This is a genomic window from Hydrogenophaga sp. (assembly GCF_030158645.1).
Taxonomy (GTDB): Bacteria; Pseudomonadota; Gammaproteobacteria; order Burkholderiales; family Burkholderiaceae_C; genus Hydrogenophaga.
The window spans coordinates 56407-97694 of sequence record NZ_JAOASO010000168.1 but is presented as its reverse complement, the minus strand read 5'-3'; the positions used below and the strand labels follow the sequence as shown (position 1 = coordinate 97694).

The window sequence follows — 41288 nt, the reverse complement described above, 5'->3', positions numbered from 1 at the left end:
AGGGCACCGAAGGCATCTACCAGCAGATCGCGGCCGACGCGGTGGGCGTGGACATCACCAAGGTGCGCGTGGTCACCGGCGACACCGACGCCACGCCGTACGGCGGCGGCACCTGGGCGTCGCGCGGTGCGGGCATTGGCGGCGAAGCCGTGTTGCTGGCCGGCCAGGCGCTGCGCGAGAACATCGTGAAGGTGGCCGCCATCATCCTCAAGCGCGAAGGCCACACCCTGGCGGTTCGGCGCGACCGCATCGTGGACGCCACCACCGGCGAAGAGCTGTTGCCGCTGGCCGAACTGGGCCGCATCGCCTATTTCCGCTCCGACACGCTCCCCGCCGATTTCACGCCCGAGCTCATGGTCACGCGCCACTACGCGCAGCGCGACTTCCCGTTCATCTTCACCAACGGCGTGCAGGCCTCGTATGTGGAGTTGGACACCGACACCGGTTTCGTGAAGCTGCTCAAGCATTGGGCGGTGGAAGACTGCGGCCGTGTGCTCAACCCCATGCTGGTGGACGAGCAGATGCGCGGCGCCATCGTTCAGGGCATCGGCGGCGCGCTGCTCGAAGAGTGCCTCTTCGATGACAGCGGCCTGATGGTCAACGCCAGCATGGCCGACTATCTGGTGCCCATGTCGGCCGAGATGCCCGACATCGAGGTGGCGCACATCCAGACACCCACCGCCACCTCCAAGCTGGGCGCCAAGGGCGCGGGCGAGGCCGGCACGGCGGGCGCACCGGCGGCGGTGATGAACGCGATCAACGACGCCATGGCGCCGTTCGATGCGCACGTCTTCTCGCAGCCGATCACGCCGCAGAAGGTGCTGCGCGCGCTGGGCAAGGTGCGCTGAAGCGAGACGCTCAGCCCGGCGGTGGCGGCGCCACCGTCTTCTGCCGCTGGATTTCCTTGAGCTTCATGGCGATGTAGTCTGGACCGTCCATTTCGTGCAGTTGTTCGGCGTAACGCTCGGTGGCGTCGAACCAGGTCTGCAGGGCCAGCTGCGTGGCGTTGCCGCCCGGCGCACCGTGTGACCGCAGGTGCGACTGCAGGGCGAGGTAGTAACGCAAGGTGTTGCGCTCCACCACGCCGCGCACGCCGCCCACCGTGATGGGTTGGCCATTGGCGGTCTTGCCCACCACGCTGAACCCGCGCTTGTCGCGCCCCAGCGTGGCGAGATACGTCTTCATGGCCCAGCGCGCGGCGGTGCCGTAGCCGTAGGAGTAGGTCATGCGCAAGAGCGACTGACCGTTGGTGTGCGGCACCGCTTCCACGCTCATGCGGTAGTCGTGTGTGCCCAGCGGGCCGGTGGGCGAGCGCAGCTCCGTCAGCAGGTGGTCGCTGCGGTCGGTGACCACGCGAAAACCGAAGCGCACCCAGTGCACCTCGGCCAGTGGCTGGTCGAACTTGCGGCCCACGCCCGACACGAGCTCATCACCCGCGGAAGTGCGCTGGGCACGGCAGTACTTGACGTTGATGTGCAGGATCAGCACGTCGCACCACTGCGCGGCCTGGGACAACTGCTGGCGCACCTGCTCGAAAGGCTGTTCGATCAGTGCATGCACCTCTCCCTGCATGCGGTCGGGCGACTCGGTGGAGCGCAAATAAATGGACTGGTCCAGCAATTGGCCGGTGCCTGCATCGCGCAGGCTGGCGAACCGGGCACGCAAGGCGTCGGGCGCTGCTGCCCAGGCCGGCGCGGTCAGGCTGGCGACCAGCAGCAGCGCAGCCAGCCCTGGGCCGGGATTCAGGAAAGGGCGAGCGTTGAAACGCCATGTCGGGTGGGTTTGGGGCATCTGCCATTGTGGGGCCACCGACTGAGCACAACGGAAGGCGTGCACGCCGCGCCGCAATCTCGGCGTTGCGGAGGGCTCAATGCGCAGGGTTCTGCCGTTCCGGTTCATCCGGGTAGAGGGCAGGCCAGTGCGCCCAGGCCAGGTACCAGCCGTTTTCGACCACCGCGCCCAGGTAACGGCCCTCCAAGGCGGCGTCGATGTCCGGTAGACCAAAGGCGGCGGCCACAAAGTCAGCACAGTTCGACAGCCCCAGGCCATTGCCGCCGCGGGTCAGCCCACCGCGAAACAGGCGGGAGGGGTCTCCGTTCGTCTCGTCCCGGAGCCAGCGGGCGTGTTCGTGGGTGATGGGGTTGCCAACGATCCACCGCACCGTGTGGCTGCCGATGGGCAGGATCTCCATGCGGATGCGCGGACCCGCGCTGAAACGTGTGGCGTTGTTGATGTAGTTGTAGACCACCCGGTCGACCGCAGAGGCCTCCAGGCAGCAAGAGGCCAGCAGCCCATCGTATTCGCAGGACACGTCGACCTGACCCGGCTGCCGGTCCACGCCTTCAAACCGGAATCCGTCCCACTTCTCCACCACGGTCTGCATGAAATGCGGCTTCTCGGACTCGTCGGCGCTGCGCACTTGCGGGTCCAGGTCGGGCAGTCCGTTGCGCATCATCTTCGCCTGGTCCCGAGCCAGGTAGGCCGCGGCCCTGAGGTGTGCGGGGTCGGTGTCCCACTCGGCCATGTGTGCGTAGAGCTGAAGCGACATGAGAGCGCCACCGCGCAGATCGTGCAAGACCTTGCCCAGCGCGAGGGCAGCAGCGCCGTCGCCAACGCGGGCCATGGTGTCGCGGCCCAGGTCTTGTGCGGCCGCGCGCAGCGGTGGCAACAGGATGGCCAGCACCTGCGTTCGCAGAACATCCCAGTCGGGCGCATCCCGCATCGACAACCAGCAGAGGTGCACACCCTTGGCGTACGCGTACAACAAGCGCGTTCTTTCCCGGTCGGCAGGGCTCAGCACCGACAGCAACGCATCCCGGTCTTCCCCTTGGTAACGGTGCGCGCGCAAATTCTGGAAACGGGATGGGAGATGGCCGGACAGCCCCGGGTATTGAACCTGGGGTGCGCCGGCGGGAGATCGAGCGAAGGGGGTGTGCGCAGCCATTGGGACGGAGTCGTTGCTTTTCATTCTTCAACCAGATGGGACGGTGTGAGCAGGCCAGTGTGGATCAACCACCGAAACGCAGAGGCCCGAAGTTGGCCCTCAAGTTGGGCCAGTTGTGGGCTTGACGCAGATGCCATGGCAGGGCAGATCGCCTGCCGATCCGCGGGGAAAAGTAAGGGAGCTGCCTATTGGTGGAATATTTGTTTGCCGCAAAGAGGTATGAGACATATGGACATTCAGGAGAACACATCGGTTCGATAGCCATTAACTTTCAAGTTTGTATGCATGCTACCGAAGAAATCATGCGCGGGGTGCATCGCGGTCAGCCGGCAGGCCTGTCGGCAGCCACCCACCCCCGTTGGTCTCAATCAACAGGAAACACAGATGAATTTCAATCGGATGACAGTGGGCAAGCGTCTGTACCTCGGGTTTGGCGCTTTGCTTGCGGTTCTGGTGGTGGTGACATTGGTCGCCATCACCAAGGTGCAGGCCATCAACTCGGCACTCCAGGTGAACAGCGAGGAACACGCGGCGATTCAACGCTACGCCATCAACTTTCGTGGTTCGGCGCACGACCGGGCCATTGCCGCGCGCGATGTCGTGCTCAGCGGCTCGGCCCCCGAGCGTCAGCGCGAGATCGCTGCGATCGAACAGTTGGCCCGGTTCTATGCAGAGTCGGCGGTTCCGCTCGAAACCCTGCTGCAGTCCTCGGCCGATGCCGGGGAACTGCGGGTGCTCTACGGTGCGATCCAGGACATCGAAAAACGGGCGGTGAACTCCACACGGTCTATCGTGGAGAAGGTGGAGGCGGGTGACACGCAAGGCGCCCAGGCACAGCTGTGGAACGAAGCCAAGCCGCAATATGTGATGTGGCTCGCGGCGATCAACAAGCTCATCGACTTCGAGGAATCCCGCATCCAGGCACAGAGCGGGATCGCCATGGTCGAGGCAGGGAGTTTTCAGGCCGTGATGTTGGGCGCGCTGCTGGTGGCCTTGCTGTGCGGTCTCGTCCTGGCCTGGGGCATTCCGCGCAGCATCGTGCGCCAGTTGGGCGCCGAGCCTGTCGAGCTGGGCCGGGTGGCCCAGCGCGTCGCAGCGGGTGACCTCAGCCCCGTGTTGGGCGCCGAGCGGGCGCCGCAGGACAGCGTGTTGGCATCGTTGGGGGCCATGCAGGCCAGTCTGGCCAATGTGGTCGGGCAGGTGCGTCAAGCGTCCGATTCGATTGCCTCCGGTTCTGCCGAGATCGCCGTGGGCAACGCCGACCTGTCGCATCGCACCGAGCAGCAGGCCTCGAATTTGCAGCAGACCGCGGCGTCCATGGCCCAGATGAACACGGTGGTTCAAGGCAATGCGGACACGGCGCGTCAGGCCACCCAGCTCGCGACGTCGGCCAGTTCGGCGGCCCAGAAAGGCGGTGAGGTGGTCAGCCAGGTGGTGACAACCATGGACGACATTGCCCAGAGTTCACGCAAGATCAGCGACATCATTGGCGTGATCGACGGCATTGCATTCCAGACGAACATCCTGGCGCTCAACGCCGCTGTCGAAGCGGCTCGCGCTGGCGAACAAGGACGGGGCTTTGCCGTGGTGGCTGGCGAGGTGCGCAACCTGGCCAAACGCAGCGCCGAAGCGGCCAAGGAGATCAAAGGCCTGATTGGCACCAGTGTGGAGAAAGTGACCGCGGGCACGCGACTCGTGAGCGATGCCGGGACCACGATGGAGGACATCGTCAGCCAGGTGCGCCGTGTCTCGGACCTGATCAGCGAGATCAGCGCGTCCACGATCGAACAGACCACCGGCATCGGCCAGGTCAGCTCAGCGGTGACGCAACTGGATCAGTCCACCCAGCAAAACGCAGCGCTGGTCGAACAAAGCGCAGCAGCTTCCGCCAGTCTTCAGCAGCAAGCTGCCCGTTTGACGGGTGTCGTCCGCACATTCAGGCTGGCCTGAGCCGGGTGGTGGGGCACCGGCGTTCGCCAACGCACAGACCCCGGATGCCACGGTTGAGTAAGGTCGCCCCAGCGGAAGTCACGTCGCGCAAAAGCGTGGGCCTTCCGTCGGCTCGCTGCACAGGCAGGCCACGGCTTTTCAACCCAATGTGCCTGACCGCATGGAGGCTGCAACAGGATGCAACACAAGTTTCGCTGGTGGTGGATCGCCGGCGCTGTGGCCGTTGTCTGCGCGGTGATCGGCTTGCTGGTTTCCAACTTCGTCGGCGGCGAAACGAAGGTCGAGCGGCGCATTGAGCGCCTGTACTCGATGGACGACCCCCGCTTCACGCACGAACTGGGTGTGTTGCTGGGCCCGCCTTTCCTGGCGGGCACCCAGGCACAGGCCCTGCTGAACGGTGACGAGATCTTTCCACCCATGCTGGCGGCGATCCGCAGCGCGCAGGTGTCGATCACGTTCGAGACTTACATCTACTGGTCGGGGGACATTGGCCGCGCGTTCGCCGATGCCCTGGCCGAGCGCGCGCGACAGGGCGTCAAAGTCCATGTGCTGCTCGACTGGGTGGGCAGCGCCAAAATGGACGACAGCCTGGTGGACCTCATGACGCAGGCCGGGGTCCAGGTGGAGCGATTTCATCCTCCGCATTGGTCGCACCTGGGACGCCTGAACAACCGCACCCACCGCAAGCTGTTGATCACCGATGGCCGCCTGGGATTCACCGGCGGTGTGGGCGTGGCCCCGCAATGGACCGGCCGCGGGCACGATCCTGAGCATTGGCGGGACACGCACTTTCAGGTGGAAGGTCCTGTGGTCGCCCAGATGCAGTCGGTTTTCATCGACAACTGGATCAAGGTGACGGGCGATGTGCTCCACGGCCCGGACTATTTCCCTGCGCTGGTCCCGGTCGGCCCGGCGTTGGCTCAAATGTTCAGCAGTTCCCCCAGTGGCGGCAGTGAGAGCATGCAGTTGATGTACTTGCTCGCTGTCACGGCGGCTTCGCGTTCGATCGACATCTCTGCCGCGTACTTCGTGCCCGACGAACTCACCCTGCAGGCGCTCACCGAAGCATTGAAGCGCGGCGTGAAACTGCGCATCGTGGTGCCTGGAAAGCACATCGACAGCGATACCGTGCGCAGCGCCTCCCGGGCCACCTGGGGGCCGTTGCTCAAGTCGGGAGCCACCATCGCCGAGTACGAGCCCACGATGTACCACTGCAAGCTCATGATCGTCGATGGTTTGCTGACCTCGGTGGGATCGACCAACTTCGACAACCGGTCGTTTCGCCTCAACGACGAGGCCACGCTGAACGTCTTCGACAAGGCGTTCGCAGCGGCACAGACAGCCACTTTTGAGGCCGACCTCGCCCGGGCCCACCGGGTGAGCCACGCGCAGTGGCAGGCCAGACCGGCGCACGAGAAGTTTCGGGAATGGGTGGCCTCGCTCATCGGCAGCCAGCTGTGAAGCTGCCCAGCCCTCAGGAGGGCTTCAAGATCGCCGTTCGCGCACCGATAAAGAGGGCATCTTCAACCAGCTGCGCCCACCGCGGACAACTCTCCTGTTGCCATGAACGCCGAGCCACACGACCGCCACCACAAACCCCAGGGCACCGACCCTGCGGTGCAGATCGATCTGGACGCGGCCTGCCAGCCGGTGCCGCGCCTGCTCTTCGTGGAGGCATCGCGCCGTGCGCTCAAGCTCATGGGCAACAAGCTGCAGACCGACCGGACGGCGCTGGTGCCGTATCCGGTGATCCCCGGGCTGGACGACCTGCCTTCGCTGGAGTTGGGCATGCAGTACATCCAGCACCAGTTTGTTTCTGCGGGGCAGCCGCAGGCGGTGGCCATGGCGGCGGCGTTGCGGTTTGTGGCGGTCATGTTCACGCGTCGCTACCAGCACAACTTTCAGGACTTGCGTGTCGGCCACGACAGCGGCACCCTGTTCTGGGCGCCCAGCGGTCCCATGCTGGCGGCCGCTGCCAACATCCCGCTGCAGCTCTGGGCCATCGGCTGCCCGCGCTTTGTGGAGGACGAGCTCATTTGCGCCTCGCACACCATCCACCGCAACTTCGATCATTTCGACGAGGGAGCCGTGATCTACATCGAGCGTTTCATCTGAGCGCCGGCGGCGGCTGGAGGCCAACGTCGAGCCCGCAGGGGCGTTTGACCAGGACCATCGGCGCATCTCGCCGCTGAACACCGCTGCCTTGGCCCGTCACCGCCGGGCCCCTCAACCGCCACTTGCTGCTGAAAAAGGTGGCTCAACCCCTGCCACCTGGCGTGCTCAACGTGATCCATGGCACGTTGGGTTGAACCATTGCGGCTGTGGTCATGTCATAAGACATCGCCAGCGCACTTCCCGCTGCCTACATTGATTCGATGAATACCCGTCCTTCGATGTTGCCCGATCCCGGCGAAGCCCCACCAGGGCCCGCCGTTCCACCGGCCAAAAGCCTCACCATGAAACACGACATCCCCACCCAACGCGTCATCCTCGTGGACGACAGCGAGCACGACAACTTCTTTCACGACCTTGCTCTGCGCAAGAGTGGCTTCGCCGGCGAGATCAAGATCTACGACAAGGGTGAGGATGCGCTCGAGTTCCTGCTGCAGGACCGTGTCAGCGTGCCCACCCTGGTCCTCATGGACATCAACATGGCCGGGATGGGCGGCTTCGAGCTGGCCCGTGCGCTGGACCAACAGCTGGATCCCGGTGTGCCGTTGCAGCTGCACATGCTGACCTCCTCGTCGTGGTCCGTGGACCGGGCCACCGCCGACTCCATCGGCCGCATTCAGGGCTACCTGGCCAAGCCGCTGACGCGCGAGACCGCTGCCGCCCTGATGGCCGGGCCCTGAACGCTTTGCACCCCCTCGAAAGCATGCCCCATCCGACCCCGGACAATGAAATCCATCGGCTGGCGACGTTGCGCCGCCTGCAGGTGCTGGACACCTTGCCGCAAAAGGCGTTCGACCGCATCACCGCGCTGGCCGCGGGGATCTGCGGCACCCCCATCGCACTGATCTCGCTGGTCGACTCCGACCGGCAGTGGTTCAAAGCCCGCCAAGGCCTGGAGGTGACGCAGACCTCGCGCGACGAGTCGTTCTGTGCCCATGCCATCCTGTCGCCGAACGAGGTGATGGTGGTCAACAACGCCCATGGTGATGCGCGCTTTCAGGCCTTCGCCATGGTGCGCAACGGCGAACTGGTGTTTTATGCCGGTGCGCCCATCGTGACTTCCAGTGGGGCGGCGTTGGGCACCGTGTGCGTGCTGGACAGCGTGCCGCGCGAGCTCGATGACCGGCAGCTGGGCATGCTCAAGCACCTGGCCGATCTCGCCATGCAGCTCATCGAGCACGAGCGCCATCGCCGCGACCAGTCCGAGGTCATGGTGCAGCAGATCGTCAAGGGACAGCAGATCGTGCGCGACGTGCTCAACGAGGGCCGCGACATGGCTGCCTTCATCGACCGCGAGCATTGCTACCTCTTTGTCAACCCGGCGTTTCAGCGCTACTGGTTGCGCGCGCCGCAGGCCATCGTGGGCACGCGTGTGCAGGACCTGATCGACCGCACCAGCTACCGGGCCCTGTTCAAACCCAGCATCAACCAGGCCTTGGCCGGGCACGAGTCGCAGTTCGAGCTGGAGGCCGAGTTTCCCGGCATGGGCACGCGTTTCCTGGAGGTCACGCACATCCCCGCGCGCGACGGTGGCGTGGTGCACGGGGTGGTCGAGCGTGCGCGCGACATCACCCTGCGCAAGCAGAGCGAACGGCAACTGGACGAGGCGGTCAGGGAACTGCAGGCCAAGCGCCTGGCCAACCGCAAGTACGTCTACAGCGTTTCGCACGATCTCAAGGAACCGGTCAACGCCATCACCAACGCCACGCGTTTGCTGGAAGAGGCCGCCGCGATGCGCGGCGATCCGCTGGAGCTTCGATGCCTGCGCATTGCGCAGGAGGCCAGTGCCAAGTTGGCCCGGGTGCTCGAAGACCTGCGCCTCTACAGCGAGGTTGACACCAGCGACATGCGGATGCAGGCGCACCTGGCCCAGGGCATCTACGCCAAAGCCGTTGCAGAAATCCAGGCCGAACGGGGCGCCCGGGGCGTGGAGGTGGACCTGCTTGTCTCGGGCACGCTCCGCGCCGACGCACCGCTCCTGAGCCTGGCCATCCGGAGCATTCTGGAAAGCCTGCTCGGCTCGGCGAAGCGCGAGGATGCGGCGGGTGATCTTCGGGTGACCATCCGTTCCACGGAGGAGCTGTTCACCCACCGGGTGGACATCACCTCACAGCGCGTGGACCGGGCAGTGGCTCCGGCCGACGCGCCTGCCGGCGCCCGCACGCCCGCATCTGCCCGCCGGGCGCGCCAGCGCGCCATGAACGATGTGCGCGAGCTGGGGCTGGGTCTGTCGATTGCCTCCCACATCATCGATCTGCATCAGGGGGAACTGCAGATCGAGCTCAAGTCCGACGGCAGCAATGCTTACGCCGTGATCCTGCCTGGACAGGCACGGGCCCCCGGACCGACCATCGCCGGACCTTCCGCATGAACACACAGGGCAACGTGCAGCGTGTCGTCCTGGTCGACGACAGCGAAAACGACAACTTCTTCCACGAGATCGCGCTGCGCAAGTCCGGCTTTGCTGGCGAGATCCTGATCTTCGAGAGCGGCGAGCGGGCGCTTCAGTTTCTCCTGCAAGACCAGATCGCTGTGCCGACCATGGTCTTCCTCGACATCAACATGCCGGGCATGAACGGCTTTGCCGTGGCACGCGCACTCAGCGCCGGGCTGCGGCCGCGCGCGGAGCTGCAACTCCACATCCTGACCTCGTCGGCCTGGTCGGTGGACAAGGCCACGGCCGGTTCGATCGATCTCATCCGTCATTACCTCGTCAAGCCATTGACCCCGGCGATGGTGACCGGCCTGTTGGCTCGGGATGAGGGCATCTCCGAGCCTCACGTGCAGCCCAACCCGTGCTTCTGAGGCGCGTGACCGCGTGATCCTCCAGTGGGCAGCAGGCGGCAAGGGCGGCAATTTCTTGATGGCAATGCCATCGGGTTTGCCCTTTGATGGGAATCTGCCCCCGCATGGCGCATAATGGGCGTGCGCGATTGGTGAACAGTCGCGCAAGCTGGGTGATCGGTCAGTTTCGCGCGCTACGGCGGTACTTCTTGGATTTGTTGTGCTTTCGGGACCCCATCGCTTTTGTTTTATGTGTTTTTTGAGGAGTCCCCATGGGCAATAAACTCTACGTCGGCAACCTGCCGTACACCGTCCGCGACGAAGACCTGCAACAGTCTTTCAGCGAATTCGGCTCTGTCAACAGCGCCAAGGTCATGATGGAACGCGACACCGGTCGCTCCAAAGGCTTCGGTTTTGTCGAGATGGGCAATGACGCAGAAGCGCAAGCCGCTATCTCCGGCATGAACGGCCAGTCGCTCGGCGGCCGCAGCATCACCGTGAACGAAGCCCGTCCGATGGAGGCACGTCCTCCCCGCACCGGCGGCTACGGCGGCGGTGGTGGTGGCTACGGTGGTGGCGATCGCTCCGGCGGTGGCGGCTACGGTGGCGGCGGCGGCGGACGCGGCGGCTACTAAGCCCTCGAACGTTGCTGTCTCAGCCCCGCGCTGAGCCAAGCCAAAAGGCCTCGAAACTCCGGTTTCGAGGCCTTTTTTGTTGGGCGTTGTTGTGTCGCCGGTTGATTCAGGGCCGGGACTGCCGAAACGCCATCACCGCCTGGTTGCGCAGTGTCTTGAGCAGAGCGAGCTCCTTTTCGTCGAGCGCGATGTCGGAAGCCTTGGCCTTGTCGGCGTAAATGAGTCCGAAGGTGCTGCCCTTGAGCTGCAGGGGCAGCAGCAGAAAAGCCGGTGCGTTGATGTGGCTGCGGAACCAGAGGGGCAGCTTCTGCGCCACATTGGGCACGCTGGCATCGCGGATCAACGTGTCCAGGCCTTTGTTGCAGACCATGCCGAAAAGGTCTTGCGCGTCTTTGAGCGGCACGCGGAACAGTTGGGCCACCGCGGCGGCGTCGTCACCCAGGCCAAACCGGCCCGTGAGGCTGTGCGAGGCTGGATCGCGCAGGCAGAGCAGCACCCGGCGAAAGCCCAGCGCACGGTACATGGTCTCCAGCACCATGCGCAGCACGTCGTTGAGTTCGAAGTCTTCGACCATGGCGTTGGTGATGTCCTGGATGCCGGTGGCCAGCAAGTCGGCCGACACCACGCGCGGCAATGCGACGGTCGGCAGGTCGTGTGGAGAGTCGGGTGCGGCCTGCGCCGTCAGTTCCAGCGGCTGCAAGGAGTCGGCGGGCAGCACCTTGATGGCTGCGGGTCTGAGCAGCCGGGCCGCGGGCGAGTCACCAGCCACCTGCACACCCAGCGCTTCTGCCGTCTGCGCGAGTTTTTCGCGTGCGGCCAGCGCCACCGTCTGGATGTGTTTCCCCTCCAGCCCCAGGCCGTTGGCATAGCGCGCCGACAGCCGAGCGAGTTCGCGCGCGAGCGCATCGCCTTCCTTGTGCAGGAAGGCATCCGCCATGTCGTTGGACGCCAGGCACAGCCAGCGCAGGCGCTCTTCGGCGTCGGCGGGCGGGCGCGATGGTGGGTTGCCTGCGGGCCTTCGCATCAGCCGCTGAATGCTGGCGGGGAGGTCCCACACGCGGGCCACACCCAGGCCCAGGTCTTCGCAGGTCATGCCCAGCACGCCCAGGGCCGCCACGTCTTCGCTCTTGCCGGCCGCCACGCCTTTGCGCATCTCCTGCGCCTCTTCGGGAAAGTAAAACTCGGTGAGCAGGCGGCCCAGGTTTTGAAACAGCGAGCCGATGAACACCTCCTCGCCTTCGCGCGAGAGGGCGCACAGATCGCTGGCCAGCGAGCCGGCCAGCAGCGCGCGAAGGAACTCGACCTGGAGCAGGTGGGCGTGCGCTTTGTTCTGCATGTGCTCGAGCAGGACCAGGCTCATGGCGATGTTGCGGATGCCCACGAAGCCGATGAGACTCACCGCGCGCGACACCGTGCTGATGCCGCCGCCGCCGGCGTGCGCGAACTGTGGCGTGTTCACCAGGCGCAGCAGTTTGTTGGTCAGCGCCACGTCCTTGAGGATTTCGCTGGTCAGCGCGTTCAGGCTCTCGTTTTCCGAGGAGGCCATGCTCTGCACGCGCCCGATGGATTCGGACATGGCGGGGAAATCGCTCTTGTGGCGCATGCGCCGCAGCAGAAAGCCCAGCGTGGCGTGGCTGCCTTGGGGCTCTGAGTTGTGGCTGCTCTCCTGCTGTAGCCCTTGCCAGTCGCGCAGCGCTTGCGCGAAGGCTTCTGCGCTGGCGATGCGGCGCCGTGCATCACGTGCGAGGGCGCGCATCAGCAGCGTGCGCAACGCATCGTCAACGTCGTGAACGCTGCCGGGCGGGAGTGCGAGGTCTTCGTGGGTGACCCGGTAGATGGCGCGGTAGGTGTCGCGCCCATCGACCAGCGGTTGGCCGAACAGCATCTCGGCGAGCACGAGCGCGGCGCTGAACACGTCGCTGGTGGCCGTGGCGGCTTGTCCGGTGGCGGCCTCGGGGGACAGGTAGCCCGGCGTGCCTTGCACCGTGCTGGTGTCGGATGTGCCCATGGGCGCGGCGATGCCGAAGTCGGTCACCTTGGGGCCCAGTTGGCGATCGAGCAGGATGTTCGAGGGCTTGAGGTCGCGGTGCACCAGCCCGGCGGCGTGCGCCACCTGGAGCGCATCCAGCACTTTCAGCATCAGGGCCACGGCATCCGCGGCGGGCATCGCGCCGTTCTGAAGCAGGTGCCCCGCCAGCGTCTGGCCCGCCACGTACTCGAACACCAGCGAGGGTTGGCCGTCGATCACATCGGCTTCAAACAGGGTGGCAATGTGGGGGTGCGAGAGCCGGGCCACATGGCGCGCTTCGCGCAACCAGGGCTCCATGGCGGCACTGGCGCCCGGACGCACCGCCTGCATCACCTTGATGGCAACCAGCCGGTCCAGCCGCGGGTCGTGCGCCAGCCAGACCGTGGCATGCAAGCCCTTGCCCAGCACCTGGCGCAGCTCGTACCGGCCCAGGTACTTGGGGTGGGCGGGTCGGCCGGTGGGCGGGTTTGCGTTCACATGGCTCCGGTGGGGTTCAATTGACCATCACGAGCTTACCCTTGACCGAGCGCGATCCCATGATGGCGTAAGCCTTGTGCAACTCGCTCATGGGCAGGGTCTGATCGATCACCGGTTTCACCTGGCCCTGGGCGTACATCACGGCCAGGGCCTGCATCATCTCCGCGTTGGCCTTGGGCTCGCGGCGCGCGAAGTCGCCCCAGAACACGCCCACGATGCTCGCGCCCTTGAGCAGGGTGAGGTTCAGCGGCAGCGCCGGAATGGGGCCGCTGGCAAAACCCACCACGAGGTAACGCCCGCGCCAGGCGATGGAGCGGAACGCGGGCTCGGCGAAGTCACCGCCCACCGGGTCGTAGATCACGTCCGGGCCCTTGCCGTCGGTGAGTTGTTTGATCGCGTCGCGCAAGCCCTCCTTGGGTGTGTGCACGCTGTAGTTGATGGTGGCGTCGGCGCCGAGCTGTTTGCAGAGTTCGCATTTCTCGTCGCTGGAGGCGGCGGCGATCACGCGCGCACCGGCCGCCTTGGCGATCTGGATCGCCGCCGTGCCCACGCCGCCGGCCGCGCCGAGGATCAGAACGGTCTCGCCCGGCTTGAGCGCCGCACGGTCCATGAGCGCGTGCCAGGAGGTGGCGTAGATCATGATGAAGGCTGCCGCATCCACCGCCGGGAACCCGGCCGGCAGCGGCATGCACAGCGCGGCGGGAGCGATCGTGTGCGTGCCGAAGCCGCCGGTGCCGCTGAGGCACGCCACGCTCTGGCCCACCTGCAGGTGCTTCACGCCGTCGCCCACCGCGCGCACCACGCCCGCGTATTCGGAACCCGGCACAAAGGGCAGGGGTGGCTTCATCTGGTACTTGTTCTGCACGATCAGCAGGTCGGGAAAGTTCAGGCTCGCGGCCTGAATCTCGATCAGCACCTCGCCGGCCTTGGGCTCGGGCGTGGGCAGTTCTTTCCAGGTCAGGGCGTCAACGCCCACGGGGTTTTCACAAAGCCAGGCGTGCATGCCGTCTCCTCGGTTGTTGGGATGAATCGGGTCATGATAGGCAGGGCGGCGCCCCCCGTTGCAGCGGGTAAGCCCGTTGTCTGTCTCAAGCGTGACCAAAGAGAAGCCACCTAAAATCGGGCGATGAAAATTCTCATCTCCAACGACGATGGTTACCAGGCGCCCGGTCTCGTGGCGCTGTACGAAGCCCTCAAGGGGCTGGCTGAGGTGGAGGTGGTGGCGCCCGAGCACAACAACAGCGCCAAATCCAATGCGCTGACCTTGCACTCCCCGCTGTACGTGCACACCGCGCACAACGGCTTTCGCTACGTCAACGGCACACCGGCCGACTGTGTGCACATCGCCCTCACCGGACTGCTGGGCTACCGGCCCGACCTGGTGGTCTCGGGCATCAACAACGGCGCCAACATGGGCGACGACACCATTTACTCCGGCACCGTGGGTGCGGCCATGGAGGGCTACCTCTTCGGCATCCCGGCCATTGCGTTCTCGCAGACCGAAAAGGGCTGGGGGCACCTCGAAGATGCGGGCCAGGTGGCCGCGCGCCTGGTGTCGCAGTTGTTGCCGTCCTTGAAAAGCGGATCGCCCGCCGACCCCTGGCTGCTCAACGTGAACATCCCGAACCGGCCCATCGCCGACATCAAGGGCTTCAAGGTCGCGCGCCTGGGTCGTCGCCACGCCGCCGAGCAGGTGATCTCGCAGACCAACCCCCGCGGCGACACCATGTACTGGATCGGCAGCGCCGGCAAGGCCAAGGACGACGCCGATGGCACCGATTTCCATGCCGCCGTGCAGGGCTACGCCACCATCACGCCGCTGAAGGTGGACCTCACCGACCACGAGCGCCTGGCCTATTGGGCACCGACCGCCGCCAGCCTGTCGGCGCCGCCCGAGGCCCTTGTCGCCGGGGGAGCAGGCTCTTGAAAGACGGCGGCAAGGCCCGCCCCACGTTCCCGGCGCGGCTGCCGGTTTCGAGCCCGCCGCCCGCGTTGCGCCAGACGGTGGCGCGTGTGTCCCAACCCGCGCTGTCTGCGGTCCAACCGGTACCGCGACCGGCGATCAAAACCGCGGCGCCCGTGCGGACCGTGGCGGCCAGCGGCGTGGGCATGGACTCGTCGGCCGTGCGCGCGGCCATGGTGCGCAAGATCCAGGCGCAGGGCGTGAGCCACACCGGCGTGCTTGCGGCCTTGCAGGCGGTGGAGCGGCACCGGTTCGTGGACTCCGCGCTGGTGAACCAGGCGTACGAAGACACCAGCCTGCCGATCGGCCTGGGCCAGACCATCTCCAAGCCCGGCGTGGTGGCCCGCATGATCGAACTGCTGTGCGCCAGCCAGGCGGGCAAGCTCGGCCGCGTGCTCGAAATCGGCACCGGCTGCGGCTACCAGGCGGCGGTGCTGGCCCATGTGGCGCGCGAGGTCTACAGCATCGAACGCCTGCGCGGACTGCACGAAAAGGCGCGCGAGAACCTTCGAGCCTTTCGCATCTCCAATCTCCACTTGCTGTTCGGCGACGGCATGGTGGGGTACGCCAAAGGTGCTCCTTATGCCGCCATCATTGCCGCCGCCGGTGGCAACGACATTCCCCAGGCCTGGATCGACCAGCTCGCCGTGGGCGGCCGGTTGGTGGCGCCCGCGGTCACCGCAGCGGGCCAGCAAAACCTGGTGGTGGTGGACAAAACCGCCACCGGCATCGTCCGCACCGAGCTGGAGGCCGTGTTTTTTGTGCCTCTAAAATCGGGTATCGCATGAGTTTTCCCCTCTGCCGTGGGCAGCGGGGCGTTTTATCCATCGGGGCCGCCGCAAGGCTTGCCCCGTCCACAGGTTGGGAGTTTTCATGTACATGCGTCATCCCCTGGCACCGACCGTGCCCCGTGAACAGCGCCGTTCCCCTTGGCAGGTGGCTGCTGTTGCTGCGGTGGCGGCGGTCGTGCTGATCACGGCCGGTTGTTCGACCCGCCGCGTGTCCGGCCCCGCCCCGGTGGAAGACCGCGGCATGGCCCGGCCAGATGCCGCCGTGGCGCTGCCCGGCGCCGAGAACGCCGGCAAGCCCGGCTACTACACGGTGAAGGCCGGCGACACCCTCTACCGCATTGCCTTGGACAGCGGCCAGAACTGGCGCGATCTGCAGGCCTGGAACAATTTGTCGAACGCCAATGCCATCGAAATCGGCCAGGTGCTGCGCGTTCAGCCGCCCGCTCCTGTGGTGGCCCAGGCGGCACCGGCCACCGGCGTGTCCAGCAACCCGGTGAACCCGACTGGCGTGGTGTCGCGCCCCCTCACCGACACCGCGCCCGTGGCACCCGCCGCTGCGCCCATTCCTGCACCGGCGCCCGCGCAGGCGCCTGCGTCGGCTGGCGCTGACGAGCTCAATTTCGTGTGGCCGGCTCAGGGCACAGTGGTGTCCAGCTTCGACGAAACCACCAACAAAGGCGTGTCCATCGCCGGCAAGATCGGCGACCCGGTGGTGGCCGCCGCCGATGGCCGCGTGGTCTACGCTGGCGCCGGCCTGCGCGGTTACGGCAACCTCATCATCCTCAAGCACAACAACACCTACCTCACCGCCTACGCCCACAACCAGGCCTTGCTGGTGCGCGAAGACCAGGCCGTGCGCCAGGGCCAGAAGATCGCCGAGATGGGCAGCAGCGACACCGACCGGGTGAAGCTGCACTTCGAGGTGCGCCGCATGGGCAAACCGGTCGACCCGATCGGCTATCTGCCCAAGCGCTGAGCCGGGGCCGCCATGGCCTGGCCGGTGCTCGTCTTCGACATCGAGACCATCCCCGATGTTGAAGGCCTCAGGGCCCTGCGAGCTGCACCGGTTGACCACACCGACGAGCAGGTCCATGCTGCGTGGTTGGCCGAGCGCCAGGAAAAAGGCCAGAGCGATTTCATGCCGCTGCACCTGCAGCGTGTGCTGGCCATCAGCTGTGTGTTTCGCAATGCCGAAGGCCTGCGCATCCACTCGTTTGTGGACCGGGACGGCCAGAGCGAAGGCAAGGTGGTGCAGGCCTTCTTCCACGCGGTGGAAAAGCACACGCCGCAGCTCGTGAGCTGGAATGGTGGCGGGTTCGATTTGCCGGTGCTGCACTACCGGGGTCTGCGCCACGGCGTGGAGGCCAGCAAGTACTGGGACCTCGGCGAGGACGACCGCGAGTTCAAGTGGAACAACTACATCAGCCGGTACCACATGCGCCACCTGGACCTGATGGACCTGCTGGCCATGTACTCGCCCAAGAACAACGCACCACTCGACGCCATGGCCAAGCTCTGTGGCTTCCCGGGCAAGCTGGGCATGGACGGCTCGCAGGTGTATGCGCAGTACCTCGCCGGGCAGACCGAGGACATCCGGCGCTACTGTGAGACCGATGTGATGAACACCTACCTCGTGTACTGCCGCTTCCAGAAGATGCGCGGTGGCCTGACCGAGGCCGAGTACGAACAGGAGATCGCCTTGGTCAAGGAGACGCTGGGCCATCTCGCGCCGAACGAATCGCACTGGAACGAATATCTGGCTGCCTGGGCCTGAGACAATCGGGGCATGACGACAGCCGCCACCCTTCACGTAAACAGCCTCCTCACCACCGCCAACGCCGCGGCCCACGACGCACCCGAGAGCCCCTTGCCCGACGGCTGGCTCGCGGTCGAATCGCTGGACATCGATGCCCAGGGCATCGCCCGCAAGCCCGACGGCAAGGTGGTCTTCATCGAAGGCGCCCTGCCGTTCGAACAGGTCAGCGTCAACGTGCACCGCAAAAAGAACAACTGGGAAGCGGGTGTGGTGACGGCGGTGCACCACGAGTCCTCGCAGCGCGTGCGCCCGGGCTGTCCGCATTTCGGCCTGCACGCCGGTGCCTGTGGCGGCTGCAAGATGCAACACCTGCACGAATCGGCCCAGGTGGCTGTGAAGCAGCGCGTGCTGGAAGACAACCTCTGGCACCTGGGCAAGGTGCGGGCCGAGATGATGCTGCGCCCGATCGAGGGGCCGGCCTGGGGCTACCGCTTCCGTGCGCGCCTGTCGGTGCGCCATGTGCACAAAAAGGGCGAGGTGCTCATCGGCTTTCACGAGCGCAAGAGCCGCTATGTGGCCGACATGCGGGTCTGCCCGGTGCTGCCGCCGCACGTGAGCGAGATGCTCATGCCGCTGCGCGAACTGATCTTCAGCATGGACGCGCGCGAAACTTGCCCGCAGATCGAGCTGGCTTGCGGCGACGAGGTGACGGCGATGGTGCTGCGCCACCTGGAGCCGCTGAGCGAGGACGACATCAGCCGCCTGCGTGCGTTTGCGCAGCAACACGGTGTGCAGTGGTGGTTGCAGGCCAAGGGGCCCGACACGGTCAAACTGCTGGATACCGATGGCCCGCAGTTGGCCTACGCCTTGCCTGAGTTCGGCATCACCATGCCCTTCAAGCCGACCGACTTCACCCAGGTCAATCCGGCCATCAACCGCGTGCTGGTCACGCGGGCGCTGCGCCTGCTGGATGCGCAGAACAACGAACGTGTGATCGACTGGTTCTGTGGCCTGGGCAACTTCACCCTGCCGATTGCCACCACCGCCGGCGAGGTGCTGGGCATTGAAGGCAGCGAAACCCTGGTGGCCCGCTCGCGCGACAACCTTGCGCACAACCAGGCCGGGCGCAGCAGCGCGCTCGCCCCCACCAGCTTTGCCGCGCGCAACCTGTTCGAGATGACACCAGAGATGCTGGTGGCCGACGGTGTGGCGCACAAGTGGCTGGTGGACCCGCCGCGCGAGGGCGCCTTCGCGCTGGCCAAGGCCCTGGCCGATCTGCACCAGAACCCCGCCCAGCGGGGTGGCTGGACGCCGCCGCAACGCATCGTGTACGTGAGCTGCAACCCGGCCACGTTGGCGCGCGACGCCGGGCTGCTGGTGCACCAGGCGGGTTACCGCTGCGTGGCAGCAGGCGTGGTCAACATGTTTGCGCACACGGCGCACGTGGAAAGCATGGCGGTGTTCGAGCTCGATCCCGACCGGGTGCCGGGCCAAGACGCCGCGAGCGAGTAAACCGCGCGAAGCGAAGCGTTCAGGAACTGCGCGAAGCGCTCGCCGGCTTGCCGCCGTCGGGTGCGGCGGGGCTGTTGGCGGGCGACGCCTCGGCCGGTGCAGGCTCGGCCGGCATGCCGACGATGGCGTTCTCGCGCATGTACTCGTCCATCTCTTTCCAGCCGGCGAAAACAGCGGCCTTGCCCGCACGAGGGTAGCCGCCGAAACAGTCTTCGATGCTGCGCACCGCGTGGCGGCAGGCGCTCCCGATGGCCTTGCCTTCGGCTTCCTTTTTTGCGGCCACATCGGCGGCGCTTTCGATGCCGAGCGCGTCACAACCCGCCAGCAGGCTGGCGGCACCAAGAAGGCAGGCGGAGAGGGCAGTGTGGCGCATGGTCGTCGGTGTGGGTTCCCTGATGTTTCGGCTTTTGAATCTGGAACTTGACACCTGATTGGCCAGGGAAAAACGCCGGCATGAAAAAAGGACCCGAAGGTCCTTTTTTCTGGGGTCACGAGGCGCTTATTCGCGGTCGCCGCCAAAAATGCCCAGCAGGGCCAGCAGGCTTTGAAAAACGTTGAAAAGGCTCAGGTACACGCCCAGGGTGGCGGTGATGTAGTTGGTTTCTTCACCGTCCTGCACGCGCTTGAGGTCGTACAGGATGAAGGCCGAGAAGATACCGATGGCGACCACGGACAGCGTGATCATCAGCGCGCTCGACTGGATGAACACGTTGGCGATGCCGGCCACCAGCAGCATGATCACGCCGATGAACAGAAATTTGCCCATGTTGCCCAAGTCGCGCTTGATCACCGACGAGAGTGTCGCCATGCCGAAGAAGATGGCTGCGGTACCGCCGAACGCGGTCATGATCAGGCTTGCACCGTTGGAGAAACCCAGCACGTTGGCGACCAAACGCGACAGCATCAGTCCCATGAAGAAGGTAAATGCCAACAGCACCGGTACGCCGGCGGCCGAGTTCTTGGTCTTTTCGATGGCGTACATGAAGCCGAAGGCGCCGCCCAGGAACACGATGAGACCCACGAATCCGGTGAGACCAGCCGTGATGCCCGTTGCCACGCCCACCCAGGCGCCCAGCACGGTCGGCAGCATGGACAAGGCCAGCAGCCAGTAGGTGTTGCGCAGGACTTTGTTGCGCTGCGCGTCGCTCGATACCGCGGTGCCGAAGCGGCCGCTGGTGTGGACTTGGTTGGTCATGGTGGTGATCTCCTTCATCATCTGACACGGGGGCCGGTGTCTGAGCCTCGGAATGAGACCCAACCGGTGGAGTTGCATTCTAGGGCGGTGAATTTCCAGCGGGACAGGGGGGCGGAAACCGCATTTTTGGTAAGGTCACTTGTGACCCCATGACCCTCAATGGTCGCGGTATCGTCCTTCCTGCACACGCGGGCACTCACAATCCGAGCCTGCGACATTTCTCAGACACCCCAACAGGACTTAAGTTCATGAAAAACAAACCCATGCTGGACAGCGCCGACGTCAAGTTGATCGCCGCCGCCGCTGAAGCCGAAGCGCTGAAAAACAACTGGGCCGTCACGATCGCCATCGTGGACGACGGTGGCCACCTGCTGGGCCTGCAGCGCCTGGACGGCGCGGCCGCCATCTCGGCGCACATTGCCCCGGCCAAGGCCCACACGGCGGCCATGGGCCGGCGCGAGAGCAAGGTCTATGAGGACGTGATCAACCAGGGTCGCACGTCTTTCCTGAGCGCGCCGTTCCTCTCCGGCATGCTGGAGGGCGGCGTGCCGATCATGAAAGACGGCCAGTGCCTGGGCGCGGTGGGTGTGAGCGGCGTGAAATCGACCGAAGATGCGCAGATCGCGCGCGCCGGCATCGCCGCCATCGGACTCTGAGCAGGGCGGGAAAAAAGACCTGGCTAACCGGGCGCAATGCCCCTTGGCTGGTCAAAAACGACGCTCGGGAATGATGAATTCCCCGAAGTCGCCCCACGATTCAAGAAACTATTTGGTCAGGATCAGCTTGCCCTGGCGCGTGGTTTGCAGGCGGTAGAGCGAGCCGTTGTGGCTGATCGTCACCGCCTTCTGGCCTTGCAGGAGCGAGTCGCTGGTGAGGGCTGGAGCCGCGCCTTCCCTGGGCGCGTGTTCAGGCGCTCCGTTGGCCGATTCGTGGCTCGGATTCGGCAGGGGCTGGGTGTTCATGGTGCGGGTTCGGTGATGAACCCGATCTTGCGCACGCCGCTGCGCTGCGCTGTGGCCATGGCCTGCGCCACGCGCTCGTAGCGCACGGCCTTGTCGCCGCGAATGTGCAGCTCGGGTTGCGGCTCCTGTGCGGCGGCTGCCGTGAGGCGGGTTGCAAAGTCGGCGTCGTCCACGCGCTGGTCGTTCCAGAAATAGGCGCCATCGGCGTCCACCGACAGGCGGATGTTCTCCGGTTTGTCCAGCACCTTCTCCATGCTGGCCTGCGGCAACTCGATGTTGACCGCGTGCTTGATCACCGGCACCGTGATGATGAAGATGATCAGCAGCACCAGCATCACGTCGATGAACGGGATCATGTTGATCTCGCTCATCATGTCGTCGCTGTCGGTGGTTCCAATGGCCATGGCGGGGCTCCTTACAGGACTTTCTTCATGGGCAGCACCTTGCCGTCACCCCCCGCCGTGACGCGGGCGCCGGTGACGAAGTAGGCGTGCAGGTCGTGCGCGAAGCGGTTGAGCTGGTGGTTGATGCCCTTGTTGCCCCGCACCAGGGCGTTGAAACCCAGCACCGCCGGAATGGCCACCAGCAGGCCCAGCGCCGTCATGATCAGCGCCTCGCCAATCGGCCCGGCCACCTGGTCGATGCTGACCTGGCCGGCCGCGCCGATGCTGAGGAGTGCGTGGTAGATGCCCCAGACCGTGCCGAACAGACCCACGAAGGGCGCGGTGGACGCCACCGAGGCCAGCACCGACAGGCCGCTCTGCGCGCGCGCTGTGTAGTCGTCCACGCTCTTGCGCAGCGAGCGCTCGACCCAGTCGCTCACGTCCAGGCTGTCGTGCAGCTGGCGCTGCGGCGGGGAACCGTTGTGGCCGTCCTTGTGCAGGATGTGGCGGGTCGATTCGCGGCCTTCGAGCGCCACCGCGCGAAACGGATTGCCCTCGGGTGTGCCCAGTTTGTCGAGGCCTTCGGCGAAGTCGGCGCTGTGCCAGAAGCCTTCCACACCCTTGGCCTGTGCGCGCTGGGCGCGTTGGTCCAGGGCTTTCCACAAGATGATGATCCAGGTGGCCAGCGACATGAGCAGCAGCACGATGGCCACCGAGCGGGTGACCCAGTCGCCCTGGGTCCAGACGTGGGCGATGCCCGAGCTTGCGAATTGCGGTTCCATGATGCTTCTGACTCCTGCTGACGGGGTTTATTCCAAAACGAAATTGATCGGTACGTTGAACCACATGGCTTCGGGCACACCGGCGCGTTTGCCGGGCACATAGCGCCAGCGCAGCACGGTTTGCAAGGCCGTCTGGTCCAGACGCTCGAAGCCACTGGATTGACGCACCTCGGCGCGAGAGGCGGTGCCGTCCACGTCGATGTAGACGCGAACCACGACCTTGCCTTGCTCGCCCAGGCGCTTGGACAGCGGCGGGTAGGGCGGACGCGGGTTGTTGAGGTAGTCGGCGCTGCTCGAAGGCAGTTCGATGCGGGGTGGCGACGGGGGTGCGGGTGGTGACGGTGGTGCTGCAGCCACCACCGGCTCGGCGGGGGCCGGTGGCGCGGGAGGGCTCGGTGCCACCACCGGGGCCAGCGGGGACGGCTCGGGCGTGGGCGTGGCCACCGGCTGCGGCAGGGGTTGGGGCACCGGCCGCGGCCTTGGCTTGGGCGGTGTGGGCGTGGCCACCGGCGGGGCCAGTGGTGGCGGCTCGATCTGTGGCTGCGGCGGTTCGACGAATTCGGCCAGCACCTGGACCGGAATCACCAGCTCCACGGCGCGTTTGAGCAGGCCGCTTTGCAGGGCCCAGAGAGCGCCAACGTGGAAAACCACCACCGCCAGCACGATGGCCAGACGGCGTTGCAGCTGGGGGGACACGGCGTCGGGCATGGAAGAGGGGGGCGGCGCCAGGGTGGCGCTGAAGGAGCTCATCAGTTTAGCGGCGTGGTCGTAGCGTGCATCAGGCGCGAAAGATCCACCACACCGCGCACAACATCAGGAACAGGCCAGTGCCCAGGGCAACGAGTCCGGTGGTCATGGTGGGTCCTTTCAAGGCTGTGAGCGGGTGCGTCATTTCGAGTTGCTATTCTAAACGAGAATGCTTCGTATTTGCATAAATGTACAAAAAAAGGAGCGGTCAGCTGCCGTTGGCGTTGGGCCACAGCGTGCCGGGCGCATCGGCCAGGGTGCGGCAGCCGGTGAGCGCCATGGCGATTTCGAGTTCGTCGCGCAGCAGGCGCAGCACGTGCGCCACGCCGGCGGCTCCGGCGTTGGCCAGGCTGTGCAACACCGGGCGACCGACCAGCACGGCCGAGGCGCCCAGCGCCATGGCCTTGAGCACGTCGGTGCCGCGGCGGATGCCGCCGTCAACCAGCACCGGCGCATCACCCGCCACCGCCTGCACCACACGCGGCAGCAGGACGGCGGTGGCGGGCACGGTGTCGAGCGTGCGCCCGCCGTGGTTGGAGACGATCAGGCCGGCCGCGCCACAGGTCAGCGCCTGCCTGGCGTCGAGTGGGTGTGTCACGCCTTTGAGGAGCACGGGCAGATGCGTGATGGAGCGCAGCCAGGCGATGTCGTCCCACGTGGGGGCGTGGGCCATGAGGTGATCGAACACCGCGCTGTGGCCTGCGGTTGGGGTGGCCCGGCCGGGCTCGCGCAGGCCCGCGAGGTTGACCGCAGACACGCCGGCGGGCAGGCGAAAGTCCGCGCGGCGCTCGCGGTCGCGCACGCCGTTGACGGGCGCGTCCACGGTGAGCACCAGCGCCTCGAAACCGGCAGCTTCGGCGCGTTGCACGAGCTCGCGGGTGAAGCCGCGGTCGTGTTGCAGGTAGAGCTGGAACCACAGCGGCCCGCGGCCCGCGTCTGGCAGGAAGCAGCGGGCCACGTCTTCAAGCAGGGCGCTGGCCTGCGTGCTGAGCACCAGACCGGCGCCCAGCGCTGCTGCAGCCAGTGCGGTGGCTCGTTCGCCATGGGGGTGGGCGAGTTGCTGGTACGCCATGGGCGCCACCAGCAGAGGGTGGGCGAGCTCGCGGCCCAGCAGGTTCACACGGGTGTGCCCGCCGGCCAGTGGGCGCAGCACGCGGGGCAGCAGTTCGATGCCTTGCCAGGCCTGTGTGTTGGCGCGCAGCGTGATCTCGTCGGCCGCGCCGCCGTTGACGTACGCCCACACGGCGTCGCCGAGCACCAGGCGCGCGCGATGCTCGTGGTCGGCCAGGCTGACCACGCCATCGGGCAGTGCGTTGGGCGCCTCCGGACGGTCGCTGCGCTTCATGTGTCGGCCCACAGGCGCAACAGGTTGTGGTAGGTCCCTGTCAGCGCGGTGGTCTCGGGGGTTTCACCGTGTTGCTTGCGCAGCGCGAGCAGGTTCATGTCGAGGTCGAACAGCAGGCGGCGCTGTTCGTCGCTGCGCACCATGCTCTCGACCCAGAAAAAGCTGGCCATGCGTGCGCCGCGGGTGACCGGATCGACGCGGTGCACGCTGGTGCCCGGGTAGATCACCATGTCGCCCGCAGGCAGCTTGATGCGCTGGTCGCCAAAGGTGTCCTTGACGACGAGTTCACCGCCGTCGTAGCTGTCCGGGTCGCTCAGGAAGAGCGTGCAAGAGAGGTCGGTGCGCACCCATTGCTGGGTGGTTCTGGAGTGCAGCACGGCGCCATCAACATGGGCGCCATAGGTGTTGGTTGCGCCGCTGTAGCGGTTGAACAGCGGGTTGAAAACCTTGCGCGGCAGTGCCGCAGAAAAGAACAGCGGGTCGCGCTGGACGGCGCCCAGCACCAGCGGCTGCAACGCTCGCGCGGCCTCGCTGTCTTGGGCGAGCTGTTCGTTGTTCTTCTGGGTCTGGGCCTGGGCGCCCGCACTGAGACGACCGTCGACCCATGCCGCCTGATCGGCCAGCAGCGAGCGGGCTGTCGCGAGTTCTTCGTCGGTGAGGACGTTTTTCAGGTGCAGGATCATGGTGTGTCGGTGCGGGCAGCCCTGGCTCAGAACAGTTTCTTCAGCGTCAGCTGCACCGTGCGCGCGGCACCAGGCACGTAGAAGCCGCGGTACAGCGAGTCGGCGTAGAGCTCGTCGGTCAGGTTGGTGACGTTGAGCTTGAGCGTGGTGGTCTCGGTGATCGTGTACTCGGCCATGGCGTCGAACGTGACGAAGCTGTCGGCCACGATATGGCGCGAACCTTCCGGGTTTTGCTGGCCCCGGTAGTTCAGGCCACCGCCGATGCGTAGCTTGGGCATCACCAGGTAGGTGGTCCACAGGCTCGCGCTGTGCTTGGGCGTGAGGCCCGGGCGGTCGCCCTGCACTTGCGCGCCGGTGCCGGCGGGGTTGAGCACCACATTGCTCTTGTCGATCTTCGCGCTCGGGATCCAGGTGTGGTTGTAGAAGACGTCCCATTTCGGCGTGATGCGACCGGCCAGGTTGATCTCCACGCCAGCGGCGTGGCGCTTGCCGGAGAGCAATTGCTGGGTGCTGGCGGTGTCGGGGTCGGTGTTGCGTTCGTTGTACTTTTCCGAATAGAAGAGCGCCGCACCCAGCGAGGCACGCTTCTCGAACAGCTCGAACTTGCCGCCGATCTCCAGGTTGCGGCTTTTCTCCGGCGGCGTGTTGGCGTCCTTGGCGTTGGGCGCGCCTGGCGTGAACTGGTAGGTGTCGCCCGATGTGTTGAACGAGGTGCCGAACGAGACGTAATACGAGGTGTTGTCGTCGGGCTGGAACAAGGCGCCCACGCGCGGGCTCCACAAGTTGGCCGACACGTCGTTCGCCACGCCGGTGCTGGTGACGTAAGTGGCCTTGAAGTTGTCGTAGCGCAGGCCGCCGATGAGTTTGACGGTGGAGTTCAGGCTCACCGTGTCCTGCACATACAGGCCAATGTTGCGGGCGTCGAAGGTGTTGAACGGCACGGCGCCGCGTGCATCGGCAAACGAGTCCCCGTCGTTGGGTGTGCCCACGGTGGTGGTCAGCCCGCTCGATGGGCCGGGGAAGTTGTTCGCGCGTTTGGCGTCTTCCTGGTAGATGTCCACGCCGGCGAGCAGGTCGTGCCTTTTGCCCAGGCCATTGAATGTTCCCACATAGTCGCTCTGGATCTGCGTGGTGTCGCTGACGCCGATGCGCCCTTTGGGCGAACGGGTGAGGATGGTGCTGGGGCCAAGGTTGTTGATGGTGGTGGGTGCGCCGCCGGTGGTCCCGAAGCGGATCACGCTGGCCAGCAGGTCGCGCTCGTAGCGGCCGTGGCGCAAGCGGGTCGTCAGCGAATTCTGGCGGTCAAAGCGGTGCGTGTGGCTGAGCGTGACGTAGTCGGCCGACGTGTCGAGGTGGTCACTGGCCAGACCGTAGTAGTTGCGCGCTGGCAAGGTGGGCTGAATGACATCGTTCTGGATGAACCAGGGGTGGTTGTAGTTGGGCGTGCCCTCGGATTCGAGGTGGTACAGCCCGACCGAGAACTCGTTGCGCGAACCAATGCCCCAGCGGTAGGTGGGCGCGACACCGCGCTTGCTTACCTTCGCACCGTAATGGTTCTCCTCATGCACCATGGCATTGAGGCGGAAGGCCGAGTCTTCGCCTGTATGGAAGTTGAAGTCGCCGGTCAGGCGCGCTTCGCGGCCCGTGCCCAGCGTGGTGGTCACCTCGTGCTGGTCCAGCAAAAACGGCTGCTTGCTGACCTGGTTGACCACGCCGCCGGTGGAGCCCTTGCCGAACAGCATGGAGGCCGAGCCCTTGAGCACTTCGACGCGATCGTTGTTGAAGGTGTCGCGCTCATAAAGCGCGCCGTCGCGGATGCCGTCGGTGTAGATGTCGCCGGCTTGCCCCAGTGAAAAGCCGCGCAGTCGCACGTCCTCTTCGCCTGTTTCACCGGCCTGGAAAGTCACGCCGGCGGTGGTGCGCAGCACTTCGCGGAAATCGTCGAGATTGCGGTCGTCGATCAGGCGCTCGGTCATCACCGTCACCGATTGCGGTATGTCGCGCAGCGCCTGGTTGCCCTTGCCGATGCTGCTCGCGGTGGTGCGCAAGCTGTTTTTGGTTTGAGGCACGTCGGCCTGCTCGCGCACGGTCACGGTGGGCAGCGTGTCGGCCGGCGCGGTTTGGGCCAGGGCGCTGAGTGAGCCGGCCAGCAGCATCGCACCCAGAGGCAGCATGGCGGTGGTGGCTGTGGTGGGCGCGCGAGGGTGGGAGGCGGGCAGGAGGTGGTGCTGGCGGGTTTTCCGTTGGGACATGGTGGCAACAAGCTGAAGGGTTTTCGGCTGGCTGCACGCGGAGGCGTTCTGGCTGGCTGGAAGTCCAGATTGTATATCGAACGAGAACGATTCGCATTAAAATGTAAGCAGGCGATCATCCCAGACCGCCGAGGCGCTACATTTCAACTATTGACCGGATAGAGACTATCAATACTGAAAAGCGATAGCCATCAGCTATAGTTCAGGGGTCGCTGAAAACCACAGCATCCCGCTCACCATTCCCTGCAACTTCACTTCAAAGGAAACACCATGTCCCTGATCAACACCACCGTCCAGCCTTTCCAGGCCCAAGCCTTCCACAACGGCAAGTTCGTACCCGTCTCCGACGCCAGCCTGCGCGGCGAGTGGTCGGTTCTGATCTTCATGCCGGCCGCGTTCACGTTCAACTGCCCCACCGAAGTGGAAGACGCAGCCGACAACTACGCTGAGTTCCAGAAGGTCGGCGCCGAGGTCTACATCGTGACCACCGACACCCACTTCGCACACAAGGTGTGGCACGAGACCTCGCCCGCCGTGGGCAAGGCCAAGTTCCCGCTGATCGGCGACCCAACCCACACGCTGACCCGCGCGTTCGGCGTGCACATCGAAGAAGAAGGCCTGGCACTGCGCGGCACCTTCATCATCAACCCCGAAGGCGTGATCAAGACCGCCGAAATTCACGACAACGCGATCGCCCGCGACGTGAAAGAAACCCTGCGCAAGCTCAAGGCCGCCCAGTTCGTGGCCAACAACCCAGGCCAGGTGTGCCCTGCCAAGTGGAACGAAGGCGCGAAGACGATCACCCCTTCGCTGGACCTCGTGGGCAAGATCTGATCTTTCTGCTCAGCAGTTAGTACCGCAGACCGATGGGCCCTTGTGGCCCATCCACCGGCGGCATTGATGCCTCAACCCCATTCAGGAGAATTTCATGCTCGACACCAACCTCAAGGCCCAGTTGCAGGCCTACCTGGGCAAGCTGCAGCGCCCGATCCGACTGATTGCTTCGCTCGACGAGAGCGCTGGCGCGACCGAGATGAAGGAGTTGCTGCAGGAAGTGGCCGAGCTCTCCGACCTGGTGAGCTATGACGAGAGCGGCACCGATGCGCGCAAGCCATCGTTCGTGATCGCTCGCGACGGTGAAACCACCGGCGTGCGCTTCGCCGCGATCCCGCTGGGCCACGAGTTCACGTCGCTGGTGCTGGCGCTGCTGTGGACCGGTGGCCACCCACCCAAGGTCGAAGCCGCCGTGATCGACCAGATCAAGGGCCTGGAAGGCGACTTCAATTTCGAGATGTACATGAGCCTCTCGTGCCACAACTGCCCGGACGTGGTGCAGGCACTGACGCTGATGTCCATCCTGAACCCGGCCGTGAAAGCCACGGTGATCGACGGCGGCCTGTACCAGGCCGAGGTTGACGAGCGCCAGATTCTGGCCGTGCCCATGGTCTTCCTCAATGGCGAGTTGTTTGGCTCGGGCCGCATGCTGCTCGAAGAGATTGTTGCCAAGCTGGACGTGAAGTCCGACGAGCGCGAAGCCGCCAAGCTCAGCGCCAAGGATCCCTTTGATGTGCTGATCGTCGGTGGTGGGCCGGCGGGTGCGGCTGCGGCCGTGTACGCCGCCCGCAAGGGCATCCGCGTGGGCGTGGCCGCCGAGCGGTTTGGTGGCCAGACCAACGACACCATGGCGATCGAGAACTACATCAGCGTGCTGGAGACCGACGGACCGAAGTTTGCCGCCGCGCTCGAAGCCCAGGTGCGCCACTACGACGTGGACATCATGAACCTGCAGCGCGCCGACAAGATCATCCCGGCCGCTGAAGCGGGCGGTCTGGTGCGGGTGCAAATGGCCAACGGCGCGGTGCTGCAGGCCCGCAGCGTGATCCTGTCCACCGGTGCGCGCTGGCGCAACGTGAACGTGCCCGGCGAGACCGAGTACAAGAACAAGGGCGTGGCGTATTGCCCGCATTGCGATGGCCCGCTCTTCAAGGGCAAGGACGTGGCGGTGATCGGCGGGGGCAACTCCGGCGTGGAAGCCGCGATCGACCTGGCCGGCATCGTGAAGCACGTGACGCTGGTTGAATTCGCCGACGCGCTGAAGGCCGATGCGGTGTTGGTGAGCAAGCTGAAAAGCCTGCCCAATGTGACCATCAACGTGAACGCACAGACCACCGAGATCACGGGTGCCGGTGGCAAGGTCAACGGCATGTCGTTCAAGGACCGCGTGAGCGGCGAGGTGAAGCACCTGGCGCTGGAAGGTGTGTTCGTGCAGATCGGCCTGGTGCCCAACACCGAATGGCTCAAAGGCACCGTGGACCTGAGCCGCTACGGCGAGATCGAGATCGATGCCAAAGGCCACACCAACGTGCCCGGCGTGTTTGCTGCGGGTGACTGCACGACCGTGCCCTACAAGCAGATCGTCATCGCTGCGGGCGATGGTTCCAAGGCCGCGCTCAGCGCCTTCGACTATTTGATCCGCCAGCCGGTGGTGGCCGCCAAGGTGGAAGAAGCCGTCGCGGCCTGACGTCTCAGCGCGGCGCGGCCTGTGCCGTGGGCATGAGGGTGCTCACCATGTCGCCTGTGCCTGTGGCGAGGTGGATCATGACCAGGGCCACGCGCTGTAACACCGGCGGCTTCCAGAGCAGTTGCTGGCTCGGAAAGTCGTTGACCAGACCGTTCATGTAATGCGTGGCCAAGTCGGCAATGGCATCGTCCGGGTACGAGGACAGGTCGGCAAACAGCAGCGGTGAGCCGGACGACACGTCCGCCATCCGGCCGGGCAAGGTAATCAGGAACGGACCGGGTGAGGCCAGCAGGCGCTGGCTCACTTCCTTGCGGGTCAGCAGGCCGTTTTGGGCGCGCAACTTGAGCTGCTGGCCAAGGTCGCTGGCATAGGGCAGGGCGCTGGAGTCCTCGACGCGCGCGCCGGGAAGGCAGAACAGATTGACGTGGCGCGCCTGGTCTGGGTCCACCAGATGTGCCTGGGGCAACTTTTGCAGCGTTTCCAGCAGCTTTGAGAAACGCCGTCTGGCGTCCGCGTTGCCCAGGTCGCTGGCACTGCGCATCAGCACGTAGGTGTAAGCGCCAAAGCCCTTGCGCTCGGTGTTCCATGCCTCGAACCATTCGTAAGCATGGCTGCGCAGGTCGATCGCTGCGCTCATGGTGGCGGCGGGTGCGGGCATGGCCTGCATGTTGAGCTTGGCGCTGAAGGGCACGGTGCTCACACGCGGTTCAGGGGGGCGACCATGGGCCTGCCGCCAGGCGGACTCCCAATCGGCTTCGGCCTGTGCCAGGGCGGCAGCAGCCCGGGCTTGCAGCATGCGCAGTGCCGCGTCGGCGCTCTGGCTGCCTGCGGCGGCATCGTCCAGCACACGCGCGAGGTCGGCGTCGGCCAGGGCCAAGGCGCTGCGGTGCACAAGCAGTTCCACCTGCAAGGGCCCTGAGAGCGAGGCCACCTCCCGAGCGGCTGATGACGCGGCCAGGCGTGTTGCGCGCAGCTGCTCTTGCGCCAGCGCGATGCGTGGTGCGATCTCGCGGCGTTCGGCCCTCATGGCGTCGCAAGCCGCGGTGTCGGAGCAGGCGGGTGGAGCGTTGACGAGATCGAGGTACGCCGCCGCGTCGAGCAGGCGTGCCAGTGTTTGGGCCTGTGGCAACGGATCGGCTTGCGGTTGCCGCAATGGCAGGAGCGCCGCGTCATGGGCGCGCTGTCCTCTGCTCGGCGCGGGGGACATGGCGCGCGCCAGCGAGCGGCCAATGTCGCCATCCGGCAGCGTCAGGTCGGGCGGAGGTGCGGCGACCCAGCCCGCGCGCGCAGCGGCGCGGTGCCCTGCAGCGGCTTCGGTCCATCGGGTCGCCAGTTCCTGTTGTTGAGCGGGCACTTCGGTGACCCGGCGGGTCAGGCTGTGCTGTTGTTCGAAGGCCAGGTCAAGCCGCACATCGGCTTGTCGTGTGGCGCTGGTGCACCGCTGCACAAGGCTGCGCAAGGCTTCCCGCTGGCCGTCTGCGCCCTGTTCGGCTGCGACGCGCCGCTGGAACGCGGCGTCCGAAGCGCGCGCGGCCCGCTCCAACGCCGGCCCATCGGCGGCAATCACGGCTTGCACCGCCTGGGTCGACAGCGCCTGCGATGCCACGACATCGTCCAGTGCCCGGGTCTGCGCGTCGATGGCCTTGGGCACCTGGGCCAGGCAGTCGGTGGCGGCGGCCACGGCATCGCGTGCGGCGGCACCCGCCTGGCGGCTGGCCTCCCAGGCGTTGCGCGTGGCCTGCACCGAGGCCCCGAGCTGCCGGGCCGCGCTGGCGGCGGCCTGGGTCTGGCGGTGGAGCTGTTCCCGTTGGGTCAGCCGGTCTTGTGCGGCCTTCAAAGCCGCGAGGGCCGCTGGATCGGGCGCCGCTGAGACGCCCGACACGGCACCGAGCAGCAGCACGGCGAGCCCCAGGCGTGCGAGCGAGATGTTCATGTGCGACTCCCCTGAGGTGTGGCCATGCGTTCCCGCCGGTGCAGCAGCCACTCCAGCGCCAGCGCCACCACGAGTCCCCACAGCAGTGCCGCCATGTAGAGCCGGGCCGGGCTCTCGGAACGCCAGGCCGGCAAGGCCTCGGCGAGCAGTGCCAGCACCACGAAGGCAACGGCGAGCAGCACCAGAGAGAACCGGGCCATGCGCCAGAACACGCTGGCAGCGAGGCGCGCCGCGAGTGTCAGCGAGGGGGGCCAAGCCGGCTCCGGACCCGCACCCGAATGTCCATGTGCGAGCATGGGCATGTCGGGTTCGGTCTCGGGCTTGACGCGCCCCTTCGCGGCCCCGGCCAGCAGGCGTTCGCGCGCCTCATCGCGGTTTTTGATGCCCACCAGGTCGATGTAGACGATCTGGGCGAGCAGGCCGGTGGGCTGGCACTCGCGCACGCGAACCGGCAGCAGCCGGCCCTGTGCGCCCGTGGGGTCCTGGGCAAAGGCCGCAGCCCATTCGGGTGCGGTGTACTGCGAGGCCAGGAAGTCGGGTGAGAGAACAATCAGGGTGCGCTGCGCGCTGTCGATGGCGCGTTGCATGTCCAGCACGTAGTTGCCGCCCTGTCGAAAGTCCCAGGCCTGGATCACGACGGCATAGCCTGCCGCCTCCAGCTGCCACGCCAGCCACTCGGCCCAGGCGCGGTCGGCCCGGTTGTAGCTGACGAAGAAGTCTTTCATGGGTTGTGCTTTCGCTCAGGCGCGCCGCACCTTCACCGAGTAGTTCCCCATGCCGCTGGCTTTGTTGTAGTGGCGCACCTGGATGTGGTAGCGACCCGGAATCAGGTCGGCGTGGATGAGCGCGTTGGTGTCCACGCCGCTGTCGTCGTCTTCGGCGATCACGGCGGTGGGGCTGTCGGGCCCGAAGAGTTTCATCACCACGTCGGTGGGGCCACGGGTGTCGATGATGTGCCTGCCCGCGCTCTTCACTTGGAACTGGAACACGTCTTCTTCGCCCGCCTTGCCGATGGACGCCGAGGTGCGCCGGGTGGCGCCGACCTGGATCTCTTTCGCGTCCACCAAGGTGGGGGCGGCTTTGGGGTAAGCCTTGGCGCCACCGATGAAGGCCTTGTCGAGTGCCGAGAGTGCCGCGTTGGCGCGCGTGCCCACACCGCTCTGGACCCAGCTGCCCGGGAAGAAATACAGCATCACCGAGTCGGGGTCGAAGGTGGTGCCGTTGATCTGGTCGGCGCGGTACTTGTCGAGCACGTTGTGCCGGATGGTGGCCTCGCTCCAGTTGTTGGGCGGGCCCGAGAGGTCGCGGATCACCGCCGCTTCGTTCCACTGGATGCCACCCGCCGGGTTCTGGTGCTCGTGCATCAGCCCGATGGCGTGACCGAACTCGTGCGCCACCGTGCCGCCGTCCATGAAGCCCAGGTTCATGGTGGGCTGGTCTTGCGGGATGCTGCGGTTGTCGGTGCCCACGTAGGACCAGGCGCCCTTGGCCGGGTCGAAGCTGATGCGGATCTCGGCGTCGGGGGCGTTGTTGAACTCGAACTTCAGGTTGGCGTGCACCGTCCACCACTGTGCCTGCTCGCGCACCTTGGCCTGCTGTGCGGCGGTACCGCCGATGAACCGAACGCGCAGCGTGCTGCCGTTCATCCAGAGCTTGCCCAGCGGCATGATCGCGCGCGTGCGGCCGCGGCTGCGCACCACAGGCTGGAACTGCATGAGCTCGGCGGGCAGCAGGCGCTGGGTGCAGACGTGAACGAGTTTGGTCATGAAAGTCTCCATGGGGTTTCAGGGTTGTCGCAGCAGCCGCACCGGCGTCTCGGCCTGCTCGCCGTTGCTCCAGAGCTGACCGGTGAGTTCGCGGCCATCGACGCTGGCGGTGAGCACCAGGCTGCCGGTGTCCAGCGGGCCACGGCCGTCGGCGGTGACGGCTTGCACCGGCATTTCGATGCGCGGGGTGCCCATCACATCGGTGAGCGCACCCTGGCCCACGTAGCGCACCTCGTTGACGATCAGTCCCATCTCGCGAACACCCTGGGCATAGGCCTGCCAGCGCGGATACCAGGCGATGGGAAATGCGTCGGTCTGCAGCTGGATCGCACCGTTGTTCACGGTGAACTGCACCCGCAAGCGTCGGTTGTCTTCGTCGATGGACCACCACAGGCCGGAGACATCGCGCGCGGCGTGAACCGGCGCCGGCGCGGGTGTGGCTGCCGCGGACGGAGGCGGTGGGGGTGGGACGGACACGTCATCCTCGGGGACCAGCAGACCGATGACGATGAGCCCGACGAAGATGCCGCCGATCCACATGAAGCCGCGCTGCATGCGCTGCAACCAGGTGCGCTTTTCCGGGCGCTCGGGGTCGCGCCGCACCAGTGGCTGGATGCCGTGCGTGGCCAGATCGGCCACGATCTTGGCCAGGTCGTCGGCCCAGTCTTCGGTGCGCAGCTTGAGCGCATGCGCTTCCTTCAAAAACCGCAGTGGCGGCGGAATGTCGCCGGTCGCCGGCATCGAAACGCCTTCGGTGAGCAGCGGAACGATGGTGGCACCGTGGGCCTGGGCGGTCAGCACCTCGCCGCGGATGGGGTCGTCATCGCGGTCGATGCGCCGACCGCCTTCGGGGTGTGCCATGCCCAGCAGCTCGGGTGTGACCAGCAGCAGCACCACCGGTTTCGTGCCGAGCGCGGCCATGATGGCGCTGCGCCATGAATGTCCGCCCCTGAGGTCCTGCTTGTCGAAGAACACCTGGTCGGCACCGTAGAGCCGGCTGAGGTCGGCGCAGAGACGGTCGGCGTCCTTTTTGCCGTCGGACGCCCGGTAGCTGATGAAGATGCGGTTCATTCGGCGGCGTAGCGGTTGAGCACATCCAACAATTCGTTGGCCGCGGACCGGTCGGCGCTGGTGACACCATCGAGGTGCTCCAGCACGAAGCCGAGCTGGTCGGCCACCGAGGCCCACATCCAGCCGGTGCCGGCGCGTTGGTGCAGGTCTTCGAAGCTGCCGAGGATGGTCGGCAGATGCGTGGCCAGTGTGTGGTCGGCCAGGGACTCGTACACGCTGAGTTCGGGCAGTCCCACCACGCTCCAGAAGTCCGGGTCCTCGCGCAACTTGCGCTCCAGGCCCTGGCGCACACGCTGCCTGCGCTCGGCGCCCCCGGACCGATGGCGGTCAGGCCCGTGTGCCAACAAGTCGGCGGCCACCAGGTTGAGCGCGGGGTAAAACAGATCGGCCAGCCCGCTCTGCAGGGCCAGGGCCTCGGCGCGCCGGTAATGCTCGGCCATGTGATCCACAGCGTGTGCCTTGGCTGCAGCAGCGGGGGGCCCCGCCCGGCCTTCGAGTCGGGCCATGCGCTTCCACGTCGAGCCCAGCAGGCTCTCCCGCTCGACGGTGGGCGAGAGCGTCACCAGCGCGTCGAGGATGGCAATGGCGTGGTGGATGTCGGTCCGGCCTTGGTCCACCAGCGCCTTGAGCGCGGCGGGCTTGGCCCCGTTGCGCCCCGCTGCCTCCACCCTGACCCAGGCCTGGCGCGCACCCAGATTCGCCAGTTGTTCATTGGCCTTCACCGAGGCGCTGCCGTCGTTGGCCGCCACCGCGCGGCGGTACCAGTGCAGCGCGCGCTCGATGTCGCGGGCCGCCGCCCAGGCCACACCAAAGGCTTCGGCCACCGCGCCCATGCCGCCCCATTCGTTGTCGAAGCGGGCTTCCAGGTAGCGGATTTTTTCGCGTTGGGGTTCGGGCGCCACGCCCTGGGTGGTGCTTTGCACCGCGAGGGTTTCCAGGGCGAGCGCGAGCGCCACCGGCGAGGCGATGCCGGCGTACAGCTTGGACAGCGGTGGGGGTGTGCGGCGCGTGTCGGCCTCGTTGCGTTGCCACACCCAGTCGGGGTCCCCGTAGCATTGGTAAGCGGCCCAGGTGTTGCCCTGCGGGCTGGCGTTGTAGGCGGCCACGCGGGCGGCCTGCACCGCGTCCATGAAACGCTGGCCCGAGAGCAAGGCGCGGTAAAACTCCGTGGCAAACACATTGGCCGCGTCGTCCTCCACCGCCCAGCCCGCCGCCACCACGCAGCGCACGCCGATGCGGATCAACTGCTTGGCCACGCCCGCGGCAAACTGCGCACGGTCGTAGCCCCCTTTGAGCAGTTTGTCGGGATCGGCGGCCAGATGGCAGCAGTTGAGAAACACCAGTTCGGGCACCACCCGCATGGCCTGCACCTCGCGGGGCCCGAGGAATGTGTTGTCGCTCAGCACCACACCGCGCATCAGTGGAGGCTTGCCGGGACGCTCCAGTTCGGGCTCACCATGGCCGGCAATGTGCACGATCCGGTAGCGCCGCTGCAGCAGCGCGGTGGTCACGGCGGCCGCATCGGGCCCCAGGCCGTCGTCAAGCGCGATCAGCGCATGCACGCGGGAGGCGTCCAGTCCGAGCTGCCCGCTGAGGGCCTCCACCACCGCCTCAGCCTCGGCACGCGCCGCCGGCAGCGGCGGGTACAACGCCGGGTCGCAGAGCGGCTCGCCGATCACCAGCACGCAGTCTTCCAGGCGCGCGTCGCTCACCTGGGAGCGAAAGGCCACCGTGCGCAGGCGGCGCAGCAACTTGTTGCGGATGGCCCAGGGCGCCTCGGGGCCGCCCCGGCCATCGTCCGGCGCATCCAGCAGTTCCCACGGAATGGCGGCGGTGCCGTCGTCCACCTCCAGCAGCAGTTCGCTGGTGCCGCTCAGGCTGGACTCCATCTCCACCGGGACCAGCAACTGGAACAGCGTGCGTCCGATCTCCCGGTCGCGGTTGGCGTCGTTCGATGCACGGCGCACCAACTCGCCCACCAGCCTCCCCTGCGTGGCCTGCGCACGCACCTCGGCGCGGGCCCGCTGGGTGTCCAGCGTGTAGACGATGCTCGGCTCGCCGGTCTCATCCAGCTGGGTCACGGCGCTGATGAAGTCGTAAGCGGTGCCGCGGTAGCCGTTGTCCAGCGTCTTGCGCAGTGCGCCCACGCCCGAGATGACGCACGGGGAGAGCACAAAGTGGTCGGGCGAGGCGGCGCACAGCAAGGTCAGCGCTCCCCAGGCGTCGGTGGCCCGGTCAAGGTAGAGCTCCACCAGGCGCAGGTGGCTCACCACCGGCCACTGGCCGGCAAGGAGTTTTTCGTTGGCCTCGCGCACGCCTTGCGCCACCGCTTGCGCCGAGGTGCTCACGCTGATGCCGCTGCCCCCGCTGCCAATCAGTGTGGCCGCCAGTTCGAACTGGGCGGCGCCGCCGCCCGGCGCTTCGGCCACGCGCTGCGCCCAGGCCAGCGTGGCCTGACGCACGGTGTGGGTGATGGCCGCGCTCTTGAGCTTGCCTTCTGCACCCAGGCCCGCCACCACCACATGGGGTGGGCGGGGCAGGGCCAGCGGGCTGTCCGGGTCCTGCCGGTTGTTGACGAAGATCTGGTGCGTGCCCGGCGCTTCCGGGTACAGGCCCGCCGTGAGCGATGCCGACATGGCGCCCCCGATGAACCGGTCAACCACCGCTTCGGTGCCGCTCAGGGTGGACGCAAAGTAGTGACCCACCAGCAAGGGCGAGCTGATGAACTTGAGGTTGGCGTTGTGCACGCTGATGCGCAGTGCGCCCTGCGGTGCTTCGGTGCGGATGGGGGCGTCTGCCACTTGCGCCAGCAGTTCGCCCAGGCCGGTGGGCGGCTGCACGACCGCGCTGCGCTGGCGCGACGGCCGGCTGCGCACCAGGGCGGTGAGGGTGCTGCCGCTGCGTGCCACGGGTGTCTGTGCCATCACCGGCAGGCGTTGCGTGTCGCCGTGCTGCAGCAGATCAAGGTAGCCGGCAAAGGCCGAAGCCGCATCGGGCAGGCCGCCGTGTTCGCAGTCCACCTTCCAGGTGCGCACGCCGGGCAGCAAGGCGTTGTCGAGCGTGACGCGGCCATCGCCGCCATCGGGCTGGTCCAGGTAGACCAGGCCCTCGCGCCCGTCCATCTCGAAGCCCGCCGGTGTGAAGCGTGCGTGGCCCACCACCATCAACAGCCGGTCGCTGAAGCCCGGCAGTGCCGCGTCGCGCTGCTGGTCGAGCCGGCGGCGCAAGGCCACGGCACGGTCCAGCACCTCTTGCGGGGGAACGCCCCAGCGGTACACGGTTTGCTGGCTGATCGGGTCGTGCCAGACGTTGGCCTCCTCCAGTGTTTTCATGTCCTGGTCGGCCAGGGTCTGCCACCGCTCGCTGTGTGACAGGCCCAGCGAGGGGTCCAGCAAGCCGGCCTGCAGCTGGATGAAGCCGGGCATGGCCGCCATGAGGCGGCGCGCCTTGTGGTCCTGGAACGGCAGGCCGAAGGCGGCGAGTGCATTGCCCATGCTGTCGTCGCCCGAGAGCACCTGCATGGGCGCGAACGAGCCGCCGTTGGGCGTGCCCAGCATCAGCAGGCGTGAGCCCGGACGTTCCAGCCAACGCTGCCACACATCGGGGCGCTCCAGTTGCACGGTGCGCGCGACCACGCCACCCATGGAATGGGCCAGCAGCCGCACCGGCTGGCCACTGGTGGCGCGCGCACTCAGGGCCTGGTCCATCACATCGGCCAGGCGGGCGCCTTCTTCCTCGATCGGGCGGCGCCAGTCGAATGAAAACTCGATCACCTCGTGCGTGGTCGACAGGAAGGCGGCGAGGTCGTCGTAGACGCTGCCGATGGCCCCGTCGGGCAGCACCTTTCCGCTGCTGTCCGGATAGGCCAGACGCCCCAGGCCACCGAGGATGCGCGCGCTCAGCCAGATGCGTTTGCCGTCCACCGCCAAGTGGCTGCCGAGGATCCCGGGCAACAGGATCACGGCGGGGCGCTCGGACGCGGATGCCGCGCTGCCCGCACGGGGCATGCCGCGCAGGCCGTCGCTGGAACTGCCCGCCCACGACATCGGTCCGATGGGCCGGAAGCCCGCAGGCGTGTCCTGCACCAGCGCATTGCAGATGGCGTCAGTCGAGCGCGGTTCGCTGAAGTAGCTGAAGTGGGAGACTTTGCCGCCACGCTCCAGCACGAAGGTGGCCGCCGCGTGGCCGCCGCTGGGTGCACGCGGCGTGCCGCCGTACATGGACCGGGTCTGCACCACCAGGTCGTTGTCGGTCCAGTAAAAGGCGTCGGCCAGCAGGGTCTTGACCCACGAGGTGATGGAGTCGCCCTGGATGTCGCCCGCCACCACCCGCAGCTGCCCCGGCAGCGGCCCTGCGTCCGCCCCCTCGACGGCGTGCAGCCACTGCACCAGCGGGCTCTGCGGCATCATGCATTCCAGACCCGGCATCAAGGCGGGGTCGGTGCGCTGGCTGGCCACTTCCCCGATGAAGTCGATCAGCGTGGGCGCCACCGGAATCGCGGCCAACTCCAGCGACCATTTGAGCACCGACACATAGGCGTCCAGCCGCTTGGAAGCCAGCAGGGTGCCGCGTGCCGGGCAGGCCACACGCACCACACGCTCCACCTTGATGTCCCGCCCCTGGAGTTCGGCGGCCAGTTCGCGCAGCGCTTTGAGCTGGTTGCGGTGCTCGGGTGTCTTGAACGGGGTGAGCGACTTTTCATCCAGCTCGGGCCGGGCACACACCCGCGCCAGCACCTCGGCCACCAAGCCGCCGCGCGAATGGGTGAGCAAGTGCAGTCGAGCGCCTCGGGGCAGCGAGCGCGCGAGCAGCAGCGCGTTGTCGATCGGGCTGGCCGTGAGCGTGGGATGGTCGAAGCCATAGACCCGGTTCCCGAAACGCGTGAACAGCTCGCGCACCTTGTTGGGGTGGTGCTGCCACAGCTTGCCGAAGGTGCCGTGTGTCTCGGAGAAAGTGCCGTGCAGCAGCACGAGCAACGGTGCATCGGCCGGTGTGGGCGCAGGCAGACGGGGGATCCTCTGGCCGTTGCCCTTGAGCACCGTGGCAAAGCTTTGCGCCGACAGCGGGTACAAGCCCGCCTCGACCTGGTTGTCCACCCGCGCGGCGATCTTCGCGGCCGTGATGCGCGAGACCGGCTCCAGCAGCAGACCCGTGACCACTTCGACGGCCGACAGCAGCACATCCCCCAGCCGCCCCCGCGAGGTGCCGCGCGACGCACCCGCCTGCTCCAGACCTGGCCAGCCCAGTTGCGCCGGCACGTTGATGTCCGTGGTGGCGGCGGCGCCTGCACGGCTGCGCGGCGAGTTCGACTGCGCCAGCATCAGGTCGCGCGCGGTCTCGGGGTGCAGCATGAGCGAGGGACCGTTGGTGATGTGAAGCACCACCGCGTCGAGACCAGGGCGCGCGGTGAGCCGCACCGCATCGCTGCTGCCACGGGTGGCGCCCACCTGCACACGCTGCAGGGTCTGGCCCCGTCCGCCGAAGCCTGCCGTAGAACCGGACCCGCGGCCGCGTGTGGCCGCGGGCGTCGCTTGCGACTGGCCGCGAACGATGAAGGTGATGGGCGTGGGCGCGGTGGTCATGGAGGCACTTTCTGCATCAGATGCGCGCACCGGGCTTCAACGCCGCGCGCGGGTGGTCGTGGTTTCTTTGGCTGGCGCTGCGCGCTTTCGGGCGGGTGCCTTGGCCGGTGTTTTTGCCGCCACCGGCACGGCGCGCTGCGAGCGCGAAAGCACCCCGCCGCTGGAGCGTGTGGACGCCTGGCGCGTCACGAAGTCGTTGCAGACCCAGCCCTCCAGATCGGTGGCGCCCACCACCGCCACGCGGCTCCAGCGGTCTTGTGGTTCGAGCAGCACCAGCTCGGCGCCGCGCTTGAGTGCGGGCGCCACTTTGGGAAACTCGGCCGCCGGGCCGCTGCGGATGTTCAGGCTGGCGGCGTTGACCACCAGACGCACCGCCACATCGGCACCGCGACCCAATGCGCGGGCGCGCACAGCGGCCAGCGGGAACGCCGGCCCGGGGTCCACCTTGCGTCCGCGTGCGATGTCTTCGTGTCCCAGCACGTCCTTCAGGCCGTAATGCGCCACCAGCACCTCGCACAGCTGCAACGCGCGCTCGATCTGCACCTCGGTGAAGTGGTGCCAGGGCCGCACGCCGCCACCGTGCCGGTGTTCGGCCATCACCACCTCGTTGTCGGGGTAGGTCTTGCCGAACCACGACACGCAACGTTCTCCTTCGCGGTGCAGCAGGCCGGCGTTGTCCATCTCGATCCCGATGGCGTGGTGGTTCAGGCCATCGACGCCGTTCCACTGGCTCACGCCGGCGTGCCAGGTCACGGCGTTGAACGGCGCGAGCTGCACGATGCGTCCGTCGCGGCCGAGCACGATGTGCGCCGACGCGTTGCCCTGGGGCTTCTTCGTGCAGAGCGACTCCACCGAACTCTCCAGCGTGCGCCCGGCGGTGTAGTGCAAGACCACGAACTGCGGTCGCAGGACGCCGCCGACGTTGGGCGTGGCGCGAAAGCTCACATCGGGGCCGGTGAGACGGTGGTTCTGGATGCCGAGCATGTGAAACCCTCCCTGGGGGTGTCGATGCAAACAAGGCGCCGAGCCGGGCGCCGCCGGTTCAGACGCTGA

At 66.6% G+C, this 41288-nt stretch carries 36 protein-coding genes (1 of these 36 running past the window's edge); 16 read left to right on the top strand and 20 right to left on the bottom strand.

Features of this window, described 5'->3' with window-relative positions; all coding sequences use genetic code 11:
- Positions 1–848 (top strand): molybdopterin cofactor-binding domain-containing protein (locus Q1W68_RS18370; RefSeq protein ID WP_300717235.1); only part of this gene is annotated, 848 nt, incomplete at its 5' end.
- Positions 849–858: 10 nt separating this feature from the next.
- On the opposite strand, the gene Q1W68_RS18365 is transcribed toward Q1W68_RS18370, so the two are convergent.
- Complete coding sequence (locus Q1W68_RS18365; RefSeq protein ID WP_300655486.1) at positions 859–1791, bottom strand: hypothetical protein; 933 nt, start codon at positions 1789–1791, stop codon at positions 859–861.
- Between the two features lie 76 nt (positions 1792–1867).
- A complete protein-coding gene (locus tag Q1W68_RS18360; protein ID WP_300655484.1) occupies positions 1868–2767 on the bottom strand; it encodes a hypothetical protein in 900 nt (299 codons plus the stop codon).
- 561 nt (positions 2768–3328) lie between these two features.
- Here Q1W68_RS18360 and Q1W68_RS18355 point away from each other — a divergent pair.
- From Q1W68_RS18355 to Q1W68_RS18325, 7 genes are all read left to right on the top strand, one after another.
- The gene (locus Q1W68_RS18355) at positions 3329–4894 is read left to right on the top strand and encodes a methyl-accepting chemotaxis protein (RefSeq protein ID WP_300655482.1); all 1566 of its coding nucleotides are present in this window, start codon (positions 3329–3331) and stop codon (positions 4892–4894) included.
- A gap of 177 nt (positions 4895–5071) precedes the next feature.
- Entirely contained in the window at positions 5072–6355 is a 1284-nt protein-coding gene (locus Q1W68_RS18350) for a phospholipase D-like domain-containing protein (RefSeq protein ID WP_300655481.1), read from the top strand.
- Positions 6356–6457: 102 nt separating this feature from the next.
- Complete coding sequence (locus tag Q1W68_RS18345) at positions 6458–7009, top strand: hypothetical protein (protein WP_300655479.1); 552 nt, start codon at positions 6458–6460, stop codon at positions 7007–7009.
- 260 nt (positions 7010–7269) lie between these two features.
- Positions 7270–7746 carry a response regulator gene (locus Q1W68_RS18340; protein WP_300655477.1) on the top strand — a complete coding sequence of 159 codons (477 nt, stop codon included), beginning with the start codon at positions 7270–7272 and terminating at the stop codon, positions 7744–7746.
- A 23-nt stretch (positions 7747–7769) separates the two neighbouring features.
- Positions 7770–9437 carry a PAS domain-containing protein gene (locus Q1W68_RS18335; RefSeq protein WP_300655475.1) on the top strand — a complete coding sequence of 556 codons (1668 nt, stop codon included), beginning with the start codon at positions 7770–7772 and terminating at the stop codon, positions 9435–9437.
- A complete protein-coding gene (locus Q1W68_RS18330; RefSeq protein WP_300655473.1) occupies positions 9434–9871 on the top strand; it encodes a response regulator in 438 nt (145 codons plus the stop codon). Before Q1W68_RS18335 ends, Q1W68_RS18330 begins: the two co-directional genes overlap by 4 nt.
- A gap of 251 nt (positions 9872–10122) precedes the next feature.
- Entirely contained in the window at positions 10123–10485 is a 363-nt protein-coding gene (locus tag Q1W68_RS18325) for an RNA-binding protein (RefSeq protein ID WP_300655472.1), read from the top strand.
- A 106-nt stretch (positions 10486–10591) separates the two neighbouring features.
- On the opposite strand, the gene Q1W68_RS18320 is transcribed toward Q1W68_RS18325, so the two are convergent.
- Both Q1W68_RS18320 and Q1W68_RS18315 read right to left on the bottom strand, forming a co-directional pair.
- The gene (locus tag Q1W68_RS18320) at positions 10592–12991 is read right to left on the bottom strand and encodes a serine/threonine protein kinase (RefSeq protein ID WP_300655470.1); all 2400 of its coding nucleotides are present in this window, start codon (positions 12989–12991) and stop codon (positions 10592–10594) included.
- A gap of 16 nt (positions 12992–13007) precedes the next feature.
- A complete protein-coding gene (locus tag Q1W68_RS18315; RefSeq protein WP_300655468.1) occupies positions 13008–13994 on the bottom strand; it encodes an NADPH:quinone oxidoreductase family protein in 987 nt (328 codons plus the stop codon).
- Positions 13995–14117: 123 nt separating this feature from the next.
- Between Q1W68_RS18315 and surE the strand changes: the two genes are divergently transcribed.
- From surE to rlmD, 5 genes are all read left to right on the top strand, one after another.
- The gene (gene surE, locus Q1W68_RS18310; protein WP_300655466.1) at positions 14118–14918 is read left to right on the top strand and encodes a 5'/3'-nucleotidase SurE; all 801 of its coding nucleotides are present in this window, start codon (positions 14118–14120) and stop codon (positions 14916–14918) included.
- 182 nt (positions 14919–15100) lie between these two features.
- Positions 15101–15742 carry a protein-L-isoaspartate(D-aspartate) O-methyltransferase gene (locus tag Q1W68_RS18305; RefSeq protein WP_300717236.1) on the top strand — a complete coding sequence of 214 codons (642 nt, stop codon included), beginning with the start codon at positions 15101–15103 and terminating at the stop codon, positions 15740–15742.
- Between the two features lie 85 nt (positions 15743–15827).
- Positions 15828–16721 carry a peptidoglycan DD-metalloendopeptidase family protein gene (locus Q1W68_RS18300; RefSeq protein ID WP_300717234.1) on the top strand — a complete coding sequence of 298 codons (894 nt, stop codon included), beginning with the start codon at positions 15828–15830 and terminating at the stop codon, positions 16719–16721.
- A 12-nt stretch (positions 16722–16733) separates the two neighbouring features.
- Complete coding sequence (locus Q1W68_RS18295; RefSeq protein ID WP_300659580.1) at positions 16734–17519, top strand: 3'-5' exonuclease; 786 nt, start codon at positions 16734–16736, stop codon at positions 17517–17519.
- 12 nt (positions 17520–17531) lie between these two features.
- Entirely contained in the window at positions 17532–19013 is a 1482-nt protein-coding gene (rlmD, locus tag Q1W68_RS18290; protein ID WP_300717233.1) for a 23S rRNA (uracil(1939)-C(5))-methyltransferase RlmD, read from the top strand.
- 19 nt (positions 19014–19032) lie between these two features.
- Here the strand turns inward: rlmD and Q1W68_RS18285 are convergent, their stop codons facing one another.
- Positions 19033–19386, bottom strand: a complete 354-nt coding sequence (locus tag Q1W68_RS18285; protein ID WP_300717232.1) for a hypothetical protein — start codon at positions 19384–19386, stop codon at positions 19033–19035.
- Positions 19387–19512: 126 nt separating this feature from the next.
- On the bottom strand, positions 19513–20208 hold the full coding sequence (locus Q1W68_RS18280) for a Bax inhibitor-1/YccA family protein (protein ID WP_300655453.1): 696 nt from the start codon (positions 20206–20208) through the stop codon (positions 19513–19515).
- Between the two features lie 248 nt (positions 20209–20456).
- On the opposite strand from Q1W68_RS18280, the gene Q1W68_RS18275 reads away from it, so the two are divergent.
- The gene (locus tag Q1W68_RS18275) at positions 20457–20864 is read left to right on the top strand and encodes a heme-binding protein (RefSeq protein ID WP_300655451.1); all 408 of its coding nucleotides are present in this window, start codon (positions 20457–20459) and stop codon (positions 20862–20864) included.
- 108 nt (positions 20865–20972) lie between these two features.
- Here Q1W68_RS18275 and Q1W68_RS18270 read toward each other — a convergent pair whose 3' ends face one another.
- The 7 genes from Q1W68_RS18270 to Q1W68_RS18240 all read right to left on the bottom strand — a co-directional run bounded on the left by Q1W68_RS18270 (position 20973) and on the right by Q1W68_RS18240 (position 27266).
- Positions 20973–21170, bottom strand: coding sequence for a hemin uptake protein HemP (locus tag Q1W68_RS18270; protein ID WP_300655450.1), 198 nt, complete (start codon positions 21168–21170; stop codon positions 20973–20975).
- Complete coding sequence (locus Q1W68_RS18265) at positions 21167–21574, bottom strand: biopolymer transporter ExbD (RefSeq protein WP_300717231.1); 408 nt, start codon at positions 21572–21574, stop codon at positions 21167–21169. The genes Q1W68_RS18270 and Q1W68_RS18265 overlap by 4 nt, the downstream gene beginning before the upstream one ends.
- Before the next feature lie 11 nt (positions 21575–21585).
- Positions 21586–22335: a MotA/TolQ/ExbB proton channel family protein gene (locus Q1W68_RS18260; protein WP_300717230.1), complete on the bottom strand. Its 750-nt coding sequence runs from the start codon at positions 22333–22335 to the stop codon at positions 21586–21588.
- A gap of 27 nt (positions 22336–22362) precedes the next feature.
- The gene (locus tag Q1W68_RS18255; RefSeq protein WP_300655491.1) at positions 22363–23043 is read right to left on the bottom strand and encodes an energy transducer TonB; all 681 of its coding nucleotides are present in this window, start codon (positions 23041–23043) and stop codon (positions 22363–22365) included.
- Between the two features lie 247 nt (positions 23044–23290).
- Complete coding sequence (locus tag Q1W68_RS18250; RefSeq protein ID WP_300717229.1) at positions 23291–24427, bottom strand: alpha-hydroxy acid oxidase; 1137 nt, start codon at positions 24425–24427, stop codon at positions 23291–23293.
- Positions 24424–25110: a Fe2+-dependent dioxygenase gene (locus tag Q1W68_RS18245; RefSeq protein WP_300655443.1), complete on the bottom strand. Its 687-nt coding sequence runs from the start codon at positions 25108–25110 to the stop codon at positions 24424–24426. Before Q1W68_RS18245 ends, Q1W68_RS18250 begins: the two co-directional genes overlap by 4 nt.
- Before the next feature lie 26 nt (positions 25111–25136).
- Entirely contained in the window at positions 25137–27266 is a 2130-nt protein-coding gene (locus Q1W68_RS18240; RefSeq protein ID WP_300655489.1) for a TonB-dependent siderophore receptor, read from the bottom strand.
- 366 nt (positions 27267–27632) lie between these two features.
- Between Q1W68_RS18240 and ahpC the strand changes: the two genes are divergently transcribed.
- Entirely contained in the window at positions 27633–28196 is a 564-nt protein-coding gene (ahpC, locus tag Q1W68_RS18235) for an alkyl hydroperoxide reductase subunit C (protein WP_300659575.1), read from the top strand.
- Positions 28197–28290: 94 nt separating this feature from the next.
- Positions 28291–29883, top strand: coding sequence for an alkyl hydroperoxide reductase subunit F (gene ahpF / locus Q1W68_RS18230; protein WP_300659573.1), 1593 nt, complete (start codon positions 28291–28293; stop codon positions 29881–29883).
- 4 nt (positions 29884–29887) lie between these two features.
- Here the strand turns inward: ahpF and Q1W68_RS18225 are convergent, their stop codons facing one another.
- The 7 genes in view from Q1W68_RS18225 to Q1W68_RS18195 are tightly spaced (at most 58 nt apart) and all read right to left on the bottom strand, a layout consistent with a single transcriptional unit that may run on beyond the window.
- A complete protein-coding gene (locus Q1W68_RS18225) occupies positions 29888–31816 on the bottom strand; it encodes a hypothetical protein (RefSeq protein WP_300655439.1) in 1929 nt (642 codons plus the stop codon).
- Positions 31813–32541 carry a toll/interleukin-1 receptor domain-containing protein gene (locus Q1W68_RS18220; RefSeq protein WP_300655437.1) on the bottom strand — a complete coding sequence of 243 codons (729 nt, stop codon included), beginning with the start codon at positions 32539–32541 and terminating at the stop codon, positions 31813–31815. Before Q1W68_RS18220 ends, Q1W68_RS18225 begins: the two co-directional genes overlap by 4 nt.
- A gap of 15 nt (positions 32542–32556) precedes the next feature.
- Complete coding sequence (locus Q1W68_RS18215; RefSeq protein WP_300717228.1) at positions 32557–33582, bottom strand: M12 family metallopeptidase; 1026 nt, start codon at positions 33580–33582, stop codon at positions 32557–32559.
- A gap of 18 nt (positions 33583–33600) precedes the next feature.
- Positions 33601–34653: a toll/interleukin-1 receptor domain-containing protein gene (locus Q1W68_RS18210; RefSeq protein ID WP_300717227.1), complete on the bottom strand. Its 1053-nt coding sequence runs from the start codon at positions 34651–34653 to the stop codon at positions 33601–33603.
- Complete coding sequence (locus Q1W68_RS18205) at positions 34650–40235, bottom strand: CHAT domain-containing protein (protein ID WP_300717226.1); 5586 nt, start codon at positions 40233–40235, stop codon at positions 34650–34652. Before Q1W68_RS18205 ends, Q1W68_RS18210 begins: the two co-directional genes overlap by 4 nt.
- A 36-nt stretch (positions 40236–40271) precedes the next feature.
- Positions 40272–41219, bottom strand: a complete 948-nt coding sequence (locus Q1W68_RS18200; protein ID WP_300651177.1) for an N-acetylmuramoyl-L-alanine amidase — start codon at positions 41217–41219, stop codon at positions 40272–40274.
- Positions 41220–41277: 58 nt separating this feature from the next.
- Positions 41278–41288: the 3' end of a caspase family protein gene (locus tag Q1W68_RS18195; protein ID WP_300659565.1), read on the bottom strand. 898 nt of this gene lie beyond the right edge of the window; only the last 11 of its 909 coding nucleotides appear in the window; its start codon lies beyond the right edge, outside the window; the stop codon is at positions 41278–41280.

Coding starts and splice junctions, on each gene's coding strand:
- Q1W68_RS18365 (WP_300655486.1), bottom strand. CDS start 1,791: ATGCCCCAAACCCACCCGACATGGCGTTTCAACGCTCGCCCTTTCCTG.
- Q1W68_RS18355 (WP_300655482.1), top strand. CDS start 3,329: ATGAATTTCAATCGGATGACAGTGGGCAAGCGTCTGTACCTCGGGTTT.
- Q1W68_RS18350 (WP_300655481.1), top strand. CDS start 5,072: ATGCAACACAAGTTTCGCTGGTGGTGGATCGCCGGCGCTGTGGCCGTT.
- Q1W68_RS18345 (WP_300655479.1), top strand. CDS start 6,458: ATGAACGCCGAGCCACACGACCGCCACCACAAACCCCAGGGCACCGAC.
- Q1W68_RS18340 (WP_300655477.1), top strand. CDS start 7,270: ATGAATACCCGTCCTTCGATGTTGCCCGATCCCGGCGAAGCCCCACCA.
- Q1W68_RS18335 (WP_300655475.1), top strand. CDS start 7,770: ATGCCCCATCCGACCCCGGACAATGAAATCCATCGGCTGGCGACGTTG.
- Q1W68_RS18330 (WP_300655473.1), top strand. CDS start 9,434: ATGAACACACAGGGCAACGTGCAGCGTGTCGTCCTGGTCGACGACAGC.
- Q1W68_RS18325 (WP_300655472.1), top strand. CDS start 10,123: ATGGGCAATAAACTCTACGTCGGCAACCTGCCGTACACCGTCCGCGAC.
- Q1W68_RS18315 (WP_300655468.1), bottom strand. CDS start 13,994: ATGCACGCCTGGCTTTGTGAAAACCCCGTGGGCGTTGACGCCCTGACC.
- surE (WP_300655466.1), top strand. CDS start 14,118: ATGAAAATTCTCATCTCCAACGACGATGGTTACCAGGCGCCCGGTCTC.
- Q1W68_RS18305 (WP_300717236.1), top strand. CDS start 15,101: ATGGACTCGTCGGCCGTGCGCGCGGCCATGGTGCGCAAGATCCAGGCG.
- Q1W68_RS18300 (WP_300717234.1), top strand. CDS start 15,828: ATGTACATGCGTCATCCCCTGGCACCGACCGTGCCCCGTGAACAGCGC.
- Q1W68_RS18295 (WP_300659580.1), top strand. CDS start 16,734: ATGGCCTGGCCGGTGCTCGTCTTCGACATCGAGACCATCCCCGATGTT.
- rlmD (WP_300717233.1), top strand. CDS start 17,532: ATGACGACAGCCGCCACCCTTCACGTAAACAGCCTCCTCACCACCGCC.
- Q1W68_RS18285 (WP_300717232.1), bottom strand. CDS start 19,386: ATGCGCCACACTGCCCTCTCCGCCTGCCTTCTTGGTGCCGCCAGCCTG.
- Q1W68_RS18280 (WP_300655453.1), bottom strand. CDS start 20,208: ATGACCAACCAAGTCCACACCAGCGGCCGCTTCGGCACCGCGGTATCG.
- Q1W68_RS18275 (WP_300655451.1), top strand. CDS start 20,457: ATGAAAAACAAACCCATGCTGGACAGCGCCGACGTCAAGTTGATCGCC.
- Q1W68_RS18270 (WP_300655450.1), bottom strand. CDS start 21,170: ATGAACACCCAGCCCCTGCCGAATCCGAGCCACGAATCGGCCAACGGA.
- Q1W68_RS18265 (WP_300717231.1), bottom strand. CDS start 21,574: ATGGCCATTGGAACCACCGACAGCGACGACATGATGAGCGAGATCAAC.
- Q1W68_RS18260 (WP_300717230.1), bottom strand. CDS start 22,335: ATGGAACCGCAATTCGCAAGCTCGGGCATCGCCCACGTCTGGACCCAG.
- Q1W68_RS18255 (WP_300655491.1), bottom strand. CDS start 23,043: ATGCCCGACGCCGTGTCCCCCCAGCTGCAACGCCGTCTGGCCATCGTG.
- Q1W68_RS18250 (WP_300717229.1), bottom strand. CDS start 24,427: ATGAAGCGCAGCGACCGTCCGGAGGCGCCCAACGCACTGCCCGATGGC.
- Q1W68_RS18245 (WP_300655443.1), bottom strand. CDS start 25,110: ATGATCCTGCACCTGAAAAACGTCCTCACCGACGAAGAACTCGCGACA.
- Q1W68_RS18240 (WP_300655489.1), bottom strand. CDS start 27,266: ATGCTGCTGGCCGGCTCACTCAGCGCCCTGGCCCAAACCGCGCCGGCC.
- ahpC (WP_300659575.1), top strand. CDS start 27,633: ATGTCCCTGATCAACACCACCGTCCAGCCTTTCCAGGCCCAAGCCTTC.
- ahpF (WP_300659573.1), top strand. CDS start 28,291: ATGCTCGACACCAACCTCAAGGCCCAGTTGCAGGCCTACCTGGGCAAG.
- Q1W68_RS18225 (WP_300655439.1), bottom strand. CDS start 31,816: ATGAACATCTCGCTCGCACGCCTGGGGCTCGCCGTGCTGCTGCTCGGT.
- Q1W68_RS18220 (WP_300655437.1), bottom strand. CDS start 32,541: ATGAAAGACTTCTTCGTCAGCTACAACCGGGCCGACCGCGCCTGGGCC.
- Q1W68_RS18215 (WP_300717228.1), bottom strand. CDS start 33,582: ATGACCAAACTCGTTCACGTCTGCACCCAGCGCCTGCTGCCCGCCGAG.
- Q1W68_RS18210 (WP_300717227.1), bottom strand. CDS start 34,653: ATGAACCGCATCTTCATCAGCTACCGGGCGTCCGACGGCAAAAAGGAC.
- Q1W68_RS18205 (WP_300717226.1), bottom strand. CDS start 40,235: ATGACCACCGCGCCCACGCCCATCACCTTCATCGTTCGCGGCCAGTCG.
- Q1W68_RS18200 (WP_300651177.1), bottom strand. CDS start 41,219: ATGCTCGGCATCCAGAACCACCGTCTCACCGGCCCCGATGTGAGCTTT.